At 63.6% G+C, this 43,108-nt stretch carries 41 protein-coding genes (1 of these 41 running past the window's edge); 22 read left to right on the top strand and 19 right to left on the bottom strand.

Translation table 11 applies throughout. From position 1 onward, the window contains the following. From AC07O2_RS23015 to AC07O2_RS23005, 3 genes are all read left to right on the top strand, one after another. Positions 1–567: ATP-binding cassette domain-containing protein (locus tag AC07O2_RS23015; protein ID WP_495234542.1), on the top strand; the 567-nt coding region annotated here is incomplete at its 5' end. Then, positions 564–968: an ACT domain-containing protein gene (locus tag AC07O2_RS23010; RefSeq protein ID WP_495234541.1), complete on the top strand. Its 405-nt coding sequence runs from the start codon at positions 564–566 to the stop codon at positions 966–968. The genes AC07O2_RS23015 and AC07O2_RS23010, both read left to right, overlap by 4 nt. Positions 969–1,095: 127 nt before the next feature. Beyond that, positions 1,096–2,046: an AEC family transporter gene (locus AC07O2_RS23005; RefSeq protein WP_495234540.1), complete on the top strand. Its 951-nt coding sequence runs from the start codon at positions 1,096–1,098 to the stop codon at positions 2,044–2,046. On the opposite strand, the gene AC07O2_RS23000 is transcribed toward AC07O2_RS23005, so the two are convergent. The 7 genes from AC07O2_RS23000 to speB are packed head-to-tail and all read right to left on the bottom strand — an operon-like array spanning position 2,040 to position 9,074. After that, complete coding sequence (locus AC07O2_RS23000) at positions 2,040–2,984, bottom strand: 2-hydroxyacid dehydrogenase (RefSeq protein ID WP_495234539.1); 945 nt, start codon at positions 2,982–2,984, stop codon at positions 2,040–2,042. The two genes, AC07O2_RS23005 and AC07O2_RS23000, sit on opposite strands and share 7 nt — an antisense overlap. Positions 2,985–2,999: 15 nt before the next feature. Next, the gene (locus AC07O2_RS22995) at positions 3,000–3,755 is read right to left on the bottom strand and encodes a class II aldolase/adducin family protein (RefSeq protein WP_495234538.1); all 756 of its coding nucleotides are present in this window, start codon (positions 3,753–3,755) and stop codon (positions 3,000–3,002) included. Between the two features lies 1 nt (position 3,756). Further along, positions 3,757–5,286 (bottom strand): amino acid ABC transporter permease/ATP-binding protein, encoded by a 1,530-nt coding sequence (locus AC07O2_RS22990; protein ID WP_495234537.1) that lies wholly within the window; start codon positions 5,284–5,286, stop codon positions 3,757–3,759. Positions 5,287–5,320: 34 nt separating this feature from the next. Beyond that, positions 5,321–6,130 carry a transporter substrate-binding domain-containing protein gene (locus AC07O2_RS22985; RefSeq protein WP_495234536.1) on the bottom strand — a complete coding sequence of 270 codons (810 nt, stop codon included), beginning with the start codon at positions 6,128–6,130 and terminating at the stop codon, positions 5,321–5,323. Positions 6,131–6,180: 50 nt separating this feature from the next. Continuing rightward, the gene (locus tag AC07O2_RS22980; RefSeq protein WP_495234535.1) at positions 6,181–7,236 is read right to left on the bottom strand and encodes an isopenicillin N synthase family dioxygenase; all 1,056 of its coding nucleotides are present in this window, start codon (positions 7,234–7,236) and stop codon (positions 6,181–6,183) included. A gap of 2 nt (positions 7,237–7,238) precedes the next feature. Then, positions 7,239–8,114 (bottom strand): sugar phosphate isomerase/epimerase family protein, encoded by an 876-nt coding sequence (locus AC07O2_RS22975; RefSeq protein WP_495234534.1) that lies wholly within the window; start codon positions 8,112–8,114, stop codon positions 7,239–7,241. Positions 8,115–8,123: 9 nt separating this feature from the next. After that, complete coding sequence (speB, locus tag AC07O2_RS22970; protein WP_495234533.1) at positions 8,124–9,074, bottom strand: agmatinase; 951 nt, start codon at positions 9,072–9,074, stop codon at positions 8,124–8,126. Positions 9,075–9,190: 116 nt separating this feature from the next. On the opposite strand from speB, the gene AC07O2_RS22965 reads away from it, so the two are divergent. After that, entirely contained in the window at positions 9,191–10,093 is a 903-nt protein-coding gene (locus AC07O2_RS22965; RefSeq protein ID WP_495106368.1) for a LysR family transcriptional regulator, read from the top strand. Between the two features lie 88 nt (positions 10,094–10,181). Here AC07O2_RS22965 and AC07O2_RS22960 read toward each other — a convergent pair whose 3' ends face one another. Further along, positions 10,182–11,090, bottom strand: coding sequence for a LysR family transcriptional regulator (locus AC07O2_RS22960; protein WP_495099993.1), 909 nt, complete (start codon positions 11,088–11,090; stop codon positions 10,182–10,184). Between the two features lie 178 nt (positions 11,091–11,268). Here AC07O2_RS22960 and AC07O2_RS22955 point away from each other — a divergent pair, with 178 nt between their 5' ends. The 5 genes from AC07O2_RS22955 (at position 11,269) to AC07O2_RS22935 (ending at position 19,490) form a co-directional block, all read left to right on the top strand. Beyond that, positions 11,269–12,138 carry an alpha/beta hydrolase gene (locus AC07O2_RS22955; RefSeq protein WP_495234532.1) on the top strand — a complete coding sequence of 290 codons (870 nt, stop codon included), beginning with the start codon at positions 11,269–11,271 and terminating at the stop codon, positions 12,136–12,138. 110 nt (positions 12,139–12,248) lie between these two features. Further along, a complete protein-coding gene (locus AC07O2_RS22950) occupies positions 12,249–13,475 on the top strand; it encodes an efflux RND transporter periplasmic adaptor subunit (RefSeq protein ID WP_495099995.1) in 1,227 nt (408 codons plus the stop codon). A gap of 24 nt (positions 13,476–13,499) precedes the next feature. After that, positions 13,500–16,739 carry an efflux RND transporter permease subunit gene (locus AC07O2_RS22945; RefSeq protein ID WP_495106365.1) on the top strand — a complete coding sequence of 1,080 codons (3,240 nt, stop codon included), beginning with the start codon at positions 13,500–13,502 and terminating at the stop codon, positions 16,737–16,739. A gap of 21 nt (positions 16,740–16,760) precedes the next feature. Next, positions 16,761–18,209, top strand: a complete 1,449-nt coding sequence (locus tag AC07O2_RS22940; protein ID WP_495234531.1) for an efflux transporter outer membrane subunit — start codon at positions 16,761–16,763, stop codon at positions 18,207–18,209. Between the two features lie 75 nt (positions 18,210–18,284). Continuing rightward, a complete protein-coding gene (locus AC07O2_RS22935) occupies positions 18,285–19,490 on the top strand; it encodes an MFS transporter (RefSeq protein WP_495234530.1) in 1,206 nt (401 codons plus the stop codon). Positions 19,491–19,646: 156 nt separating this feature from the next. Here the strand turns inward: AC07O2_RS22935 and AC07O2_RS22930 are convergent, their stop codons facing one another. Beyond that, positions 19,647–20,558, bottom strand: a complete 912-nt coding sequence (locus AC07O2_RS22930) for a LysR family transcriptional regulator (protein ID WP_495234529.1) — start codon at positions 20,556–20,558, stop codon at positions 19,647–19,649. Positions 20,559–20,683: 125 nt separating this feature from the next. On the opposite strand from AC07O2_RS22930, the gene AC07O2_RS22925 reads away from it, so the two are divergent. The 5 genes from AC07O2_RS22925 to trhA all read left to right on the top strand — a co-directional run bounded on the left by AC07O2_RS22925 (position 20,684) and on the right by trhA (position 24,046). Further along, positions 20,684–21,436: an SDR family oxidoreductase gene (locus AC07O2_RS22925; protein WP_495234528.1), complete on the top strand. Its 753-nt coding sequence runs from the start codon at positions 20,684–20,686 to the stop codon at positions 21,434–21,436. A gap of 154 nt (positions 21,437–21,590) precedes the next feature. Continuing rightward, complete coding sequence (locus tag AC07O2_RS22920) at positions 21,591–22,268, top strand: glutathione S-transferase family protein (protein WP_495234527.1); 678 nt, start codon at positions 21,591–21,593, stop codon at positions 22,266–22,268. A gap of 129 nt (positions 22,269–22,397) precedes the next feature. Then, positions 22,398–22,811, top strand: coding sequence for an MmcQ/YjbR family DNA-binding protein (locus tag AC07O2_RS22915; protein WP_495234526.1), 414 nt, complete (start codon positions 22,398–22,400; stop codon positions 22,809–22,811). After that, positions 22,808–23,164, top strand: coding sequence for a TfoX/Sxy family protein (locus AC07O2_RS22910; protein ID WP_495234525.1), 357 nt, complete (start codon positions 22,808–22,810; stop codon positions 23,162–23,164). Before AC07O2_RS22915 ends, AC07O2_RS22910 begins: the two co-directional genes overlap by 4 nt. A gap of 246 nt (positions 23,165–23,410) precedes the next feature. Then, positions 23,411–24,046 (top strand): PAQR family membrane homeostasis protein TrhA, encoded by a 636-nt coding sequence (gene trhA / locus AC07O2_RS22905; RefSeq protein WP_495234524.1) that lies wholly within the window; start codon positions 23,411–23,413, stop codon positions 24,044–24,046. 56 nt (positions 24,047–24,102) lie between these two features. On the opposite strand, the gene AC07O2_RS22900 is transcribed toward trhA, so the two are convergent. From AC07O2_RS22900 to AC07O2_RS22870, 7 genes are all read right to left on the bottom strand, one after another. Next, the gene (locus AC07O2_RS22900) at positions 24,103–25,998 is read right to left on the bottom strand and encodes a family 2A encapsulin nanocompartment cargo protein cysteine desulfurase (protein ID WP_495234523.1); all 1,896 of its coding nucleotides are present in this window, start codon (positions 25,996–25,998) and stop codon (positions 24,103–24,105) included. Positions 25,999–26,013: 15 nt separating this feature from the next. Further along, a complete protein-coding gene (locus AC07O2_RS22895) occupies positions 26,014–26,943 on the bottom strand; it encodes a family 2A encapsulin nanocompartment shell protein (RefSeq protein ID WP_495106361.1) in 930 nt (309 codons plus the stop codon). 79 nt (positions 26,944–27,022) lie between these two features. Continuing rightward, positions 27,023–27,292 carry a helix-turn-helix domain-containing protein gene (locus AC07O2_RS22890; protein ID WP_495097727.1) on the bottom strand — a complete coding sequence of 90 codons (270 nt, stop codon included), beginning with the start codon at positions 27,290–27,292 and terminating at the stop codon, positions 27,023–27,025. Further along, positions 27,289–28,209, bottom strand: a complete 921-nt coding sequence (gene epsC, locus AC07O2_RS22885; RefSeq protein WP_495097728.1) for a serine O-acetyltransferase EpsC — start codon at positions 28,207–28,209, stop codon at positions 27,289–27,291. Before epsC ends, AC07O2_RS22890 begins: the two co-directional genes overlap by 4 nt. Next, positions 28,209–28,685 (bottom strand): rhodanese-like domain-containing protein, encoded by a 477-nt coding sequence (locus tag AC07O2_RS22880; protein WP_495234522.1) that lies wholly within the window; start codon positions 28,683–28,685, stop codon positions 28,209–28,211. The genes epsC and AC07O2_RS22880 overlap by 1 nt, the downstream gene beginning before the upstream one ends. A gap of 148 nt (positions 28,686–28,833) precedes the next feature. After that, entirely contained in the window at positions 28,834–29,955 is a 1,122-nt protein-coding gene (locus AC07O2_RS22875; protein WP_495234521.1) for a sigma-54 interaction domain-containing protein, read from the bottom strand. Then, positions 29,952–31,175, bottom strand: coding sequence for an acyl-CoA dehydrogenase family protein (locus AC07O2_RS22870; RefSeq protein ID WP_495234520.1), 1,224 nt, complete (start codon positions 31,173–31,175; stop codon positions 29,952–29,954). The genes AC07O2_RS22875 and AC07O2_RS22870 overlap by 4 nt, the downstream gene beginning before the upstream one ends. A 324-nt stretch (positions 31,176–31,499) precedes the next feature. On the opposite strand from AC07O2_RS22870, the gene ssuD reads away from it, so the two are divergent. Beyond that, positions 31,500–32,663: an FMNH2-dependent alkanesulfonate monooxygenase gene (ssuD, locus tag AC07O2_RS22865; protein WP_495234519.1), complete on the top strand. Its 1,164-nt coding sequence runs from the start codon at positions 31,500–31,502 to the stop codon at positions 32,661–32,663. Further along, on the top strand, positions 32,660–33,850 hold the full coding sequence (locus tag AC07O2_RS22860; protein ID WP_495234518.1) for an acyl-CoA dehydrogenase family protein: 1,191 nt from the start codon (positions 32,660–32,662) through the stop codon (positions 33,848–33,850). Before ssuD ends, AC07O2_RS22860 begins: the two co-directional genes overlap by 4 nt. Positions 33,851–33,865: 15 nt before the next feature. Here AC07O2_RS22860 and AC07O2_RS22855 read toward each other — a convergent pair whose 3' ends face one another. Next, positions 33,866–35,218, bottom strand: a complete 1,353-nt coding sequence (locus AC07O2_RS22855) for a HupE/UreJ family protein (protein WP_495234517.1) — start codon at positions 35,216–35,218, stop codon at positions 33,866–33,868. After that, positions 35,218–36,564: a DUF3500 domain-containing protein gene (locus AC07O2_RS22850; RefSeq protein ID WP_495097734.1), complete on the bottom strand. Its 1,347-nt coding sequence runs from the start codon at positions 36,562–36,564 to the stop codon at positions 35,218–35,220. Before AC07O2_RS22850 ends, AC07O2_RS22855 begins: the two co-directional genes overlap by 1 nt. Positions 36,565–36,967: 403 nt before the next feature. Between AC07O2_RS22850 and AC07O2_RS22845 the strand changes: the two genes are divergently transcribed. The 6 genes from AC07O2_RS22845 to AC07O2_RS22820 all read left to right on the top strand — a co-directional run bounded on the left by AC07O2_RS22845 (position 36,968) and on the right by AC07O2_RS22820 (position 42,899). Beyond that, on the top strand, positions 36,968–38,332 hold the full coding sequence (locus AC07O2_RS22845) for an ABC transporter substrate-binding protein (RefSeq protein ID WP_495234516.1): 1,365 nt from the start codon (positions 36,968–36,970) through the stop codon (positions 38,330–38,332). Between the two features lies 1 nt (position 38,333). Then, a complete protein-coding gene (locus tag AC07O2_RS22840) occupies positions 38,334–39,230 on the top strand; it encodes a carbohydrate ABC transporter permease (RefSeq protein ID WP_495234515.1) in 897 nt (298 codons plus the stop codon). A gap of 19 nt (positions 39,231–39,249) precedes the next feature. Further along, positions 39,250–40,137, top strand: coding sequence for a carbohydrate ABC transporter permease (locus AC07O2_RS22835; protein ID WP_495234514.1), 888 nt, complete (start codon positions 39,250–39,252; stop codon positions 40,135–40,137). Positions 40,138–40,144: 7 nt separating this feature from the next. Next, a complete protein-coding gene (locus AC07O2_RS22830) occupies positions 40,145–41,293 on the top strand; it encodes an ABC transporter ATP-binding protein (RefSeq protein ID WP_495106353.1) in 1,149 nt (382 codons plus the stop codon). A 244-nt stretch (positions 41,294–41,537) separates the two neighbouring features. Then, complete coding sequence (locus AC07O2_RS22825) at positions 41,538–41,681, top strand: hypothetical protein (RefSeq protein ID WP_495097739.1); 144 nt, start codon at positions 41,538–41,540, stop codon at positions 41,679–41,681. Between the two features lie 300 nt (positions 41,682–41,981). Next, positions 41,982–42,899 (top strand): LysR family transcriptional regulator, encoded by a 918-nt coding sequence (locus AC07O2_RS22820; RefSeq protein WP_495234513.1) that lies wholly within the window; start codon positions 41,982–41,984, stop codon positions 42,897–42,899. Between the two features lie 17 nt (positions 42,900–42,916). Here the strand turns inward: AC07O2_RS22820 and AC07O2_RS22815 are convergent, their stop codons facing one another. Next, positions 42,917–43,108: the final stretch of a VOC family protein gene (locus tag AC07O2_RS22815; protein WP_495106350.1), read on the bottom strand. It continues 288 nt past the right edge of the window; the window shows 192 of its 480 coding nt (coding positions 289–480); its start codon lies beyond the right edge, outside the window; the stop codon is at positions 42,917–42,919.

Genomic DNA, 43,108 nt, shown 5'->3' with positions numbered 1-43,108 from the left:
CTGAAGCTGGTGGCCGACAAGCATGGTGAGCTGGTGGCTTCTGAAGCCAAGCAGCTGCAGCGCATGCGCACCCGGCTGGCCATGGTGTTCCAGCATTTCAATCTGTGGGCGCATATGACGGTGCTGCAGAACATCATCGAAGCGCCGGTGCATGTGCTGGGTGTGCCCAAGGACGAAGCTATAGCCCGTGCCCGCAAGTACCTGAAGCTGGTGGACCTGCAGAACAAGGAAGACAGCTACCCGGCGCACATGAGTGGCGGCCAGCAGCAGCGGGTGGCGATTGCGCGCTCCCTGGCGATTGAGCCCGAAGTGATGCTGTTCGACGAACCGACCAGCGCGCTGGACCCGGAGCTGGTCTCCGAGGTGCTGAAGGTGATGCAGAAGCTGGCGCTGGAGGGCCGCACCATGGTGGTGGTGACGCACGAGATGGGCTTTGCCCGCGAGGTGGCCAACCACCTGATCTTTCTGCACAAGGGCCAAATCGAAGAGCAAGGCGTGCCGCGCGAGGTGCTGGGCCAGCCCAAGAGCGAGCGGCTGCAGCAGTTCCTGTCGGGCAGTTTGAAGTGAAGCCCATCGCTGACTTGCGCACCCTGCTGGTCAGCATGGAGCCGGTGCTGAACGAGGGCGTATTTGCGTTCGCCAGCCTGCCTGCCGGCTATTCCATCGGTTTGGAGGACGTGGTGGCCAGCATCCGCGAGCCCGAAGGCCTGTCTGTGGTGTTGACCGAAGCCCGTGCACTGGCGCTGCAGCTACCGATGCTGTTCCGCTGCGCATGGATCACACTGACCGTGCATTCCGACCTGCAGGCCGTGGGCCTGACCGCAGCGTTTGCACGAGCGCTGGGCGACGCAGGCATCAGCTGCAATGTGGTGGCCGGTGCCTACCATGACCACATCTACGTGCCCGTGGAGCGGGCGCAGGACGCGATGGCCGCCCTGCGCCAGTTACAGCAAAGCACCGCTAAATAAAAATAAAAAATCCGTACGACGCCTATATCTACTGCGCAACCAGCTACATGTTCAATAGCATAAGAAGCTAAAAAAGGGCGTTGTTTACACTGGGGGCCTCTGCTTTTGCACTCTGTCGCCCGCGCCCGTGAACAACCCCATCGTCTCCTCCCTGCTCCCCGTGGTCCTGCTTATCGCCTTGGGCTGGATCGCCGGCCGCCGCCAGTGGATAGGCCCAGGCTCGGTGAAAGACCTGTCCAACCTGGTGTTTCTGCTGCTGTCGCCGGCCCTGCTGTTCCGCAGCATGAGCGTGGTGCATGTGCAGGACCTGAGTCTGAAGCCGGTAGCGGCTTACTTCCTGGGCGCCGGGGTGATATTCGCGGGCACGCTACTGGTCTATGGCTTTAACCGCACGGCCGCGGTGCTGGGCATGGCCAGCACCTACAGCAATACCTCCATGATCGGCATCCCCTTGATTGGCCTGGCCTACGGGCCGCCGGGCATGGTGACGCTGCTGACCCTGATCTCGCTGCACGCCCTGGTGCTGCTAACCCTGGCCACCGTGGCGGTTGAGTTGGCCGTAGCCCGCGAAAACGCCCGCAACGGCGGCCCCCAGCACCATGTGGCGGTGCTGGTCTGGCAGGCGGTGCGCAATGCGGTGCTGCACCCCGTGCCCATTCCCATCGTGGCCGGCCTGCTGTTTGCCCAGACCGGCTGGACCATCCCTCCGGTGGTAGACACGCCTTTGATGCTGCTGGGCCAGGCCTTCAGCCCGGTGGCTCTGGTGATGGTGGGCATCACACTGGCGCAGAACCGGGTCGGGCCGCAACTGCGCCCGGCGCTGGGCCTGGCACTGGCGAAAAACCTGCTGCATCCGGCGCTGGTGGTGCTGTTTGGCTGGCTACTGGGCCTGCACGGTTTGTCGCTGATGGTGATGGTGGTGGCGGGCGCCATGCCCATGGGCGCGAATGTGTTTCTGTTCGCGCAGCGCTACCGCACCAAGGAGGAGATGATCACCGCCAGCGTGGCCGTGTCCACCGTGCTGGGCCTGGTGACGGTCAGTGCGGTGATGAGCTTCGTGTCCTGGTGGTATCAGTAGCCTGCAGCCGGGTCTACCTTATTCAGTAGCGGCTGGCCGCTGCGCACGCGCTGCAGGTTGTCCAGAATCTGCGCCACGATCACACTGGCCTGGGCGCCGGAAGCCATATGCGGCGTGACCACCACGCGCGGGTGCGCCCACAGCGGGCTGGATGCAGCCAAGGGCTCCTGCGCAAACACATCCACCACCGCGCCGCGCAATGTGCCGTGGTCCAAGGCCTGCAGCAAGTCGTCCACCACCAGGTGCTCGCCGCGCCCGCAGTGCACCAGGGCTGCGCCGGGCTTCAAACGGCTGAACAGGTCCTTGCCCAGAATGAAGCGGGTCTCGGGTGTCAGGGGCAACAGGCAGACCAAAATGTCCGGCGCCTGCAGAAAATCATCCAAAGCGTCCGGCCCGGCATAGGTGCGCACACCATCGATGGCATGGGCAGACCGCGACCAGCCGCTGATCACAAAGCCCTGAGCCCGCAGCACCTGCGCAATATGGCCGCCCAGCACGCCCAGGCCCATCACGCCCACATGGGTTTGAGCGGGAGTCTTCTGTACCGGCATCTGCCAGACGCGCTGCGCCTGCTGCTGCTGCGCGCGGTCCAGCGCTCGGTGGTAGTACAGCACGGACCACAGCACGTACTCGGCCATGCCCACAGCCAGCCCGGGGTCCACGATACGCGTCACCGGCAGCTGGGTGGACGCCGGCAGACGCTGCAGCACGTGCTCTACACCGGCCGCAATCGAGCACACCAGGCGCAAGTTCGGCAGGCTCTCGGCCAGGCCCGGTGGCGGAAACCAGGCGGCCAGGGCCACCACGTCGGCCGGGTCGGGCACATCCGGCCACAGGCGGACCTGCACGTCAGGCCACAGGCGCTCGGCCTCTGCACGGAAGGCGGCATGCAGCCCGCCCAGATCATCGGTATCGCTGCATACCAGCAGAGTCGGCATAGTCGGTTCAGTTTGTCAGTTGCGGTAAGAAGGGTCGATGCGGTCCAACTTGCGCAGCCAGGCCTGCCAGAGTATCTGGCGCTCATGCTCCACGCTTTGCAGCTGTTCGCAGGCATGCTGGCTCAGGTGGGTGGGCATGGCGCTGACCGGGCCGACGGTAGCGGCCATCTGGCTGGCCGCCATCTGGATTTCACACGCGCGGTTCAGGTAGTACATGATGCAAAACGCATCGGCCACCGTGGCACCCACGGACAACAGGCCGTGGTGGCGCAGGATCAGCGCGATGTTATTGCCCAGCGCCTGCTGGATGCGGGCCCGCTCGCCCAGGTCGAAGGCCACGCCTTCGTAGGCATGCACGCCGACCCGGCCATAAAACTCGGCGCTGATCTGGTTCAACTGCAGCAACCCACCGTCGCAGGCCGCTACTGCCATGCCAGCCAGGGTGTGGGTATGGATCACGCAATGTGCGTTCTGGCCGCCCATGTGCACAGCACTGTGCACGGTGAAGCCGGCCACGTTGTAGTCGGCGCCGCCAGACACCACGCGACCCTGCATGTCCACCACTAGCAGGTCACTGGCGCAAACCTCGTCAAACATCTTGCCAAAGGGGTTGATCAGAAAGCGCTCTTCCCCGTCATCCTCTCCACCAATGGACGGCAGGCGCGCAGAGAAGTGGGTGTAGAGCGTGTCGTCCCAGCCAAACAGGGCGGCCAGGCGGTAGGCGGCGGCCAGGTCGCGGCGCAGGGTGGCTTCGTCAGTCGTTACGGTCATATCAAGTGTCCAGTCCCATGAATTTGCGCACACGCTGTGTCGTGGCGCTAGGCGCGTCAGGCTGTTGAATCTGCTGTGGGGCCGCGTCCAGCTGAACCAGGCCGTTCTCCATGAACAGCACGCGGTCGGATATAGCCAGAGCGAAATCCATCTCGTGGGTCACGATGACCATGGTCATGCCTTCCTGCGCCAGGTCCTGGATCACCTTCAGCACCTCACCCACCAGCTCGGGGTCGAGTGCGGACGTGGGCTCATCGAACAGCATCACATCTGGCGACATCGCCAGCGCGCGGGCAATCGCCACGCGCTGCTGCTGACCGCCGGAGAGCTGGTGGGGGTACTTCTGGTGGTGCGCCAGCAGGCCCACCTTGTCCAGCAGCTGCAGCGCGCGGGTGCGACGCAAAAGCGCATCTGCGGGCTGCTGGTGGTAGCGCGGTGCCAGGCAGACGTTGTCCAGCACGGTCAGGTGCGGGAACAGGTTGAAATTCTGGAAGGCCATGCCGATACGGCCTATGCCTTTGCGCACACGGCTGCTGTCCAGCGGCTCGTTGGCGTGGATATAGCTCTCGCCAAACAGGATGATCTCGCCCTGGTCAATCTTCTCCAGGCTGTTGATGGTGCGTATCAGCGAGGTCTTGCCCGAGCCAGACGGCCCGATGATGGAAATCACCTCGCCCGCTGCCACCTGCAGCCCTATGCCCTTGAGCACCTGATGCGGCCCGTAGGCCTTATGGATATTGCGCAGCTCCAGGGCGGCAGGCATACCGGCTACGGCCACCACCGGCTGCAGCGCTACCGGGCCGCCCAGCTCGCCGCGCAGCGCGGTGCACGCAGCGGCATCCAGTGTCACGGGCTGGCGCGTGTGCAGGTCCAGCCGCTTCTCCAGCCAGCTGAACAGGGTGCTGAAAATGGTGACCAGAAACACGTAGTACACGGCCACGGCCAGCAGGGTTTCCATTACCAGGAAGTTCTGCGAATACAGCCGCAACCCTGTCATCAACAGTTCGGGCAGCGAGATCACCGAGACCAGCGAAGTCAGCTTGATGATGGTGACGTATTCGTTGATCAGCGTGGGCAGGGCGATACGGAAGGCCTGCGGAATCACGATCAGGCGCATGGCGCCAAAGCGGCCAATCGCCAACGCCTTGCCCGCCTCGCGCTGGCCCTTGGCCACCGACAACAAACCGCCACGGTGTATCTCGGCCATATAGGCGGCCTCGGTCAACACCATGGCCAGCAGGCCGGCAAAGAAGGGTTCACCAATGATGCTGCGGCTGGACGGGAATATCTGCGGCAGATTGAACACAAACACCACCAGCACTAGCAGCGGCACACTGCGGAACAGCCACACATAAAAGGCGGCTGCCGCGCTGATCCAGCGCGACTCCGAGATGCGTGCGCAGGCCACCAAAAAGCCCAGCACCAGGCCCAGCCCCCAGGACAGCGAGCCCAGCTCGACCACCGTTACGCAGGCCCGCCAGAACACCCCCATGGAAAACAGAGAAAAGAAATACGGCCAATCCAATTCCATGCAGATGCTCCTGGTTCTCTAATGCCGCGAGGGCTTACTTGGAAGCGATGGGTTCCAGGTCGTACTTCTTGATCAGCGCTGCGTATTCGCCGCTGGCCTGGGCGGCAGCCAAGGCTTTCTCCAGCGACTGGTACAGCGCGCTGTTGCCCTTCTTCACGTAGATGCCCAGGGTTTGTGGATAGACCAGCGCGGGCGAGCTGATGGTGATGCGGCCCTTGCTGCGTTCGGCCAGCATCTTGGCAGCGCCGGCAATTTCCAGCTGGGCCTGGATATTCTTCGACAATAGCGCTTGCGAGGCTTCAGGCGCGGTGGGGAACTCGCTCACGGCCACGGCGGGCTTGCCGTTCGGTGCGCAGTAGTCGGTGGACAGCTTGGCCAGGGCCTTGACCCAGGTGGTGCCGGTTTGCAGGCCCACCTTCAAGCCACACAGTTCCTGCTCGGTCTTCGGGCTGACACCGCCATCCTTGGCCACCATGATGGAGGCACCAGTGCGGGCATAGGCAATCGCATCGGCCTGGGCCGTGCGTTCGGGCGTGATGTACATGCCAGAAATGACGGTATCGAACTGGCCGCTGCCCAGGCCCAGGATCAGGCTGGGGAACTTGGTGTCCACAAAAGCCGGCTTGGTCTTCATGTCCTTGCTCAGCATCTCGGCCACATCGGGGTCAAAGCCCACGACCTTGTCGCCCTGCCAGGATTCAAACGGGGGGTAGGTGATTTCCATGCCGACCTTGATTTGGCCGGGGGTCAGGGTTTGGGCAAATGCAGCGGCCGGCAGCAAGGCCGCCAATGCCACAGCCAACAGGCTGCGGTGCAGGGACGCGGTACGGATGGTTTTCATCATGGTGGTTAACTCCTGGGGTGGGTGGACAAATAAGGAAAGCGAAACGGGGTTCAGGCGGTGGCCTGGGACTTCAGGTGGCCGAAGCTATTGGGCTTCAGCGCACCTTCGGGCAGGGCGATTTCACCGGCCGCTACCTTGCGTTTGAGGTAGGTGTAGGTTTGCTGGGCTTGCGAATACATGTGGTCACCAATCGACAGCTCGCTGTAGCTGGTGCTCGCAGATGCACGGGCAAACTGCGGCAGCGGCCGGATGCGCGTGTGGTAGTCGCAGGCAAAAAACAGCGGAAAGGAATAACGCTCGTGCTGCACCTTGCGCACGCGGTGCGAGGTGGCGGGAAACGCGCCGGCGGTCATCACCTCCAGCATGTCGCCGATGTTGATCACAAAGGCTTCTTCACCGGCTTCGGAGTACGGCGGCGCGTCGACCCAGACACCCTGGTCGTTCATCACCTCCAGGCCGGGCTGGTCGGCCAGCAGCAGCGTGAAGCACTCGTAATCGGTGTGGGCGCCTATGCCGGGCGCATCCACCGCCTCGGTGTCCACCGGGTAGTGGATCAAGCGCAGCTTGGACGGCGGGCAGGTCACCATGGCCTCAAAGAAGTCTTCCGGCTGGCCCAGCGACAAGGCAAAGCCACGGAACAGCTGGCGACCGAGGGCGAACACCGCCGCGTAATAGCTGGCCACTGCGGCCTTGAAGCCGGGCAGATCGGGCCATTTGTTGTTGCCGATCAGCGGCGTGCCAGCCAGCACCAGCGGGTGGTCATTCGGTGCTTCAAAGCCGATGTCGAAGGCTTCCTTGTGGTCGGGCCGGCCTTTGGAATACACCTCTTCGCCTTCGGGTACATAGCCTTTATGGCCCCAGGATTCGCCGATGTAGTAGCGCATCTTCCATTCCATCTGCTGGGCGAACAGCGTGCGGCTGGCCTCGCGCAGACCGGCCACCAGCTTGGAATCGATGCCGTGGCCAACGATGTAGAAAAAGCCGACATCGCGTGCCGCCTGGCCCAACGCATCGGCCACCGTCTGGCGCTGCGCCAGGCTGTCGCTGTAGAGGCAGCTGATATTGATCACGGGCAAGGCCGTGAAATTACGTTGTCCGGGTTGCATGCTCAGAGTCCTGCCGTGGTGTGGGTTTGAGAGAGGTTGTGTTGCGACCAGCGTTCAAAATGGCGCCGCTCTTCCAGCGCCATCCAACGGTTGACCGACCACAGGTCGGCCACCGGGCTGCGGGTGTAGGGCAGCAGATGCATATAGCCGTCCGGGCCGAACTCGGGGGTCAGCGTGGCCGTGGTGTAGCCCTGGGCACGCTGCGCAGCCCAGATGGATTCCCAGAAGCGCTGGTGGAAAGCCAGCTCGGGCGCGTACTCGGGTGCAGCCGGGTCGGGCACCTGCGGGCCCTGGGCATAGGCCACACGGGCCTGGATATGGTGCACGCGGTCGATGAATGGCTGGAAGTCGTCCAGCGGGTCGTCCAGCAGACGCTCGCACACCACCACCCAATGGCTGATGTCGGCGGTGTAGCGCAGCTGGGGCAACTGGCGAGCTATGTCCAGCGTGACCCAGGGGCTGTAGAGCGAGCTGGCACGGTGGGTTTCGAAGGTGCAGGCTATGCCTGCTGCGTCTGCCAGCGCCTGGGCCCGGCCCAGAAAGTCCACCTGGGCCGCCAAGGACCAGCGGTCGTTGCCGGCCAGCAGATTCACGAAACGGGGTGCAATATCTACCGCCGCATCAAAGGCGCGGGCCAGGTGCTGCAAATGCACCTCAGGGCCGTCCTGCTGGCGCGGAATCACGTCGGCGCCGGTGAACACCGTAGCGATGTAGTCCAGCGCCTCGGCGCGCAAGGTATCGCGTAGCACACGCCGGGCCACCGCATCCAGGGGCAAGCGGGCTTCCAGGCCCGTGCAGCCGGCCTCGCGCAGCTGGGCCACGCAGGCTGCCATATCGGTGGTTGCGCCCCAGGTGGAGCGAAATATCTTGAGTTCCATGGTCTTATCTCAGCGGTACGCCACGCCGGGCAGCACGCACAGCATTTCGTAAAGCAAGTTCGCTGCCAGTTGCGAGGTATTGCCGCTGAGGTCATAGGGTGGCGACACCTCCACCAAGTCTCCACCGACCAGGTTCAGTCCCTTGCAGCCGCGCACAATTTCCAGTGCCTGGATGGCGGTCAGGCCGCCCACTTCGGGGGTACCGGTGCCGGGGGCCCAGGCGGGGTCGATGCCGTCAATGTCAAAGCTGAGATACACCGGGCCACTGCCCAACTGGGTGCGCACCTCGGCCATCAGCGGCGCCAGCGACTGGTACCAGCACTGCTCTGCCTGCACCAGGCGAAAGCCCTGGTCCACGCCCCACTGGAAGTCGCCGCTGGAATAGCCCTGGGCACGCTGGCCGATCTGCACCACGCGCTGGCAGTCCAGCAGGCCCTCTTCCACCGCGCGGCGGAAGGTGGTGCCGTGGGCAATCTTCTCGCCAAACATGTCGTCATTGGTATCGGTGTGCGCGTCCACATGCACCAGGCCTACCGGGCCGTGCTTGCGCACAATGGCCCGCAGTATGGGCAATGTGATAGTGTGGTCGCCCCCCAGCGTCAGCGGGATCACCGGGTGCTGCAAAACGCTGTCGTAGCTTTCCTCGATGATGCGCACCGACTCCAGCAGGTTGTAGGTGTTGATGGCCACGTCGCCAATGTCGGCGACCGACAACGAGTCGAACGGTGCCGCCCCGGTCGCCATGTTGTAGGGCCGGATCATCACCGACTCGGCGCGGATCTGGCGCGGCCCGAAGCGGGTGCCAGCGCGCAGCGAGGTGCCGATGTCCAGTGGCACGCCGATGAAGGCAACGTCCAGGCCGGCTGCGCTGTCCATGGCGGGCAGGCGCATCATGGTGGAGCGACCGGCAAAGCGCGGCATCTCGTTGCCGCCCTGGGGTTGGTGAAGAACTTTGGACATCTCGCGGGGACCTTTGGAACTGGAAGCCAGAAACTGGGTTGAACTTTAGCCAGCCCTGGTTATGAAAAAATAGTAGAAAACAAATAATCAGTTTCGACTTTTCACAACTAAACAGCATGGCTACTCCCCCTGGCACCGACTTCAAGCTGCTGCGCATCTTCGCCAGCGTGGCGCGCAACCAAGGCTTTGCCCGCGCACAGCAGGAGCTGAACCTGACCACCTCGGCCATCAGCACCTATATGACCCAGCTGGAGGCCCAGGTCGGCTTCAGCCTGTGCCGGCGCGGGCGCGGTGGCTTTGCGCTGACGCCCAAGGGTGAGCTGCTGTTGTCCGAAACCCTGCGCGTGCTGGGCGAGCTGGACAGCTTTGATCTGTATACCCAGTCGCTCAAGGGCGAGCTGGGCGGCACCCTGAAGATGGGCGTGCTCGACACCACGGTGACCGACGTCTCGCTGCCGCTGGCCCAGGCGATTGGCGTGTTTTCCAGCAAATTCCCCGGCATGCACCTGAGCCTGCTGATACGCAGCCCCTATGAGCTGCAGAAGGGCCTGCTGGACAACGAGCTGGACATTGCCGTGGGCTTCTTCCCGGCCAAAGCCAATGGCCTGGTCTACCACCCGCTGTACCGCGAGCAGCAATGGCTGTATTGCAGCGACAGGCATCCCTGCTTCAGCCAACGGGCGGTGCAGCCGGCCTATGTGTCGGAGCTGAACGTGGTCAGCCGCAGTTACTGGAGCCAGACCGAGCTGGGCCGTCATGGTTTCAAGCGCAGCGTGGCCACGGTGGAGAGCATGGAGGCGCAGCTGATTCTGATCCTTTCGGGCGGCTACATAGGCTACCTACCCGAACACTACGCCCAGTCCTGGGTGGAGCAGGGGCGGCTGAAGGTGCTGTTACCGGCCGAGTTCGGCTACCAGTCGCAGTTTTCGCTGGTGTTCCGCCGGGGCCGCAGCCGCGAACTGCCGCTGCAGGCCATGCGCGAGTTGCTGCAGCCGGGTAAACGTTCAACCAAGGGGTGAAGTGGATTGCCCACAATTGCTATATATTTCATAGCTACTCGCGCAGATAGAATCTGCGCCAACGGCCTAAAAACCTTGTAAATTTAAACTAGCGCAACAGCGGGTTCTGGCTGAACAGCTCAGCCGCCCAGTCCACAAATGAGCGCACCTTGGCGCTCAGGTGGCGGTTCGGCGGGTACACCACGTAGACCGGCACGGTTCGGATCGACCACTCGGGCAACACCTGCACCAGCGCGCCGCTGGCCAGATGTGGTGCGGCCATGAAGCTCACCAACTGCGCCACGCCCAGGCCGGCCAGCACAGCCGCCATGTAAGCATTGCTTTCGTTGACGGAAATACGGTGCGGGCTGGCCAGCTCAATGGTCTCGCCGTCTTTCTCAAAGTCATGGGGCATCAAACGCCCGGTGCGGGGCGAGAAGAAGTTCACCATGTAGTGTCCCTTCTCCAGATCCAGCGGGTGCAAGGGCACGCCATGGCGGCGCAGGTATTCGGGTGAAGCCACGGACATGAACGGCAGGTTGCCAATGCGCCGCGCCACCAGCGACTGGTCCAGCAGCTCACCGCCGCGTATCACGCAATCCACGTTGTCGCCGATCAGGTCCACCGGACGGTCGCTGACCCCCAGGTCCAGCTGGATGTCGGGGTAACGCGCATAAAAAGTGTGCAGTGCCGGTATCACCAGCAGTTGCGCCACAGACGAGCCTACATCCACCCGCAAGCGCCCTTGCGGCGTGGTCTGGGCGTTGCCCATGCTGGCTTCCAGCTCGTCCAGGTCGGCCAGCAGCCGGGACGCACGCTCGTAGTAAGCAGCACCATCGGGTGTGACGGACACACGGCGCGTGGTGCGGTGCAGCAGCTTGACGCGCAGGCGCGACTCCAGATGCTGGATCTGTTTGGTGACCGTGGCCTTGGGCAGCGCCAGCGAGTCGGCGGCCTTGGTAAAAGTGCCTGCCTCCACCACCCGGGCAAAGACACGCATGGTCAGTATCTGGTCCATAGTCCTTCCTTGCCCAGACCTCGTGCCAGAGCGGATCGCATCTTCGCACGGTAAAGATGGCCTATTGTTGCTGGATTAGAAACAGAGAACTCACAAAACCCCATCTTTATCCAATAAACCATGCGCACTACATTACTTCACATTCCCGCACCACCTGCGATTTACTGAAAACACCACCATGGTCTCTCGCCCCACAACCACCCGGCCCATACAGCCCACCGAAAGCGACGCCTGCATCGCGCTGCCGCAGCGGCCCGCGGTGGATGTGCGCATGTACGGCAAGCGCGTACCCGGCGGTGCCGCGCCGCTGGTGCTGCACTTCCATGGCGGCGCCTTTGTGGCGGGCGGCCTGGACAACGGCGCCACGGTGGCACGGCTATTGGCCAGCGCCGGGGCGGTAGTGGTCTCGCTGGCCTACCCGCTGGCGCCAGCGAGCCCGTTTCCACAGGGCGTAGAAGTGGGCTACGACACGCTGGAATGGGTTTACAAACACCGCGTGAAACTGGCCGGCCAGGGCGCCCGCCTTTTCCTGGCCGGCGAAGAAGCCGGTGGCAACCTGGCTGCCGCCGTGGCCATGATGGCACGCGACCGTGGCCACCCGCCGCTGGCCGGGCAGATTCTGCTGTCGCCCATGCTCGACCCCTGCGTAGGCACGGCGTCGCTGCGGGCCAGCACCGGTGCTGCTACCGGCTGTAAATGGGCCGATGGCTGGCAGCAGTACCTGCGCTGCCCGATGGACGCCGAGCACCCCTATGCCGTACCCGGCGTAGCCCGCCGTCTGGCCGACCTGCCGCCCACCCTGGTGCTCAGCGGTGCAGACGACCCCATGCGCGACGAAGCTCGGGCCTATGCCGAGCGGCTGCGCAGTGCCGGCATCGCAGCCAGCTTCAATCTGGTGACGAATGCCAAGGGCTGGCCCGATGCCTTGTACACCCCGCTGATCGCCGAATGCCCTTGTGCGGCGGACCTGCAGCAACAGTTCCGCGCCTTCTTCGAAGCCACGCTGCCGTCCCAGCAGGCCAGCCCCGACAAGCCCGGAAGCTGTTGACGCTAGCGCGCTGAACCGCCCTCCTCTGTAACCCGTTTTTCCCGGCCCTGTGGGTCCGGGCGGGCCGCCGCATGGTCCACCGTTTTTTCCATCCTCTCTGAAAGACTGCTATGAGCTCCAAAACCGCCTTCCCCCTGCGCAGCACACTGTGGACTGCCGCCGTCTCCCTGACCGCTGTGGCAGCGGCCGCCGCCATCGTCTTCGGCCTGCAAAGCACCCCGGCCGAAGCCGGCCTGTCACCGGCAGCGCCACAGGCCATTCCGGTCTCGGTCGCTACCGTGACCGAGAGCCAGGTCAACGCCTGGAGCGAGTTCTCAGGCCGGTTGGAAGCCGTGCAGCGGGTAGACATCCGCTCCCGTGTGGCTGGCGCTGTGCAGTCCGTGCATTTCCGCGAAGGCGCGCTGGTGAAACAGGGCGATCTGCTGTTCACCATCGACCCCGCCCCGTATGCCGCCGAGGTAGACCGCAGCGACGCCCAGCTGGCCGCCGCCCAGGCCCGCGTGTCGCAGGCCAACAGCGAATTCGAACGCTCCAAGCGCCTATGGGACGAGCACGCAATCGCCCAGCGCGAGCTGGACGAGCGCGGCAACAGCCTGCGTGAAGCCCAGGCCAATCTGCGCGCCGCCCAGGCCGGCCTGCAAACCACCCGCCTGAACCTGGACTACACCCAGGTGCGCGCGCCGGTGTCGGGCCGCGTCGGCAAGCTGGAAGTGACCGTGGGTAACCTGGTGGCCGCCGGCCCCGGCGCACAGGTGCTGACCACGCTGGTCTCCATCAGCCCCATCTACGCCAGCTTTGACGCCGACGAACGCGTGATTGCCCGTGCGCTGAAAGACCTGCACGGGCCAGACGGCACGCGCGGCATTGAGAGCATTCCCGTGCAAATGGGCACCGCCGCCACCAGCGACACGCCCTTCACCGGCAAGCTGCAGCTGGTGGACAACCAGGTGGACGCCAAGAGCGGCACGGTGCGCACCCGCGCCGTGTTCGACAACAAGGACGGTAGCCTGATGCCCGGCCAGTTCGCCCGCGTCCGCATGGGCCAGACCCAGGCCGAAACCGCGCTGCTGGTGAACGAGCGCGCCGTAGGCACCGACCAGGACAAGAAATTTGTGATGGTGGTTGGCGCCGACAACACCGTGGCCTACCGCGAGGTAACGCTGGGGGCGTCGGTCAACGGCTTGCGTGTGGTCAGCAAGGGGCTGGTCGCCGGTGAAAAGCTGGTCGTCAACGGCCTGCAACGGGTGCGGCCCGGTGCGCTGATTGCGCCCCAACTGGTACCCATGGATGGCAAGCCCGAAGCCCAAGCAAAAGCTGGGGCGGCAACCCAGTCCTGATCGGAATCTTCAGAGAACAACCCCATGAATTTGTCTAAATTTTTCATCGACCGACCGATCTTCGCGGGCGTGCTGTCGCTGCTGATGCTGATCGCCGGCCTGATCGCGTTGCGCAGCCTGCCGATCTCGGAATACCCCGAAGTCGCGCCTCCGTCCGTGGTAGTGCGCGCCCAGTACCCGGGTGCCAACCCCAAGGTGATCGCCGAAACTGTGGCCACGCCGCTGGAAGAAAGCATCAACGGCGTGGAAGGCATGCTCTACATGGGCAGCCAGGCCACGACCGACGGCGTGATGACCTTGACCGTCACCTTCAAGCTAGGCACCGACCCCGACAAGGCCCAACAGCTGGTACAAAACCGTGTCTCCCAAGCCGAGCCGCGCCTGCCCGAAGAAGTGCGCCGCCTGGGCGTCACCACGGTCAAGAGCGCACCGGACCTGACCATGGTGGTGCATCTGGCTTCGCCCAACAAGCGCTACGACATGAACTACCTGCGCAACTATGCAGTGCTGAATGTAAAAGACCGCTTGGCGCGCATCCAGGGCGTGGGCCAGGTGCAGATCTTCGGCGGCGGCGACTATTCCATGCGCGTCTGGCTGGACCCGCAAAAGGTCGCGCAGCGCGGCCTGTCGGCCAGTGACGTGGTGGCCGCTATCCGTGGCCAGAACGTGCAAGCCGCTGCCGGTGTGGTGGGTGCATCGCCCGGCCTGGCGGGTGTGGACATGCAGCTGTCAATCAACGCCCAAGGGCGCTTGCAGAGTGAAGAAGAATTTGGCGACATCATCGTCAAGACCGGTGCCGATGGCGCCGTCACCCGGCTGCGCGACATTGGCCGGTTGGAAATGGGCGCGGCCGACTACTCGCTGCGCTCGCTGCTGAATAACGACCCGGCCGTGGGCATGGGCGTGTTCCAGGCACCAGGCTCGAACGCACTGGACATCTCGACCAATGTGCGCAAGACCATGGACGAGCTGCAGAAAAACATGCCCGAGGGCGTGGAGTTCCGCATTGCCTACGACCCCACGCAGTTCGTGCGGGCCTCCATTGAATCGGTGGTGCACACCCTGCTGGAGGCCGTGTTTCTGGTGGTGCTGGTGGTGATTCTGTTCCTGCAGACCTGGCGCGCCTCCATCATTCCGCTGCTGGCCGTGCCGGTGTCGGTAGTGGGCACGTTTGCCGTGCTGCACATCCTGGGCTTCTCGATCAACGCCCTGAGCCTGTTCGGCCTGGTGCTGGCCATCGGTATCGTGGTGGACGACGCGATTGTGGTGGTGGAAAACGTGGAGCGCAACATCGAGGCCGGCCTGAGCCCGCGCGACGCCACCTATAAGGCCATGCGGGAAGTGTCCGGCCCCATCATCGCCATCGCCTTGGTGCTGGTGGCGGTGTTCGTGCCGCTGGCCTTCATCAGCGGTTTGACGGGCCAGTTCTACAAGCAGTTCGCGGTGACGATTGCCATCTCCACGGTGATCTCGGCCATCAACTCGTTGACCCTGTCGCCAGCACTCGCCGCCCTGCTGCTGCGCGGCCACGACGCGCCCAAGGATGCATTGACGCGCGGCATGGACAAGGCCCTGGGCTGGCTGTTCCGTGGCTTCAACCGCTTCTTCCACCGTGGCTCGGAAGCCTATAGCGGCGGCGTGAAGCGCGTCATCGGCCGCAAGGCGTTGATGATGGTGATGTACCTGGTGCTGATCGCCGTCACCTTCGGCCTATTCAAGGCCGTGCCCAGCGGCTTTGTGCCGGCGCAGGACAAGCAATACCTGATCGGCTTCGCCCAGCTGCCCGACGGCGCCACGCTGGACCGCACCGAAGACGTGATCAAACGCATGGGCGAGATCGTCAAGAAGAACCCGAACGTGGAAGACGCCATCGCCTTCCCCGGCCTGTCGATCAACGGCTTCACCAACAGCTCGAACTCGGGCATCGTGTTCGCCACGCTCAAGCCCTTCGCAGAACGCAAGCGCGCCGACCAGAGTGGCGGCGCCGTGGCCGGCCAGCTGAACCAGGCCTTCGGCAGCATCCAGGACGCCTTCATCGTGATGTTCCCGCCACCCCCCGTGGCCGGCCTGGGCACCACCGGTGGCTTCAAGCTGCAACTGGAAGACCGTGGCTCGCTGGGTTATGAGGAGATGGACAAGGCCGTGAAAGCCTTCATGGCCAAAGCCTACCAGACGCCCGAACTGGCCGGCATGTTCACCAGCTGGCAGGTCAACGTGCCGCAGCTGTATGCCGACATCGACCGCACCAAGGCCCGCCAGCTGGGTGTGCCGGTGACCGACATCTTCGACACTATGCAGATCTACCTGGGTAGCCTGTACGCCAACGACTTCAACAAGTTTGGCCGCACCTACACCGTGCGGGTGCAGGCCGATGCGCCCTACCGCGCACGGGCTGAAGATGTGGGCCTGCTGAAGGTGCGCTCCAATACCGGTGAAATGGTGCCTCTCTCGGCACTGATGAAGGTGAACTCCAGCTTCGGCCCGGAACGCGCCATGCGCTACAACGGCTACCTGGCCGCTGACATCAACGGTGGCCCGGCCCCCGGCTTTTCATCCGGCCAGGCGCAGGATGCCATCAACCGCATCGCCGCCGAGACCCTACCCAAGGGCGTGAGCTACGAGTGGACCGAGCTGACCTACCAGGAAATCCTGGCCGGCAATTCCGCCCTGCTGGTGTTCCCGCTGGCCATCCTGCTGGTGTTCCTGGTGCTGGCCGCGCAGTATGAAAGCCTGACGCTGCCGCTGGCCATCATCCTGATCGTACCCATGGGCATCCTGGCCGCGATGACCGGCGTGTGGATACACGGTGGTGACAACAATGTGTTCACCCAGATCGGGCTGATCGTGCTGGTGGGCTTAAGCGCCAAGAACGCCATCCTGATCGTCGAATTCGCCCGCGAGCTGGAGTTTGAAGGCCGCACGCCGGTGCAGGCTGCGATCGAAGCCAGCCGGCTGCGCTTGCGCCCCATTCTGATGACCTCGCTGGCCTTCATCATGGGCGTGCTGCCCCTGGTGCTGTCCACCGGTGCGGGTGCCGAAATGCGCTCGGCCATGGGCGTGGCGGTGTTCGCTGGAATGATTGGCGTGACGGCCTTTGGCCTGTTCCTGACGCCGGTGTTCTATGTGCTGATGCGCCGCCTGGCCGGTAACCGCGCCCTGAAACACCACGGCGAAGTCGGCCACATCGAAACAGCTGCGTCCCTGCCCACGCTGCCCCATGGCGGTGGTGGCTCGGCCCGCCCACTGCCCGCGGCACCCTTGTAAGAACAAGAACGGAGAAACACCATGACATTCTTTAACCATGCATTGGCACCGCTGCTAGCCGCCCTGGTGCTGGCCGGTTGCGCCAGCGTCCCCGCAGTGGACCCGGTTGCCATCGCCGCCGCGCCCGCGGCCTTCAAAGAAGGCGCGCAGTGGACGGCCCTGAGCCCGGCCGAAGCCCGCGACCGCGGCACCTGGTGGAAGGCCTTTGCCGACCCCACGCTGGACACGCTGGTCGAACGCGCCAGCCTGCACAACACCGGCATTGCCGAGGCCGCCGCCCGCCTCGCCCAAGCCCAGGCACTGCTGCAAAGCAGCCAGGCCGACAAATCGGTACAGCTAGGCCTGGGCGCGGGCGCCACCCGCCAGGCCGGCGCCAATACCACCAATGGCAGCGTACCCAGCACGCTGATCAGCGCCAACGCGCAGCTGTCCTATGAGGTGGACCTGTTCGGCAAGCTGGCGCGCGCCACCGACGCCGCCAGTCTGGACGCCCAGGCCCGCGCCGCGCTGCTGCAGAGCACGCGTCTGCTGGTGCAGGCCAATGTGGCGCAGACCTATTTGTCGCTGCGGGCGCTGGATACCGAGCGTGCCCTGGTGCGCGCCACGGTGGATGCCTACCAGGACACACTGCAGCTCACACAAAGCCGCTTCCGCGCCGGTGACGTAGCCGAGCTGGAAGTGGTGCGCGTGCAGACCGAGGTAGCCGCCACCGAGTCCGATGCCTTGGCGCTGGACCGCCAGCGCGCCACGCTGGAACATGCGCTGGCCGTGCTGGTGGGCGACGCGGCGTCCAGCTTCCACCTGGATACGTCCGACTGGCGCACCGCCCTGCCGGTGATACCCGCCGGTGTGCCCGGCACCGTGCTGGCACGCAGGCCCGACGTAGCCGCCGCACAGAGCAATCTGCTTGCCGCCCAGGCCCGCGTAGGCGTGGCGCAGACGGCATGGTTCCCCAGCGTGTCGCTGACCGCCGCCGGCGGCTATGCATCGCCCGAGCTCGGTGACGTGTTCAAGTGGTCGGCCCGCGCCTGGGGCATAGGGGCCTTGCTGTCCATGCCTTTGCTGGATGGCGGTCGGCGCGAGGCCGGCGTGCAGGCCGCCAATGCCCAACTGGACGGTGCCACCGCCCAGTACCGTGGCCAGGTGCTGACAGCGTTCCAGGAGGTAGAAGACCAGCTGTCCGCCCTGCGCCTGCTGGACCAGCAAGCCCAGGCGCAGGACCGTGCAGTGGCGTCGGCCAGCCGGGCCACAGTGCTGTCCGATTCGCGTTACCGCAATGGTCTGGTCAGCCAGCTGGACCTGCTGGAGGCACGCCGCAGCGAGCTGCTCAACCGCCGCCAGGCCTTGGGTGTGCGCTCTGCCCAGTACCAGGCCACGGTGGGGCTGGTGCGTGCACTCGGCGGCGGCTGGGATGCAGCCAACAAATCCGCCGTGGAAGTGGTGCCACCGGTGCTGGCGAAAACGCTTTAAGTCCCCAGCATTCAAACAAAAAATGGCTGCAGCGCAATCAATACCTGCGCTAGCAGCTATTAAATAAATAGCAATATGCATCCATCCACATCTTCTGCCGCCCCGCGCGGCCTGGCCGGCGGGAACCCGCCCAGCCTGGCCCGCAACTGGTTGGCCGTAGGCTCCATCGCCGTGGGCACTTTCGCGATGGTGACCACCGAGTTCCTGCCCGTAGGCCTGCTGACCGATATCGCGGCGGACCTGCAGGTGTCGGTAGGCCATGCTGGCCTGATGGTCACCGTGCCCGGCTTGGTGGCGGCCGTGGCCGGCCCCGCGCTGATCGTGGCCTCGGGCCGGCTGGACCGGCGCCTGGTGATGATCGCCCTGACCGTGCTGCTGACCCTGGTCAACCTTGTCGGGGCACTGGCACCCAGCTTTGGCGTGATGCTGGCCGCACGGGTGCTGCTGGGCATCTGCGTGGGCGGCTTCTGGACCTTTGCGCCGGGCATAGGCAGGCAGCTGGTACCGACCGCCTCGCAAGCGCGCGCCATGGCCATCATCCTGGCGGGTATTTCGGTGGGCACGGTGGCAGGCGTGCCCACCGGTGCACTGCTGGGCAGCCTGACCGGTTGGCGCAGCGCCTTTGCCACGACGGCGGTGCTGGCCGCGCTGGTGACGCTGGCCCAGTGGTGGCTGCTGCCGGCCCTGCCCGCCGCGCGTGCATTGCGTGCGGCAGACCTGCTCAAGCCCCTGCGGCTACGCATGGCGCAGGTCGGCCTGCTGGCCATAGCGTTCCTGATCGTGGGGCACTTTGCCGCCTACACCTACCTCAAGCCGCTGCTGGAGAAGGTCTTCGGGCTGGAACCCGCCGTGGTGGTCGTCTTGCTGCTGGTCTACGGCGTGGTGGGCATTGCCGGCAACTTCATCGGCAGCAAGCTGGTGGCGTGGAACCTGCGCCTGGCCTTGATCGCACCGGCGGTCCTGCTGGGAATGGCATTGCTGGCCGCGGCAGTCAGCGGCCCCGGCGCCGTCAGCGCCGACATGGTGGTGGCCGCCTGGGGCCTGGCTTTTGGCGCGCTGCCGGTGGCGCTGACCGCCTGGATGATCCAGGCCGTGCCCGACGCGCCCGACGCCGGCCAGGCCGTGCTGGTCAGCGTGCTCCAGATCGCCCTGGCCAGCGGCGCGCTGCTGGGTGGGCTAATGGTGGATGGTTTTGGCGTGCCCAGTGCCATGGTGCTGGGCGGGCTGATGGCCTGGGCTGCGGCAGCTGTGCTGGGCCTGTTCCGCAATAAAAACATGTAGAACCTGTTCAGAGCTACCGCATAGCGGGCACTACACCGTGAGTACAATGACGACCTTAAGCAGGCGGTCACGATGGATAACAGCTACAGAGTCAGTGCCAATAGGGTATTGGTTAGCCGCTCTTAGAACGTGTTCGCGATCTCTTTGCAATTGAGCTTACTCGCGAACGTTGAGTGCCGGAACCCTCGAAAATGCTTCGGCGATGAAATCCATGAAGACGATGGCCCGCTTCGGAAGAAGTCTGTTCGCCACATAAATGATTTGTATCGGCACAGGCGGGGCGTCATATTCTGTCAGCAGCAATTGCAAATTCCCGTTCTTCAGCCCGTATTCGAACAACCATTCCGGGCCAAGGCCGACCCCTAGCCCCGCGTTGACAGATTCGCGTGCGGCCTCGGGTGAGCTGACCCGAAGCCTGCCTGTGACCGGAACTTCGATATCCCTGAAACGCCAGGTGGCACCAGACGACAGCAGGGTGTAGACCACGCAATCGTGCCCGCGTAGATCGTCGGGAGCAGCGGGGACTCCGCGTTTGGCTAGATATCCTTTGCTGGCAACGCACACGCGTTTGAACAAACCTATGCGGCGCGCGCGCAGTGCGCTGTCTTCCAAGTGCCCGATCCGAATCGCGAGTTCAGCCCCCTCATCGACCAGATTCACGTAGCGGTCATTGGTCTGGAGGTCCAGCGTCAATCCTGGATAGCGCTCCAGGAAGGCGGGCACATGCGGCAACACAAATGCATAGCTCAGCGCGGTCGGACAGGCAACCCGCAGTAATCCGGAGGGGTTGACGTTCTCCCTGAACGACGACTCTGATTCGTCCACGGCGTCAAGAATTCGCCGGGCTTCCGCGTAGTAGCGTTCCCCCTCTGGTGTGAGGGCAAGCTTGCGCGTCGACCGGTGCAGCAGCCGCGTTTGCAAATGGTCTTCCAGTGCCGCCACATAGCGGCTGACGTTTGGCTGGCCTAGCCCCAAGTCGCGGCCCGCAGCGGAGAAGCTGCCCGTCTCAACGGCACGGGCGAAGCATGTCATCAACAAAAAGCGGTCCACGTGAAATCCTTTATTCATGCAATTGAAGCATGAAACATATTCAAATATACGATCTTATTAAATTTTAGGCATGAGTGCATAGTTCTCCCCACGGCAGGTTAGCCAAGGTTGGTTGACCCCGAATCATCTACAGGAGAACTTTCATGTCCCGCTTGCAAGGCAAACGTACTCTCATCACCGGCGGCACCAGCGGCATTGGCCTGGAAACGGCCAAGCAGTTCCTCGCCGAAGGCGCCCGCGTCATCGTCACCGGCGTCAATCCGGATTCCATCGCAAAGGCCCAGGCGGAGCTGGGTAGCGAGGTCCTGGTACTGCGCGCTGACTCTGCCAGTGTGGCCGCGCAGAAGACGTTGGCGCAAGCCGTCCAGGCGCACTATGGCCAGCTCGACATCGCCTTTCTCAACGCCGGCGTCTCCGTCTGGTTGCCGATCGAAGCGTGGACGGAAGAAATGTTCGATCGCTCGTTCGACATCAACGTCAAGGGGCCTTACTTCCTGATCCAGGCACTGTTGCCTGTTTTCGCGAACCCCGCATCGGTGGTGCTCAATACGTCGGTCAGCGCGCACGTCGGCGCGGCGAATTCGTCGGTTTATGCCGCGACCAAGGCCGCGTTTCTGAACATGTCGAAGACGCTTTCGGGTGAATTGCTTGCGCGTGGCATTCGCGTCAACGCCGTCAGTCCTGGCCCGGTTGAAACGCCGCTGTACGACAAGATGGGCATTCCTGAGGCCTATCGCGATCAGCTCAACAAGGACATCGCCGCAAGCATTCCGTTTGGTCGCTTCGGCACGCCGGAGGAAGTGGCCAAGGCGGTGCTGTACCTGGCTTCCGACGAGTCCCGATGGACGGTCGGCTCCGAAATCATCGTTGACGGTGGTCGCACTCTTAACGGCTAACTGGATGGGCACTCGCAGCAGCATCCATCCTCTATTCCAAGATCGCAAGCAGATCGACAACGAGGGGGACCTCTTGAAGTCTCAAAATTAAGATCTGTGCGAGACGCCTGCTCCATCTCCGTGGAGCTGGCTTTATTTTTTAGGGCATCTTCCAATGTCACAAATACAGCTGACACTTATCAGCCATCCCCTATGCCCCTTCGTTCAGCGGGTCGCCATCGTGTTGCACGAAAAGAGGATCGCCTTCGATCGGGTGAATGTTGACCTTCACGCCAAACCAGACTGGTTTCTTGCCATATCGCCAACGGGCAAGGTTCCATTGCTCAAAGTTCTACACACAGACGAGCGCGAGTCCGTTCTCTTCGAGAGCGTGGCGATCTGCGAATATGTGGAAGATGTGCAACCCGCCCCAGCATTGCACCCTGCGGATGCGCTACTGCGTGCTCAACATCGTGCGTGGATTGAATTCGCTTCTGCCACCTTGACCGATGCATGGGGATTTCTGAACGCCTCCGACACCGAGACAGCCGGTGTCAAAGCTGCCGCTTTCAGGCAGAAGCTGGAGCGGTTTGAGGTCGATATGTCGGACGGTCCTTATTTCGCTGGAGAAGGCTTCAGCATGGTCGATGCTGCAATTGCCCCGGTCTTTCGCTACTTCGACATTCTTGACTTCGAGTCCACCCACCCTGTGTTTGATGGGTTGAACCGGGTAGCAAATTGGCGTTGTGCTTTGGCTCGGCGCCCAAGCGTTGAGGCGGCCGTGGCGGAAGACTATGCCACCCGGTTCCGCAGGCATTTGCAGGAAAAAGACGCACTTTTGGCGGCAGCATAGAGGGGCGACGCACTTGTTTGCATCGGACTTCGAAAAGCTGTTGTAGACCGAAGCGGCATGGATAATCGTAAAGGTGCTCCTCTGACGAAAACACGCTAGTCCTACAGGCTCATAGAGAAAGGTGTTCGTATGAACGTGGGCGATTCCGGCGACCAGAGGTCAGGCACAAGAAGCCTTTCGAAGCGCCAACTTCAGCCGCTGGCTAAAGAAGTAGCGGCATCACTGCCCGGTGTGAGCAACGGCCGCCCATTCGTGGAAAAGCTGGACGTGTACAAGGTCGGCGGCAAACTTTTCATGATCGTCACCGATGATCCCGACGAGAGGATCATCACACTAAAAGCCGATCCAGACCATGCAAGTGCGCTGCGCGATCACTTCCAAACGGTGACTTTTGGACGCTACCCGGACAAGGGGCACTGGATCTCCATAGGCGCAGGCCGGGGTATCACCCCGCGGTTGATTACGGAACTAGTCAAGACTTCCTACCAGTTGGTGGTGCAAACGCTGCCGGTACGTAATAGGCCAAAGAAGGACAGTGTGTGAGCAAGAGCCAGCAATCCCAGAAAACCCAAGCACTTGCAGACCATTACGTAGATCAGCTCTCGTCCTGGGCAAAGATTACGACACGGCCTCTTTTCGGTGCCGTTGCACTCTATCGACAAGATCATGTCTTTGCCATGGCTTGGCATGGAGGCCTCTACTTCAAGGTTGATGACGATTCGCGCAAGAACTACGAGGCTGCGGGTTCCCATGCCCTAGGCTACGTGAGCGAGGGCGAACAGCATGCGCTGAAGTCCTACTGGGAAGTGCCTGCTGACGTGGTTGAAGATCATGAGCAACTGCAGCAATGGGCCGAGCGAGCGTACTGCGCGGCAGTCAAGAGCACAAAGCGCTGATTCACGGCAATGGCGCTCCCCGCCGATCCGCTCATGGCCTGCAGAGAGAATTGATTACCGAACTCGGGCGGTTTCCCTCGATACACTGACTCCGTTGAAACAGGTCGGCAAGCTGAGGTCCGTGCACTTCCAGTTCTCGACTTGGTTGCTATGCAACCGGGCGAACCATTCACTCACGGTGCAGTTCAAGCATTAGTCACCCGGTGCTTCACAGTGCAGTAACAGGGTCGGTGTAAAAATGCTGCAATGCAAGATCGAATCCAAACCCTGGGCGAGGAGATCGCCAATAGCGTAAGCCACGGCGTGGGCCTGCTGGCAGCCTTGGTAGCAGCGCCCTTTTTGATAGCGGCGGCCAGCCAGCTGTCGGCCGCCAACCTGGTGGGCGCCATCGTCTTCGCCGTGACCATGGTGCTGCTGTATGCCGCGTCCACGCTGTACCACGCCCTGCCGCAGGGCCGGGCCAAGCGTGTGTTCATGAAGCTGGACCACGGCGCCATCTATCTCTTCATCGCCGGCAGCTACACGCCGTTTGCACTGGGCGCCTTGTCCGGCCCCTGGGGCTGGACGCTGTTCGGCCTGGTGTGGTCGATGGCGGTCATGGGCGTGGCGCTGAAATCCTTCAACCGCTTGACGCACCCCTGGCTCTCCACCGGTCTGTACCTGGCCATGGGCTGGCTGGTGCTGATTGCCGCCGTGCCGCTGGTGCAAAACGTGCCCACCATGGGCATTGCGCTGCTGGTGGCCGGCGGCCTGGCCTACACCCTGGGCGTGGTGTTCTTTGCGCTGGACCACAAGGTGCGCTACGCCCACGCCGTGTGGCACGGCTTTGTGGTTGCTGGCACCGGCTTCCACTTCTTCGCGGTGCTGAACTACTCCTCATAAAAAAAGAGCTGCCAGCGCAGGTAGTACCTGCGCTGGCAGCTCTTAATTCAATAGCATCAACCGTTGCGGCGGGCCGATACCAGGCGTTTCACCACCGTGACCAACAGGTCGATCTCGGCAAAGGTGTTGTAGAAGGCCAGCGACGGCCGCACCGTGGTCTCCACGCCCATGCGGCGCAGGATCGGCTGCGCACAGTGGTGGCCGGTGCGCACGGCAATGCCCTCCTCGTTCAGCGCTTTGCCGACCTCTTCGGTACTGTAGCCGGCCAGGGTGAAGGACATCACACTGGCTTTGTCGGCTGCGGTACCGATGAGACGCACGCCGGGAATCGCGCCCAGCTGCTGCATGCCGTAGACCAGCAACTCGTGCTCGTAGCGGGCGATGTTCTCAATGCCTACCTTGTTCACATAGTCGATGGCCGCGCCCAGGCCTACCGCGTCGGCGATGTTGCCAGTGCCGGCCTCGAACTTGTTCGGGATCGGCTGGAACACGGTCTTCTCGAAGGTCACGTCGGCAATCATGTTGCCGCCACCCTGCCAGGGTGGCATATCTTCCAGCACCTCGAGCTTGCCCCAGACCACGCCGATGCCGGTCGGGCCGAACACCTTGTGGCCGGAGAACACGAAGAAGTCGGCGCCGATGTCCTGCACGTCGACCCGCATGTGCGAGATCGACTGCGCGCCATCCACCAGCGCCTTGGCGCCGGCGCGGTGCGCGAGTTCGACGATTTCCTTCACCGGCACCACGGTACCGAGTGCGTTCGATACCTGGGTCACGGCGACGATCTTGGTCCGGTCATTCAGCAGCTTGCGGTATTCGTCCAGCAGCACCTGGCCTTTGTCGTCCACCGGGATTACGCGCAGCTTGGCGCCCTTGGCGGCAGCCAGCTGCTGCCAGGGCACGATGTTGGCGTGGTGTTCCAGGTTGGAGACGATGATCTCGTCGCCTTCGCCCACATGCTGGCCGCCCCAGCTCTTGGCCACCAGGTTGATGGCCTCGGTGGTGCCGCGCACGAAGATCACCTCGTTCACATCCGGCGCGTTGATGAACTTCTTCACCCGCTCCCGCGCGCCTTCGTAGGCGTCGGTAGCGCGGGCAGCCAGTTCATGGGCGGCGCGGTGGATGTTGGAGTTCTCGTGCTCGTAGAAGTAGGCAATGCGGTCGATCACCGACTGCGGCTTGTGCGTGGTCGCGGCGTTGTCGAACCACACCAGCTGCTTGCCGTTGACCCGCTCCTGCAGGATAGGGAAGTCGCGGCGCACGGCATGGACGTCGAAGGCCGGATGGGCCGAACCGGCATACGCAGGTACGTCATTGCGGCCGGCTTTGGCGGGGGTGACGTAGCCATTCGGCAAGGTCACCGCATCGACAAAATAGAACGCTGGCGTGGTCTGCGGCACCGGTGGCGTCGGCAAAGCAGTGGGCCGCGCTGCATCGCTGGGCGGTGCAAACGGCAAGCGGCTCAGGGCGTCCAGGCTGGAGCCACTGTCTGGCGCCGACGGCGCTGGATGGCCAATGTCGGGACTCAGAAAGTAGTACGGCGACGCGCTTTCAGGTACGCCCAAGGCGGCACCGCCGATGCGCGGCTCATAGGCGGGTAGCTCGCTGGCCACCCGGTCCGGCAGGCCGTTACCGGCCTGTGCATGCGGTTGCAAGGCCGGAGCCCGGTTGGCCAGGCTCAGCACCGAGGTGGGCGATGCCGGGATCAGGTTGCTGCCCGGCACCTGGCCGATGGGAATCGGCGTGCCCGGTACGCTGGGGCCGAAGCCGGCCGGGCTGGCCAGCGGCGAACCCGGCGGCGCGATATTGCCTGGCGCTTGCACGCCTGGCACACTGGCCAAGGCGGGCGACTCGCCCGGCAGGGCCGAGAACAGCGCAGTCGCCATGCGGGCCAGCGTAGCCGGGTCGGGCAGGCCCGCTGGCAACGTAGGTTGGGGGACAACGGTAGTCATAGGGACAGTACCGCTTTACTTGTAGGTGTCCGGATAGTCGTGGTACTTGCCGATTTCCACATCGTCCAGCACGGCCAGCGCGTCGGTGGTCAGCACCGCCAGCGAGCAGTACAGCGAGATCAGGTACGAGGCAATCGCCTGGTCATTGATGCCCATGAAACGCACCGACAAGCCGGGAGCCTGTTCGCCTGGCAGGCCGGGCTGGAACAGGCCGACCACGCCCTGGCGCTTGTCGCCCACGCGCAGTAGCAAGATCTTGCTCTTGCCATCGGCCACCGGCACCTTGTTGCTAGGGATCAGCGGAATGCCGCGCCAGGTGATGAATTGCGAACCGAACAGGCTGACGGTAGGCGGCGGCGTGCCGCGGCGGGTGGCTTCGCGGCCAAAGGCGGCGATGGCCAGAGGGTGGGCCAGGAAGAAGGCTGGCTCTTTCCAGACCTTGGTCAGCAGCTCGTCCAGGTCGTCGGGCGTGGGGGCGCCGGTCAGCGGGAAGATGCGCTGCTCGTCCGTCACCTGGGCCAGCAAGCCGTAGTCGGGGTTGTTGATCAGTTCGCTTTCCTGGTTTTCCTTGATAGTTTCGATGGTCAGGCGCAGCTGCTCCTTGATCTGGTCATGCGGGCTGCTGTACAGGTCGGAGATGCGGGTGTGCACGTCGAGGATGGTGCTGACGGCATTCAGGAAGTATTCGCGCGGCTGATCTTCGTAGTCCACAAAGGTGCGCGGCAGTTGGTTCTCCGACTGGCGGGCGGTGCAAGTGACCTTGATGGACTCGGGGTTCTTCACCTTGTTCAGGCGGTAGATGCCGGCTTCCACCGGCGTCCACTGCAGCAGGTGCGTCAGCCAGCGCGGCGAGATGGTTTCCAGCTGGGGCGCGGTTTTGGTCGCGTTGGCTAGCTGGCGCGCGGCGCTGTCGCCGAGGGTACTGAGGGTCACACTGGTGCTCATCGAGAAACTCCGTTAGTAAAAGGAAAAGGAAACAGGTAAGAAGCAACGGCCCGCAGTGTCAGATGCCCATAGGCATCCATCAACATGCTATAGCCGTCAAACGCAAACCCTGCAGTGCGCGCCGCTCGGTCAGGCGATCGCAATCGGCCATCAACACGGGCAATGAAACGCCCAGCGCACTGGCCAGTTTTTCGGTGGTGACGATGGAGGCAATCGCGCGGCCCCGCTCGATCTCACCCACATAGGATCGGTTCAGGTCCGCATGCTCTGCCAGTTGCTCCTGCGACCAGCCACGGCCCTCGCGCAACTGCCGCACGGCCAGGCCCAGGCTTTCGACGATGGCACTCATGCAGCGAACCGAGCGGCCTGGGGCACCGCACGCGGCTCCTGCCGCGAATTGGCCTGGGTTACATGGGCGCCGGGCGGTACGTCCTGCGTGACCCACACATTGCCGCCGATGGTGGCGCCCTGGCCCAGGGTTACACGGCCCAGCACGGTGGCACCGGCATAGATCACCACGTCGTCTTCCACGATGGGGTGGCGCGGCTGGCCTTTTTCCAGGTGGCCCTGGGCATCGGTATGGAAGCGCTTGGCGCCCAGCGTGACGTTCTGGTAGAGCCGCACGCGCTCGCCTATGACGGCGGTTTCGCCAATCACCACGCCCGTGCCGTGGTCGATGAAAAAGCCGGCGCCTATGCTGGCACCGGGGTGTATGTCGATGCCCGTGGTGCTGTGCGCCAGCTCGGCCACGATGCGCGCCAGCAAAGGCAAGCCCTGACGGTACAGCTGGTGCGCCAGACGGTGGTGCACCATGGCCAACACACCGGGGTAGCAAAGCAGCACCTCGTCCACGCTGCGTGCGGCCGGGTCACCATGGAAGGCGGCCAGCACATCGCTGTCGAGCAGTCGGCGTATCGCAGGCAGGGCCAGTGCGAACTGCTGCACCACCTGGGTCGGCTGGGTGCCTGCGGGCACGCCCTCCACCAGACGCAGCTCCAGGCGCACCTGCGTCAGCAATGCATGCAGGGCCGCATCCAAGGTATAGCCTACGTAGAAGTCTTCGCTCTCCTGGCGCAGATCCACCGGGCCGAGGCGCATGGGAAACAGCACACCTTTGAGCGATTCCACAATACCTGCCAGCGCGTCGCGCGACGGGAACTCGCGGCCACCGGGCTCGCTGGAGCGCTTTTGTGCCGCCCGCCATTCGCTGCGCACGCCATGCAGGGCCTGCACCACGCTGCTGGTATCAAACACAGGGCCAGCCATCAGTCTTGCACCCAGGGTAGTTGGTGAAAGCGCCAGCCGTCACTGCCGCCGCGGTGCTGCTGCGCGTCGATCTCGCCCTCAAAACCTTCCAGCACATTGAATACCGTCGTAAAGCCGGCCTTGGTGGCGGCTTCCGCGGCCAAGGCCGAGCGCTTGCCGCTGCGGCACAGCAGCAAAACCACGGCCTCCTTACCACCTACCAGCTTGGCCTCCAGCTCGCGCACAAAACGCGGGTTACGCGTCAGGCTGGTGCCGGTGGCCCAGGGCACGTGCACGCTACCCGGCACATGGCCCACAAACTTGCGTTCTTCGAAGGTACGCACATCCACCAGCTGCACCTGCTCACCAGCCAGCAGCTGCCATGCCACCTGGGGAGAAACGCCTCCGGCGTACGGCAGGCCGGCAGCGCGCGCCAAGGCTTGCGCAGCAGCCAATTCGGGGGGGAGGCTGATCACATCAGCGGTAGCGGAAGACATAGCAACTCCTGTTCTAACAATCACCGTGCGCCTGCAAAAACCGTCTGCAGGCATCTTTGTGGAGCCACTTTATGGCGATAGCCACCAAAGGCGAACTACTAAAAAGTCAGTTCTAAACACGAAAAACATCTATAGAGCCAAAGCCAGCTCATTTCAGCGCCGAGATCTCCCGGCTCTTGATCAAGCGCGAGCGCAAGATGTTGCGGCTGATACCCAGCAGCTTGGCGGCCTGTACCTGGTTGCGGTGGCAAAAGTCGAAGGCCGTGCGCATCACCGTGTCTTCGATCTGCTCGAACAGGTTTTCGTGTGGCTCGTTGAACAGCTGACGCAACACTGCCTCTAGCGCCTGCTGCGGCCCTTCAGCGGCCGGCTCGGCCTCGTGGTTGCGCCGTTGCAGGCCCAGGGTGGACATTTGCAGATCGTCGGCACCCAAGACATCGTGGCGGCAGATCAGCAGGCCGTGGTGAATCACGTTTTCCAGCTCGCGGATATTGCCGGGCCAGTTGTGTTCGCGCAGCTTGCGTTCGGCGCTAGGGTCCATGCGCACCGGGCCGTAACCCAGGCGGTTACGGTATTCCTCTATGAAGTGCCGCGCCAGCGGCAGGATGTCGCCCGGCCGCTCGCGCAAGGTCGGCAGGGCCAGCTGCACCACGTGCAGGCGGTAGAACAAGTCTTCGCGGAAGTGCCCGGCGGCCACCGCATCCTGCAGGCGCACATTGGTAGCTGCCACCACCCGCACGTCTATGGGTATGCTCTTGCGCGAGCCCAGGCGCACCACCTCGCGCTCCTGCAAGACACGCAGCAGCTTGACCTGGATGGACAACGGCAGGTCGCCAATTTCATCCAGGAACAGGGTGCCGCCATTGGCCGCTTCAAACCAACCCGTCTTGGCGGTAAACGCACCTGTGAACGCGCCCTTCTCATGGCCGAACAGCTCGCTCTCCACCAGCGTTTCCGAAAACGCCCCGCAGTTGACGGCCACAAACGGGCGGCCACGCCGGCTGCTCAGGTCGTGCACATGGCGGGCAATCAGCTCCTTGCCCGTGCCGGTCTCACCGATGATGAGCACGTTCGCATCGCTGGGCGCCACCATGCGGATGCGCTCCAGCAAGGCTACCGAGAGCGGGTCTTCAAACACCTGGGCCGTGGCGCGGATGGAGGTGGTGTGCTTGCGCGGGTCGGGCAGCGTCAGCAGGCGTGGCGCATCCCAATCGGCGTCCGACTCTTCGGTGGCAGACACACTGTACACATGGCGGGAGTAGGAGTTCATGAGTAAAAGCTCGGCACAGGAAATTGCTGTTTGAGGGCCCATTCACCGATCTCGCGCAGCTTGTAGGCCACGGGATCGTGCAGGGTGTGGGTGCGCAGGTTGCGCCAGTGGCGGTCCAGCCGCAGGCCGCCGTGGGTGGCGCGGGCGCCGGCCACATCGAACATGCGGGTACAAATGTCCAACCCGGTATGTGTGGCAGCCACCTTGGCCGTCGCCACCGCCAGCGCCACGTGGCCGCGCTCGGATGTGGTCAATGCATCACCGCGCTGCCAGGCTTCGTCCAGCCGGTCTGCCGCGCGGTCGGCCAGCACGCGCACCGCCTCCAAACCCACCCAGAAATCACCATAGTGGCCCAGCACATAAGGATCTTCGTCCACATGGGCGACCTTGGCCGCATGCCAGGGCCGCGACTCCTGTAAGGTGTAACGGCGTGCATCGCAGAAGGCCGCCTCGGAGATGCCCAGATAGACGTTCGCCAGAATGAGCTGGGACACCAGTGGGCGCAGGCAGGCAAAAGGGGTGGACAGAGGCCCGGGGTCCAACAACATCTCATGCTGCTCCACCCGCACCTTCTCGAACGTGACGCTGCCGCTGTCCGTCTGGCGCTGGCCGATGTTGTTCCAGTCTGGCGCCACCGAGATGCCGCTGCGGCCAGTGGGCAAGGCCGCCACCAACAGCGCACCGCTGCCCTCCTCGCGCGCCGAAGCGACCAGCATCTCGGAGTCCAGCGCACCCGAGCAAAAGCTCTTCTGCCCGGTGAACTCACGCCAACTGCCTTGCACGCTGCTGATGGTGCGATCGTCCAACGGGTTCAGCGCGTTGCCCCAAAACCAATGGCGGCGCGCGGTCTGCTCAAACCAGGGCTGCCACTGTTGCGGCCGGGAAAACAAGCGCACGGTGGCCAGCATCAGATGGTGGAAGCCAAACACATGGGCCAGGGAACTATCGGCCTGGGCCAATTGCCGTACCGTGTCCAAGGTCTGCCGCCAGCTGGCGCCCATGCCGCCAAACTCCTGCGGAATGCTCAGTGCCAACAGGCCGCTGGCACGCAGGGCATCACGCTCGGCCTTGGGTGTTCCGCCGCGTGCATCGCGCTCGGCCGCGGTTGCGGAAAAAGCCTCCACCAGGCTTTGCACGGTGTGCGGCCCAGCAGACAGATCGGGCACGCCATCCGTTTCACAACTGTCTGGTGCCATCTGCACCGTTGAAGCAAGAGCCACGATCGGAAACCTCGGTTGCTGCGGTCAAAACAAGAGACTGCAAAGTGTCTGAACACCAGCAGCGGCAGCAGCATTGCTGCTCTGCCAACATATTCTGTGGGCTGCAAGGGCTCGCGCTTGGAAGGGTTTCGCATATGCATACACGGCCTGCTTCTGAGCCAGCAGACTGGCGCTGCACCACCCGCAAAAACCCAGCACAACTGGTGATGCACTGCTGCCACAGCAGCACAAAGCAGGTGAATCCAGCAAGCTGCACAGGTACTGGGCACTGGCACGCTATCTGCTGATTTAACTAATTGATGAAATCCACTCCAAAGGCATTGCATGCAGATCTTCTGGTTTCTTCCCACGCACGGTGACAGCCGCTACCTGGGCACGGCGCATGGCGCGCGCACCGTTAGCCACCACTATCTGCGCCAGGTGGCGCAGGCCGCCGACGAGCTAGGTTTTGAAGGTGTCTTGATACCCACCGGCCGCTCTTGTGAAGACTCGTGGGTAGTGGCGGCATCGCTGGCGCCTTTCACCGAGCGCCTGAAATTCCTGGTGGCGATACGCCCCGGCATCATCTCGCCCACCGTGTCGGCACGCCAGGCCGCCACACTGGACCGCTTCTCCAACGGCCGCCTGCTGATCAATGTCGTTACCGGCGGCGACCCGGACGAGCAGCACGGCGACGGCAGTTTTTTGACGCATGCCGAACGCTATGAAGTGACGGACGAATTCCTGCGCATCTGGCGCGGCGTGGCGGCCGGCGAAACCGTCAACTTCAGTGGCAAACACCTGCGTGTGGAGAACGCCAAGACCCTGTACCCGCCGGTGCAGAAGCCCTACCCACCGCTGTGGTTCGGTGGCTCATCCGACGCAGCGATTGCCCTCGCCGGAGAACAGGTGGACGTGTACCTGACCTGGGGCGAGCCCCCGGCCGATGTGGCCGACAAAATAGCCAAGGCGCGTGCCGCCGCCGCCCAGCACGGCCGTACCCTGCGCTTCGGCATACGCCTGCATGTGATCGTGCGCGAAACCAGTGAGGCCGCCTGGCGCGCGGCGGACGAGCTGATATCCCACGTCACTGATGAAACCATTGCCGCAGCGCAAAAGGCCTTCGCACGTTTCGACTCGGTGGGCCAACAGCGCATGGCTGCGCTACACGGCGGGCACCGCGACAAGCTTGTAGTCTCACCGAATCTGTGGGCCGGAGTGGGCCTGGTGCGCGGCGGTGCAGGTACGGCGCTGGTGGGCAGCGCCGAAGAGGTGGCGGAGCGCATCAAGGAATACGCGGCACTGGGGATCGAGACCTTCATCTTCTCGGGCTACCCGCATCTGGAGGAGTCGTACCGCGTAGCAGAGCTGCTGTTCCCCTTGCTACCATTGGCCCACGTGCGCCCGGCCGGCACCGCCAACCTCACCGGCCCGTTTGGCGAAGTGATTGCCAACGACATCGTGCCGCCGGCATCACGCGCACCCAAGCCAGAGGAGACGACTGCATGAAGCATTTCCGGTCCGAAACAGGCAACGCGCACGCGCCCTGGCAAACCCAGGTAGAAGCCGCCACACAGGCTCTGGCCGCCACCGCCGTGGAGCGCGACCAACGCGGCGGCACCGCCAAGGTCGAACGTGACCTGCTGCGCGCCAGCGGCCTGCTGGGCCTGAGTATTCCCAACGCACTGGGTGGCCTAGGGGCCACCTGGCAAGAAACGCTGGAGGTGGTGCGCCAGTTCGCGCGTGTGGACAGCTCCGTCGCCCACCTGTTCGCCTTCCACCACCTGCTGCTGGCCACCACCCAGTTGTTTGGCAAACCGGCACAGTGGCAGCCCTGGATAGAGCAAACGCTGGCGCAACACTGGTTCTGGGGCAATGCTCTGAACCCGCTGGACAAATCCACCCGCGCCGAGCCGCAAGACGGGGGCTACGTATTCCACGGGCGCAAAAGCTTTTGCTCCGGTGCCAGCGATTCGGACATGCTGCTGGCCTCGGCGCTCGACCCTGCAGGTCGCCTGTTGATAGCCGTGGTGCCCACAGGGCGCACGGGTATCACCGTGCTGAACGACTGGGACAACATGGGCCAGCGCCAGACCGACAGCGGCAGCGTAGTGTTCGACCAGGTCGAGGTGCGCCAGACCGAGCTGCTGACCGACCCCGGCCCGCTCTCCACCCCCTATGCCTGTCTGCGCCCGCTGCTGGCACAACTGATACTGGCCCATATCTACCAGGGCCTGGGCGAAGGCGCACTGGCAGAAGCACGCCAGTTCACCCTGCAGCAGGGCCGGCCCTGGATGGCATCCAGCGCCACGTCTGCCAACCAGGACCCCTACATCCTGGCGCACTATGGCGAATTCTGGCTGGGCCTGGAAGGCGCGCGCGTGCTGCTGCAGCACGCCGCCCTGGCCTTTGATCAGGCCTGGCAGCGTGGCACGGCCCTGACCGAAAGTGATCGCGGCAGCGTCGCCATCGCGGTTGCCGCAGCCAAAGTCGCCACCACCCGCGCCAGCCTGGACGTGGTGCACAAGATGTTCGAAGTCACCGGCGCACGCGCTACCACCGCCGCCCTGCGGCTGGACCGCTACTGGCGCAATCTGCGCGTGCACACCCTGCACGACCCGGTGGACTACAAGGTGCGCGAGCTGGGCGACTGGGTACTGAACGAGCAGTTGCCCAAGCCCAGTTTTTATTCCTGAGAATGTGTCTGCCTTCTAAGCCCGCTGGGACAACACCTTGCCCGCCCCACGGCGTGACCGAGACCACAGCTGAAGACCGACCAGCCCCCCGCTGGCTAGGCACAGCGCCACGGTGAACCAGACTGGCGGCGGTGCCAACCAGCTCACCACGGGCTCCAGTGGGTTTGCAAGACCCAGCGCACGCTCCAGAATCCAAGCTATGGCAAAGGCCGCAGCACATCCAGCACCCACGCCAGCCACCACCGCATAGCGCTTGGTGCGACCCAGCGCCAGCAGAAGCGGCAGAGTGACGGCAATCACCAGCAGCTGCATGGATTCGATCCCCAGATTGAAACCCAGCAAGCTGAGCGCCAGCGTTGTTCCATCAAAGTCCAGACCCGACAGCATCTCCGCAAATGCCAAACCGTGTACCAAGCCAAACGCCGAGGCAACCCACACCTCCCGCCCGGCAAACACAGGCCGCCACACGTGGATGCAGGAAACAAGAATGGAGACAGCCACCAGGATCTCCACCATACGTGTCGGCGCCGCAATCCAGGCCGCGGACGCCAGCGCCAAGCTGATTGAATGGCCCAGCGTGAAGCCGCTGACGATACCCACAATGCTGCGGATACAAGCCCTGGCGCTTTTGCGCTCTCTCCACCGTCCGCCAACTGCGACCATGGGCGCACTGAACAGCAGGGCCAGCAAAAACAACAGGTGATCCGTTCCCTCGGCAATATGCGACATACCTAGCGAGAAGAGATGGCGAAAGCCTTGCCACCAGCTGCCGCTGGAGCCATCCACCTGGATATGCGTGTTGCCAAAACCTGCCGTGGAAATCAGCATGGGCTTATCGCCCAGAAGGCCATTGCGGATGTCGCGCCTGACGTAAATCAGCGCCTCATGCGATACGACTCGCTGCAAGATGACGGTGTAGTCCAGCGCAAAGACTTCCGTCGAAGTGCCGCTGGGGGCCTGCATCCGGGCATGCACCACCAGCCAATCGTTGCTGCTCCAGTTGGCGTTGTCGGTGGTCCGGATGGCCAGGGAATCGATATGCCGCGCATACGCCCGGCCATCGCTACTGCGCAGCTGGAGTGTGTCCTGAAGATATTGCTCGATCCGGGCTCCGTACTGCGGGACTACGGTAGCAGGATGCGCAGCGAGCGGAAGTGACAGCGCCGCTCCCAGCTCGCTCAGAGGCAGTTGCAGCTCCATATCGACAACGTCTCGACCAAGGTCCAGCATCACAATGCTGGGCGGCACATCGTGCGCCCATGCCGGATGCAGCCCCCCGATCAGGCACAGCGCAAGCAAGCTCGCCGACAGCTTGCGTAGCCACGCGCCCAGCCCCCTGGGCGCAGCCATCCATGCCGGGCTGCCCATCAGTTGCTCAACTGGTTGTAGTAGTCATAGGACTTGTCACGGAACATCATGTGGTAGTGGGTCTGGCTGGAGATCACGATGCCGTTCTGCACCGCGATTTCGATCCACACGCGTGGGCCGTCGATACGCATATAGGTGCCATTCGCAGACACATCAGGACCCGAGCTGCTGAACGAACCCGACGAGTTGGCCCAGGCCACATAGGTGCTGCCGTAGCCCGCCTGGTAAGCAGACAACAGGCGGCTGGCCGTGGTGCTGTCGTAGTCGTCGGTGAACTCTTCAATGGCCGCGCTGACGTAGGCCTGCAAGCTTGACGACAGGCTGGACACCAGCACACCCCGGTTGCTGAGCGCGGCGACGGCAGTGAATTTGGTGGTGACGTTCGAGTAGCTGCCGGTATTGGCTTCCACCGGGCCGATCAGAATGTCCGAGAACGTCGATCCCGAAAGAAAGGCGCTGTTCAGCGTGGTGCTGTCCATGCCACTGAAAATGGACACCATGGCCGCAGCCTTGTTGGCCAGCACCTGGTAGGTCCCCGAGCTGTAATAGTTGTAGCTGGTGTGGCTGTTCGAAGCGAACGATGTGCGCGGCTCCACGCCGATGTGGTGGGGCGTGGGATACGAGCAGGCGCCATTGAAGTTGATGTTGAACGCCATGTGGTGCCCGCCCAGCATCAGGGTCCAGGAGCCGGTTTGCGACGGCGTTCCCACCACCGCCACGTGGTACAGATCGGCACCGTAGCCGCTGGCGTTCTTTGTGTAACCCAAATAGTCGTCTGCGGCCAGCACCCCTTGAAAGTCGGTGTATCCCGCCGTACTGAGCGCGACCGAAGCCAGTGCGTTGAATGCAGAAATCTGGCTGGAAGTGCTCAGCTGCGAAAGCGTGATGCCAGGCCGGCTAAAGCTGATGGCGCCCGGCGGCAGATTGGACCAATTGGTCTTGTAGACATTGAGCTGTGCCGTCGTATAGGACGACGCGCTATAGCTTGCCGACGCGGTAAGCGATGTTCCCAACGCCGTCTCGAAGGTGGAAATGGCGCTGAGCACGCTGTCCACGTATGTCGTATCGCAGGAGGCCGTCGTGGTGCTGGTCAGCGTCAAAGTGGCCGTACTGCTGGTCGTGCTGCCACCACTGTTCGAAACAATGACGTAGTAGCTACCAGCATCGCTGCTGCTGGCGCTGGAGATGGTGTACGTGGAGGAAGTGGCCCCGGAAATCGCACTGGAGTCCTTGTACCACTGGTAGCTCAGCGTGCCACTACCACTGGCCACCACCGAAAACGTTCCCGAGCCACCCGATGCAAGCGACAAGGAACTGGGCTGCGTGGTGATGCTGGGGGCAGACACCGCACTGGTGCTGGAAGAGCTGGAGGAATCCGAGCTCCCCCCTCCGCCGCAACCAGGCAGCGCTGCGCAGCCTAGGGATAGCAAAAGAACCAGGGCCAAGTTGGGCGTTTTTCCAAGCATCTCTTCCTCCGTTGTTTCGGCGGAATTTACAACATTAATGGGAATTTTTCCCATTAATGTTGTAAAGAAGTATGCATCACCTCCAGCAGCCCACGTGCTTATGCCGCAGCAATCTGTCTGCACCGTGCTGCAGACACAGCAGGCTCCAAGCGCAAATATTTCCTAAGCCGTTGATTCATAAGTAAAAAGCTCTTGGCATGGCAATCGCTTATATGCAATACGCAGCAATCTTTTTGCAGCTTCTACGCAGATGGCATATCAAACCAATTACCGCAAGAACACCATGGATTCCAAAGACTTCACCCCCTTCAACCGCCGCCGCTTCCTGGGCACGGCATCGGCCCTGGGCGCAGCTGGCGTGCTGGCCGCCTGCGGCAAGGACCCGGTGCCTGTAACGGCCGCGCCGGCATCGGCACCTGCCCCCGCAGCAGATGCCAAGAAGTACGCAGGTCAGTCGCTGAACCTGCTGTTCAACCAGCCCCACGCCGTGGCCGGCAAGCTGCTGGCCGAAGAGTTCGAAAAGCTGACCGGTGCCAAGGTCACGGTCACGCCCGTGCCCTATGACCAGCTGCATGCCCAGGCCACGCTGGACGTGCAGTCCGGTGCCCACCAGTTCGACGTGATCGATTATTTCTACCACACGCTGGGCGCACTGGTGGCTGACAAGGTGGTGCTGGACGTGACCGACTGGATAGAGCGCGACAAAGCGCAAATCCAGCCAGCCGACTTCCTGCCCTCGCTGTACGACACCTACACCCTGCGCGATGGCCGCCGCTGGGGCCTACCGTATGACGGCGATACCCATGTGCTGTTCTACAACACGGAAATCTTCGCCCGCCACAAGCTCGCCGCGCCCAAGACCTGGGAAGACTACTACCAGGCCGCCAAGCTGATCACCGAGAAGGAGTCGGCCAACGGCATCTACGGCGCGGCCGTGCAAGGCTTCAAGATTCCGGTGATCGTGGGCTCGTCCTATGCCAACCGGTTGGCCGGCTTTGGCGGCAGCTTCTTCACCGCCGATGGCAAGCCCGCGCTGACCAGCCCCGAAGCGGTGGCCGCCGCCGAAGAGCTGCTGCGCATCGTGCCCTATGCCCTTCCCACCCCGGCCGAGACCGCGTTTGAACACGCTCTGCCCGCCTTCCTGTCGGGCAAGGCCGCGATGATCGACTTCTGGACCGACCTCGGCGTTACCGCGCAAGACCCCAAGTCTTCGCAAATCGTGGACAAATGGTCGCTGGTGCAACTGCCCGTGGGCGGCAAGAACACCACGCCGCGCGCCGCGCTGAACGCCGGCTTCGGCCTGGGGATCACCACCGGCACGCAGAAGACCGAGCTGGCCTGGGAGTTCGTCAAATGGGCCACCAGCAAGGACATCTCGCTGCAGCAAGACGTGCTGCCCGGCAGTGGCATCGACCCCAACCGCACGTCCGTTCTGAACCACCCCGACTACATCAAGGCCGCGCCGCTGCTGCAGCCCCAGCTGAAGGCCGCCATCGGCAACGCACTAGCCTGGCCGCTGCAGGCGCAAAGCCCCAAGCTGATGGACGCACTGACCGAGCAGCTGGCGCTGATCGTGGCCGGCAAGAAAAAGCCCAAGGACGCCCTGGCTTCAGCCCAAGCCAGCTGGGAACAGTTGCTAAAGGCCTGAGGTGAGCACTAGGTCCGCCACTGCCCGCCTGCTGCGCGCCAGCCCGCTACTGATGCTGACCCCGGCTAGCTTTGGCCTGGCGGTGGTGTGCATCGTGCCCGGCCTGTACACGCTGGCGCTGGCTTTCACGCATTCCAGCCTGGGCCAGCCGCTGGCGGCCTGGAGCGGGCTGAGGAACTTCAACGCCCTGTTCCAGAACCCGGAGTTTGCCCAGACCTTGCTGCGCACCGTGCTCTACGCCCTGCCCGCCAGCTTCATCCAGCTCAGCCTGGGCTTGCTGATCGCCCTGCTGCTGCAGGCACTGCGCCAGGGCCAGTTCGTGCGCAGCCTAGTGCTGTTGCCATTGATGACGCCGCCGGTACTGGTAGGTGTGGCTTGGAAGCTGCTGCTGGCGCCTGCGGGCGGCCTGGTCAACGGCACGCTGCTGCGCCTGGGCTGGATCGCCGAGCCGGTATCGCTGCTGGGCTCGGACAGCTGGGCCCTGCCGGCCCTGGCGCTGGCCGACACCTGGCAGTGGCTGCCGTTCGTGGTCATCCTGTGCTTTGCCGCGCTGCAGACCCTGCCGGCCGATGTGTTTGAGGCCGCCGCACTGGACGGCGCGGGCACGCGCGGCATCTTCTTGAAAATCACTCTGCCGCTGCTGGCACCCGCGCTGCTGGGCATCTTCCTGCTGCGGGTGGTGATGTCGCTCAAGACCTTTGACCTGGTCTACATCCTCACCGCGGGCGGTCCGGGCCGTGCCACCGCCCTGGCCAGTTACGAGGTGTGGAAGACCGGGCTGCAAAACTTCGACATAGGCGCAGCCGCCGCGCAAACCCTGCTGTTCTCGTTCGCCGTGGCCGCCGTGACCTGGCCCATTCTGAAAGCCCTGCAATGGGTGGAACGCCGCACCGGCTGACACCGCACCTGGAGCCCCCATGTCCTACCTGCCCAACACGCCCACCGCCACGCTGCCACTGTGGCAGCTACTGCCCAGCCTGAAGAAGCTGCGCCTGCCCTGGCCACGCCAGCGCATCTGGCTGCGCGCCGCGCTGCTGGCGGTGCTGGCCTTCTTCATTCTGCCGCTGGCCTTCCTGGTAGCCACCTCGTTCAAGACGCGGGACGAGGTGCTGTCCGGCCAGTTCCTGCCCGTGCACCCCACGCTGGCCAACTGGCCCAAGGTGTTCGAGATTGCGCCGCTGCACTGGCACCTGCTGAACTCTCTGGCAGTAGCGGTGCTCAGCGTGCTGGTCACGCTGACCCTGGCCGTGCCGGCGGTGTACGCGGTGGTCAAGCTGCGGCGCGGCCCGCTGCTGGCCGGTGCGCTGCTGTCGAGCTATGTGGCGCCGCCGGTGGTGGCGCTGCTGCCGCTGTTCTTTTTGCTGCGCCAGCTGGGGCTGAACAACAGCATCGTCGGCCTGGGCCTGGTGGACGGGCTGATGAACGTGCCGGTAGCCTTCTGGCTGCTGCGCAGCTTCTTCAAGCAGATACCACTGGCGTTGGACGAGGCTGCCTGGCTGGACGGCGTGGGCTACTGGCGCACGCTGTGGCGCATCAACCTGCCGCTGATCTGGCCCGGCCTGGTGTCCACCGGGTTGATCTGCCTGATCCTGTCGTACAACGAATTCCTGCTGGCCTCGGTGCTGAACAGCCGACCCGATATGCGCACCATCACCGTCGCCATCTCGCTGTTCCAGGGCGAGCGCATTGTCAACTTCGGCCAGATGGCCGCCGCATCCCTGGTCGGCATTGCGCCGGTCTACCTGCTGGCGCTGGCTTTCCAGAAATACCTGATCGGCGGCCTCAGCGCTGGCGCCAGCCGTTAGAAATCCTATGGCAAACATCCACATCACCGGCCTGCACAAGGCCTATGGCGACACCGCCGTGCTGCACGACATCCAGCTGCAAATCCCCGAAGGCGAATTCGTCGTACTGGTCGGCCCTTCTGGCTGCGGCAAATCCACCCTGCTGCGCGCCATCGCCGGGCTGGAGACCACCGACCGGGGCAGCATCGCCTTCAACGGCACGCCGGTAGACCACCTGCCACCACAGCAACGCCGCGTGGCCATGGTGTTCCAAAGCTATGCGCTCTACCCGCATATGACGGTACGCAACAACATGGCCTTTGGCCTGCGCGAACAGCGCGCGCCCGAGGCGCTGATTCAGGAGCGCATCGCCAAAGCATCTACCGCCCTGCACCTGGACGACTACCTGGAGCGCTATCCGCGCCAGCTCTCCGGCGGCCAGCGCCAACGCGCGGCCATGGGCCGGGCCATGGTGCGCGAGCCGGTGGCCTTTTTGTTCGACGAACCCCTGTCCAACCTGGACGCCCAGCTGCGCGTGCAAATGCGCGCCGAGATCCGCGCCCTGCAGCGCCAGCTCGGCACCACCACCGTCTACGTCACCCACGACCAGGAAGAAGCCATGACCATGGCCGATCGCATCGTGGTGCTGCGCGCCGGCCGCATCGAGCAGGTGGGCAGCCCGCTGGCGCTGTACGACGAGCCGGCGAATGAATTCGTGGCCCGCTTCATAGGTTCGCCGCCGATGAATATGCTGGACGCCCGCTGGTCCAGCCACTGCCTGGCCCTGGGCCGTGGCCTGCTGCTGCCCGCGCCGCCCGGCCACACCGGCCTCGAAGGCGCCGCCGTGCGCCTAGGCGTGCGGCCCGAACATCTGCTGCTGTGGACTGGCGACACCCCGCTGCCGGCCGACGCACCCCGGCTACGCCTGCGCGTGCACAGCCTAGACCACCTGGGCGCCGCCACCGAGCTATATGGCAGCGTGGTCGGCGCGGACGACCCAACGCCCTGGCTGGCCCGCTTAACCGGCCGCTACTTCGCCCAAGCGGGGGACGAAGTCACCCTGACCTGGGACCTGGAACGCAGCCGCCTGTTCGACCCGCGCAGCGGCCTGCGCTGGCCCGCGCTGGATGCGCCCAGCCGCTACCGGGATACGGCGGCGTTGCAGATATCTGCATAAAAATGGCTGTAACGCAGGTCGCACCTTCGCAAACAGCTATTAAAAACATAGTAATTCGCCCTTTGAAGATGGCAAAAATCGCCGCGTGTGTGAAAGCGGCGCTTGGCATATAGCCCGTGCCTGCTTGCCGGGGCGGTAGTACTACGTAGGCACAAGCGATAGTATGCAATCCGCACATCTCTTACATAATTTGTACACAATCCGGCGCAAAAGTGCGCTAGGTAGTAAGCAGATTGGCGGACACATGAAGCAGACCAAAAGTACCAAGTGGCGTATGGCAGCCATCATCATTGCGTGCATCGCGGCCTATGCGGCACAAGATGATGACGCCAGCATCGCCAAAGGAAACTCCCTGACTGCACAGTACACAGCGGCAAACCCGCGCTAGCAAGTGCCCGGGATGTCACGGGCTTCCGAGTCTGCCCAGGAACGCGAATGCGCACTGATCCGCAACGCAAAGCGGCACGCACAGGTCTGATTTTTGGTTTGCGTCACCTGTCCGGCCCACGGGCACGATGCTGGCTTTTCGTGTACAGCCGTGCTGCAAATAGTCACGTAAGAAAAAGCCTCTAGCGCAGGCAGCATCTGCACAAGCAGCTATAGAAAATATAGTATCCCACTGAGCGGCTGCGTATGCCTCAGGCTGGCAGAATCGGCACATACGAATACCGATACAAGCTGCCCACCCATGGCCCGCGAGAACTTCAACGATCTGCATGCCTTCGTACTGGTTGCGCGCGAAGGCAGCTTTACCCGGGCTGCCGCTCAGCTACGGGTGTCACAGTCGGCGCTGAGCCACACGATTCGCGGCCTGGAAACCCGGCTGGGCATACGCCTGCTGACCCGCACCACGCGCAGCGTGTCGCCCACCGAAGCCGGGCAGCGCCTGCTGCTCACCCTCAGTTCCCGCTTTGAAGAGATCGAGGCCGAACTGGCCGCGCTGAGCGAGCTGCGCGACAAGCCCGCCGGCACGGTGCGCATCACCGCCGCCCACCATGCAGCCCGCACCGTGTTGTGGCCCAAGCTGGCCAAGCTGCTGCCGCACTACCCGGACATCAAGGTCGAGATCGTCACCGAATCGCGCTTCGTGGACCTCGCGGCCGAGCGTTTTGATATGGGTGTGCGCCTGGGTGACCAGGTGGAAAAAGACATGGTGGCGGTGCGCATCTCGTCCGATTTGCGCATGGCCATCGTCGCCACGCCGGCCTATTTTGCAACGCGCGGCCTGCCGCAAACGCCGCACGACCTGGCCGGGCACAACTGCATCAATCTGCGGCTGGCCACGCTGGGTGGCATCTATGCCTGGGAGTTCGAGAAAGACGGCCAACCGCTCAAAGTGCACGTAGAAGGCCAACTGGTGTTCAGCGACAGCGTGCCCATGCTGCAGGCGGCCTTGGAAGGATTCGGCGTGGCCTGTGTGCCCGAGGACATGGTCGATGCGCACATCGCCCAGGACCGCCTGGTGCGCGTGCTGGAAGAGTGGTGCCCCTACTTTCAGGGCTACCACCTGTACTTCCCCCGACGTCGCCAGTCGCTGCCGGCGCTGGCCCTGGTGGTGGACGCGCTGCGCCACCGGCCCGCAACTGAGGACCTGTTGACAGTCTAAGAAACCGCTGGCGGGTATCAGCCGCGAAAGGCCGCTTCGATCTTCGCGATGTCGATCTTTCTCATCTTCATCATCGCATCAAAAGCCCGCTTGGCCGCGGCACGGTCAGGGTGGGTGAACGCGGCAGTCAGGGCGCGTGGCGTGATCTGCCACGACAGGCCCCACTTATCCTTGCACCAGCCACAGGCGCTTTCCTGGCCGCCGTTGCC

It is taken from the genome of Rhodoferax sp. GW821-FHT10B06, from assembly GCF_059415605.1.
This window is presented reverse-complemented; position numbering and strand designations above follow the sequence as displayed.

Coding starts and splice junctions, on each gene's coding strand:
- AC07O2_RS22985 (WP_495234536.1), bottom strand. CDS start 6,130: ATGATGAAAACCATCCGTACCGCGTCCCTGCACCGCAGCCTGTTGGCT.
- AC07O2_RS22820 (WP_495234513.1), top strand. CDS start 41,982: ATGGCCCGCGAGAACTTCAACGATCTGCATGCCTTCGTACTGGTTGCG.
- AC07O2_RS22875 (WP_495234521.1), bottom strand. CDS start 29,955: ATGAACTCCTACTCCCGCCATGTGTACAGTGTGTCTGCCACCGAAGAG.
- AC07O2_RS22825 (WP_495097739.1), top strand. CDS start 41,538: ATGAAGCAGACCAAAAGTACCAAGTGGCGTATGGCAGCCATCATCATT.
- AC07O2_RS23000 (WP_495234539.1), bottom strand. CDS start 2,984: ATGCCGACTCTGCTGGTATGCAGCGATACCGATGATCTGGGCGGGCTG.
- AC07O2_RS22990 (WP_495234537.1), bottom strand. CDS start 5,286: ATGGAATTGGATTGGCCGTATTTCTTTTCTCTGTTTTCCATGGGGGTG.
- AC07O2_RS22915 (WP_495234526.1), top strand. CDS start 22,398: ATGAACGTGGGCGATTCCGGCGACCAGAGGTCAGGCACAAGAAGCCTT.
- AC07O2_RS22860 (WP_495234518.1), top strand. CDS start 32,660: ATGAAGCATTTCCGGTCCGAAACAGGCAACGCGCACGCGCCCTGGCAA.
- trhA (WP_495234524.1), top strand. CDS start 23,411: ATGCAAGATCGAATCCAAACCCTGGGCGAGGAGATCGCCAATAGCGTA.
- AC07O2_RS22940 (WP_495234531.1), top strand. CDS start 16,761: ATGACATTCTTTAACCATGCATTGGCACCGCTGCTAGCCGCCCTGGTG.
- AC07O2_RS22830 (WP_495106353.1), top strand. CDS start 40,145: ATGGCAAACATCCACATCACCGGCCTGCACAAGGCCTATGGCGACACC.
- AC07O2_RS22995 (WP_495234538.1), bottom strand. CDS start 3,755: ATGACCGTAACGACTGACGAAGCCACCCTGCGCCGCGACCTGGCCGCC.
- AC07O2_RS22855 (WP_495234517.1), bottom strand. CDS start 35,218: ATGGGCAGCCCGGCATGGATGGCTGCGCCCAGGGGGCTGGGCGCGTGG.
- AC07O2_RS22900 (WP_495234523.1), bottom strand. CDS start 25,998: ATGACTACCGTTGTCCCCCAACCTACGTTGCCAGCGGGCCTGCCCGAC.
- AC07O2_RS22935 (WP_495234530.1), top strand. CDS start 18,285: ATGCATCCATCCACATCTTCTGCCGCCCCGCGCGGCCTGGCCGGCGGG.
- AC07O2_RS22965 (WP_495106368.1), top strand. CDS start 9,191: ATGGCTACTCCCCCTGGCACCGACTTCAAGCTGCTGCGCATCTTCGCC.
- AC07O2_RS22835 (WP_495234514.1), top strand. CDS start 39,250: ATGTCCTACCTGCCCAACACGCCCACCGCCACGCTGCCACTGTGGCAG.
- AC07O2_RS22950 (WP_495099995.1), top strand. CDS start 12,249: ATGAGCTCCAAAACCGCCTTCCCCCTGCGCAGCACACTGTGGACTGCC.
- AC07O2_RS22925 (WP_495234528.1), top strand. CDS start 20,684: ATGTCCCGCTTGCAAGGCAAACGTACTCTCATCACCGGCGGCACCAGC.
- AC07O2_RS22955 (WP_495234532.1), top strand. CDS start 11,269: ATGGTCTCTCGCCCCACAACCACCCGGCCCATACAGCCCACCGAAAGC.
- AC07O2_RS22890 (WP_495097727.1), bottom strand. CDS start 27,292: ATGAGTGCCATCGTCGAAAGCCTGGGCCTGGCCGTGCGGCAGTTGCGC.
- AC07O2_RS22980 (WP_495234535.1), bottom strand. CDS start 7,236: ATGCAACCCGGACAACGTAATTTCACGGCCTTGCCCGTGATCAATATC.
- AC07O2_RS22880 (WP_495234522.1), bottom strand. CDS start 28,685: ATGTCTTCCGCTACCGCTGATGTGATCAGCCTCCCCCCCGAATTGGCT.
- ssuD (WP_495234519.1), top strand. CDS start 31,500: ATGCAGATCTTCTGGTTTCTTCCCACGCACGGTGACAGCCGCTACCTG.
- AC07O2_RS22975 (WP_495234534.1), bottom strand. CDS start 8,114: ATGGAACTCAAGATATTTCGCTCCACCTGGGGCGCAACCACCGATATG.
- AC07O2_RS22845 (WP_495234516.1), top strand. CDS start 36,968: ATGGATTCCAAAGACTTCACCCCCTTCAACCGCCGCCGCTTCCTGGGC.
- AC07O2_RS22920 (WP_495234527.1), top strand. CDS start 21,591: ATGTCACAAATACAGCTGACACTTATCAGCCATCCCCTATGCCCCTTC.
- AC07O2_RS22895 (WP_495106361.1), bottom strand. CDS start 26,943: ATGAGCACCAGTGTGACCCTCAGTACCCTCGGCGACAGCGCCGCGCGC.
- AC07O2_RS22945 (WP_495106365.1), top strand. CDS start 13,500: ATGAATTTGTCTAAATTTTTCATCGACCGACCGATCTTCGCGGGCGTG.
- AC07O2_RS22930 (WP_495234529.1), bottom strand. CDS start 20,558: ATGAATAAAGGATTTCACGTGGACCGCTTTTTGTTGATGACATGCTTC.
- AC07O2_RS22960 (WP_495099993.1), bottom strand. CDS start 11,090: ATGGACCAGATACTGACCATGCGTGTCTTTGCCCGGGTGGTGGAGGCA.
- epsC (WP_495097728.1), bottom strand. CDS start 28,209: ATGGCTGGCCCTGTGTTTGATACCAGCAGCGTGGTGCAGGCCCTGCAT.
- speB (WP_495234533.1), bottom strand. CDS start 9,074: ATGTCCAAAGTTCTTCACCAACCCCAGGGCGGCAACGAGATGCCGCGC.